Genomic DNA, 56,589 nt, shown 5'->3' with positions numbered 1-56,589 from the left:
GCATGTTGATGGCGGACATGGCCGATTCGAACAACTGCTCGCCCTTGGCGCCCTCGGTGAACAGCGAGGCGATGGTCGGCGCGGCGCTGCGGTGCAGCCACGACTGCACCTTGCCGTCCTGGCCCACCACGGCCTCCAGGTGTTCGGCCGACACGGTATGCAGATAGTCGTGATGGATGTCGTCCTCGCGCGTCCACACCAGCTTGACCGGCGTGCCGGCGGGCATGGCCTGGGCCACGATGGCGGCCTCGTCGACATAGTCCGGCTTGGACTTGCGGCCGAAGCCGCCGCCCAGCAACAGCACGTGGACCTTGACGTTTTCGGGTTTCAGCTTGAGGCGGTTGGCCACCGCCTCCTGCGCCGCGGCGGGATTCTGCACCGAGGTCCAGACCTCGGCCCCGCCGTCCTGGATGCGGACCGTCGCCACCGGCGTCTCCATCGACGCGTGGGCCAGGTGCGGGACGTGGTATTCGGCCGAGAAACGTCCGGCCTCGCCGGCCTTGGCCCAGGCCTGCGGCGCATCGCCCTGGTCGCGCACCACCTTGCCCGGCTTGCGGCTGGCCGCCGTCAGCGTCTCGCGGTAGGCGGCGGAGTCATAGTCCGCGTTGGGGCCGTCGTCCCACTCGATCTGCAGGGCGGCGCGGCCCTGCATCGCGGCCCAGGTATTGCTGGCCACCACCGCCACGCCCCCCAGCGGCTGAAACGCGGGCGCGCCGGCCATGGCGGGAATGTCCACCACCTTCAGCACGCCCGGCACGGCCAGCGCCTTGGCGCTGTCCACCCGGCGCGGCTTGCCGCCCACCACCGGCGGACGCGCCACCACGGCATAGACCATGCCCGGCAGCCGCATGTCCATGCCGTAGATGGCCTGGCCCTTGCCGATGGCCTCCAGGTCGACCAGGCGCACCTGCTCCTTGCCGATGTAGCGGAACTCGGCGCGCGTCTTGAGCTTGAGCGCGTCGCCCTTGGGCACCGGCAGCTTGGCGGCGTCGGCCGCCAGTTCGCCGTAGCCCAGCTTGCGGTCGGTGGGCACGTGGACCACCTGGTGCTGCGTGGCGCGCACCTCGGCCACGGGCACCGCCCAGCGCGCGGCCGCCGCCGCTTCCAGCATCTGGCGGGCCGCGGCGCCCACGCGCCGCATCGGCATCAGGAAGTGGCGCATGCTGCGCGAGCCGTCCACGTTCTGGTTGCCATAGCGCGTCTCGTCGGCATCGGCCTGCACCACCCGCACCCGGTCCCAGGCGGCCTCCATCTCGTCGGCCACCACCATCGGCAGGCTGGTGCGCACCCCGGTGCCCATCTCGGCGCGGTGCGCGATGATGGTCACCGCGCCGTCCGCCGCGATCGAGACGAACGCCAGCGGATCGTCCACCGTGCCGCCCGGCATGGAATCGGCGCCATACTTCCTGGGCGCGTCGGCCGCCCACACCGCGCTGACCAGGCCATTGCCCGTCACCGCCAGCGTCAGCGCGCCCAGGCCGCCCTTGAGGAACCCGCGCCGCGAGGCCTGCATCGTGGTCGTCATCATTTGCCTCCCTGGGCCAGCTGGGCCGCCGCCTGCTTGATGGCGGCGCGGATTCGGGGATAGGTGCCGCAGCGGCAGATGTTGCCGCTCATGGCTTCGTCGATCTGCTGTTCGGTGGGCGCTGGCGTGGTCTTGAGCAAGCCCACCGCCGTCATGATCTGGCCGGCCTGGCAATAGCCGCACTGCGCCACGTTGTTTTCCACCCAGGCGCGCTGCACGCTGCGGCCGACCGGGTCGGCCTCCATGCCCTCGATGGTGCCGATCGCCCGGCCCGCCGCGGCGGACACGGGCGTCACACAGGCGCGCGTCGGCTGCCCGTCCAGGTGGGTGGTACAGGCGCCGCACAGCGCCATGCCGCAGCCGAACTTGGTGCCGGTCATGCCGAGCTCATCGCGCAGCACCCACAGCAAGGGCATGTCGTCGGGAACGGAGACTTCCTTGGTCTGGCCGTTGACTTGCAATCGTGTCATGGCGAACTCCTCGTGGGTGGGGCGCGGGGCGGGGGGACGGCGGTCAGCCGTTCAAGGTGGCGTTGTCGATGACGAAACGGTACTTGACGTCGCCCTTGAGCATGCGCTCGTAGGCGGCGTTGATCTCGTCGGCGCGGACCATCTCGATGTCGGCGACGATGCCGTGTTCCGCGCAGAAGTCGAGCATTTCCTGGGTCTCCGGAATGCCGCCGATCATGGAACCGGCGAGCGAGCGGCGCTTCATGATGAAGTTGAAGACGTTGGGCGACGGATGCGGCGTGGCCGGCGCGCCCACCAGCGTCATGGTGCCGTCGCGCTTGAGCAGCGCCAGGAAGGCATCCAGGTCGTGCGGCGCGGCCACGGTATTCAGAATGAAGTCGAAGCTTTGCAGGTGCGCCGCCATGTCGTCAGCGTTGCGCGACACCACCACCTCGTCGGCGCCCAGCTCGCGGGCGGCCGCGCGCTTGCCATCGGAAGTCGTGAACGCCACCACGTGAGCGCCCATGGCATGGGCCAGCTTGATGCCCATGTGTCCCAGCCCGCCCACGCCGACCACGCCCACCTTCTTGCCCGGCCCCGCGTTCCAGTGGCGCAGCGGCGAATAGGTGGTGATGCCGGCGCACAGCAGCGGCGCCACGGCGGCCAGTTGCTCGGCGGGGTGGCGGATGCGCAGCACATAGCGCTCGTGCACGACGATCTTCTGCGAATAGCCGCCCAGGGTCCAGCCCGGCTCGTCGGCCGTGGGGCCGTTGTAGGTGCCGACCATGGCGTCGCAGTAATTCTCCAGGCCGTCGGCGCATTCAGCGCAATGCCCGCAGCTGTCGACGATGCAGCCCACGCCCACCAGGTCGCCCGGCTTGAAACCCTGCACGTGCGCGCCAACGGCGGCGACCCGCCCGACGATCTCGTGGCCGGGGACACAGGGGTATTGGGTGCCTTCCCATTCCGAACGCACCTGGTGCAGGTCGGAATGGCAGATGCCGCAGAAAGCGATGTCGATCTGGACATCGTGCGCGCCCGTGGCGCGGCGGGTGATTTGCAGCGATTCGAGGGGCTGATCGCTGGCATGGGCGCCGTAGGCTTTAACAAGCATTGCAGACTCCGTGTGCTTGGCCAAAAAAGGCATTTTCCGCAATCGCGGCATGACTCCGGTAGCGCATTTCGCTGGATTTCTTGCCTGATCCTCTGGAACAACAACCGCTCTGGTATGCAAGGCCGCGGCCTGCGGGTACAGTGCCCCCGGAGGCTACCGATCCATGACACGCAACCCCGATGCGGCGGCGCACCACGCCCTTTCGTACCAGACCCTGGCACGCGCCATCGACGCCCGCACCCATGGCACGGGCGACTTCGACACCGCCATCCCCGGCCTGGGCTTCTTCCGGCGCGAGGCCGTCTCGCGCGCCTGCAGCTGCCTGGTCGAACCCAGCCTGGTGCTGGTGGTGCAAGGCGCCAAGCAGATGTGGGTGGGCGGCGAGGCGTTTGCTTACGATACCTCACGCTTCCTCATTACGTCACTGGATTTGCCGGCCGACTCGGAAGTCACGCTGGCCAGCCCGGAACAGCCCTGCCTGGGCCTGGCCCTGAAGCTGGACCTGCGCGTGCTGGCCGAACTGATCGCGCAGGGCGGCATGCTGGCTCCGCGCGAGCGGGCGCTGGGCGTCGGCGCGGGCATCGGCACGGTCACCCCCGCCCTGCTGGCGCCGTTCGAGCGCCTGCTGGCCCTGCTGGACGAACCCGACGCGATCGAGGTGCTGGCGCCGCTGGTGCTGCGCGAACTGCATTTCCGACTGCTGCAGAGCGACCAGGCGGCCAAGCTGCGCCAGATCACCGCCGTCGACGGCCAGGGCCAGCGCATCGCGCGGGCCATCGAATGGCTCAAGCAGCACTACGCCCGGCCCTTGCGGGTGGAAGAACTGGCCGCGCGCGTGCAGATGAGTCCGCCGACGTTCCACCATCATTTCCGCCAGCTCACCGCCATGAGCCCCTTGCAGTACCAGAAATGGCTGCGGCTGAACGAGGCGCGGCGGCTGATGCTGAGCGACTACCTGGACGTGGCCAGCGCCGCGTTCAAGGTGGGCTATGAAAGCCCGTCGCAATTCAGCCGCGAATACAGCCGCCTGTACGGCGCGCCGCCCAAGCGCGACATCGCGGCATTGCGCGGGCAGGCCGATCTGGCGCGACAGGAATGAGCGTCCGAGGACCGATCGCGCTAGCATGAAGGTTCCGCAAGCCTTGCACTGACCGGAGCCATCATGGAAAAAGCCAAATGGGATTTCCAGATCGAACGCCCCTGGGAAGACCACGGCGTCTGGCGCATCGCCTACCTGCTCATCTCGCCTGTCGCCGGCACGCCGGACGAACGCATCACGCTCGACGAGCACTTCGCTTCCGCCCAGGTCGCCATCGACGAAGCCACGCGGCTGGCGCAGATCCACGCCGCCGACCTGAGCGGCGGCACCGCCACCTTCGAAGCGCCGACCGACGCCGAGGTGCCGTTCGGCAAGCACCCGCGCTTCTAGCGCCGCCGGCCGGGAGCGGCGCTTGCTGGTGACGGGTCCTGGCCAATCGCGGCCCCCGCCACCAGGAGCCATCATGTCCCCCTCGCGCATTCCCGACCCCGTCTCTTCGCCGCCCGCCGGTCCCAGCGACTCCTCGGACTCCCCCAGCGACCTGCCCGCGTCCGCGCCATCGACCGACAGCGACGCGCAAGGCACCGGCGCGCGGCCCGCGGCCGATCCCCTGGCCTCCGAGGACGCCGGCCGCGACATCGCCCCCGACGAGGTCGTGGACGAGAGCGAAGCCGGCCTGGCGCATACGCAGCCCGATGCCGTCCGCAACGGCGGCCGGCCCGACGCGACGCCCGCCTCCCAGACACCATCGGACGACGCATAAGCGGCCCCTGCGGAGGCGGCGCGCCGCCTCCACACGTCCGATTTCTCCGCCGACGGGCCGCGCGGCAGGCAACAAAACCTGGCACTTGCAACAGAGCGTGGCGCCGGCGCCAACGCTCGCCCCGTCGCGCGTATGCTCATGGCGGCACCACCAAAAAGCGATAAACCGGCAGGGGACATGCCTCTTTTCCATTCCGATGGCGGACATGCCATGGCCCTTGCGCATCCGGAGAGGAGAAGACAGTTGGCAAACACCCCCAATACCGAACTGAAGGGCGGGCTCAAGTCCCGCCATCTCACGATGATGTCCATCGCCGGCGTGATCGGCGCGGCGCTGTTCGTGGGGTCCGGCAAGCAGATCGCCCTGGCCGGCCCCGCCGTCATCCTGGCCTACCTCGGCGGCGGCATCCTGGTCATCCTGGCCATGCGCATGCTGGGCGAGATGGCCGTGGCGCAGCCGGACACCGGCTCGTTCTCGACCTACGCCGACCGCGCCATCGGGCGCTGGGCGGGCTTTACCATCGGCTGGCTCTACTGGTACTTCTGGGCCCTGCTGATGGGCTGGGAAGCCTACGTCGCCGGACAGATCCTGCACGGCTGGTTCCCGATGGTGCCGGCCTGGGGCTATGCGCTGCTGGTGACGGTGTCGCTGCTGATCGTCAACTTCCTGAACGTGCGCAACTACGGCGAATTCGAATTCTGGTTCGCGCTCATCAAGGTGGTGGCCATCGTGCTGTTCCTGGTGATGGGCAGCCTGGCGCTGGCGCACCTGTGGCCGTGGGGCGCCGCCAACGGCTGGGATCACCTGACCAGCCAGGGCTTCATGCCCAACGGCCCGAAGGCCGTGGTGGTGGCGCTGCTGGGCGTGATGTTCGCCTTCATCGGCGCCGAGATCGTCACCGTGGCCGCCGCCGAATCGGCCGACCCGGGCCGCGAAATCATCAAGACCACGCGCTCGGTGGTGTGGCGCATCTGCCTGTTCTACGTGGGCTCGATCTTCATCGTGGTCTGCCTGGTGCCGTACAACGCGCCCGGGCTGACACAGCCGACCCAGGGTACCTACAACGTCGCGCTCGACGCGCTCGGCATTCCGCATGCGCAGCTGATCGTCAACTTCATCGTGCTCACTTCGGTGTGCAGCTGCTTCAATTCGGCGCTGTACACCGCCTCGCGCATGCTCTATTCGCTGGCCCGGCGCGGCGACGCCCACCGCGTCATGCAGATCACCGGGCGCAAGACCGGCACGCCCTATGTCGGCGTCATCATCTCCAGCCTGTTCGCCTTCGCCGCCGTCTGGATGATGGCGACCTCGAAAATGGACGTCTATGACGTGCTGATGCAGGCCACCGGCACCATCGCGCTGTTCGTCTACCTGGCCATCGCCTTCTCGCAATTGCGCATGCGACAGCGCCTGCAGGCGCGCGGGGTGCGGCTGGAATTCAGGATGTGGCTGTTCCCGTGGCTGACGTATGCGGTGATCGTCTGCATCATCGCCGCCCTGGTCACCATGGTGATCGAAGGCACCTATCGCAACGAGGTGGTCTACACCTCGATCCTGGCCGGCGTCATCGTCGCCATGGGCATCGTGGCGCAGGTGTTCGGCATCGGCGCGCGCGCCCGGGGCGAGGCGGAACTGGCGCCGGCGGGAGCCGAGTAAGCGGCAAGTCCGTACCCGAGGCCCGGCCCCGGTCAACGCGACCGGGCGCCGAGGCCGCCTACCCGCCCGAATCCGGCTTGAAGTCCAACGCCTTCATGGCCGCGCCAAGCGCCTGCGGGGCGTAGTCGTCCCACGGCGAGTCGCCGACAGCCAGGCGCTCATGGATGTTGGCGATGGTCCACTGGTCGCTGGCCCGGACCTCGTCCAGTTCCTCCCACGCCAGCGGCACCGACACCCCCATCCCCGGCCGCGCGCGCGCCGACCAGGCCGCCACCGTGGTGGCGCCGAAGCCATTGCGCAGGTAATCGGCGAAGATCCGGCCAACCCGGTTCTTCGGACCGCTCTTGGCTACGAACACCTGCGGCAGCGTGCGCGCCAGATGCTGAACGATGGCCTGCGAGAACGCCTTGACCGTGTCCCAGTCGTATTGCCGGCGCAGCGGCACCACCACGTGCAGGCCCTTGCCGCCGCTGGTCTTGAGCCAGGCCCGCAGGCCGATCTCGGTCAGCAGCACGCGCAGCAATTGCGCGCCCCGCCGCACCGCGTCCCAGGTAACGCCCTCGCCCGGGTCCAGGTCGAACACCATGCGGTCGGGCTTGCCGATGGCGCGCTTGACCGCGTTCCAGGTATGGAACTCCACCACGTTCATCTGCGCGGCCGACATGATCGCCTGCGGCGTCGGCAGTTCCATCAAGGGCGGGTGGTCCGGATCCAGGGCCTGCGGCAATGCCTTCACGCCTGGCATCGGCGCCTCCAGGTGCTTCTGGAAGAAGAACTCGCCCTTGATGCCCGCCGGCGCGCGCAGGAACGACACCGGCCGGTCCTTCAGGTGGCGCAGCAGCAGCGGCGCCACCAGGCCGTAGTAGCGGGCCAGGTCCAGCTTGGTCAGGCCGGTGGACGGGTCGATGACGCGTTCGGGATGGGTCAGCTTGCCGGCGGCGGTGGCCGTCCTTGCGCGCTGGGCCGATGTGGCGGCCATGGTCTTGCGGGCCGTCTTGCCAGCCGCCGTTCCGGTCCCTTTGCCGGCCGCCGCGCCTGTCGCATTCTTCGCGGCTGTCGCGCCGCGCTGGCGGGCCGCCTTGCCCGCGGTGTTGCCGCGGCCATGCCGCGCCCCGGCGTCCCGCGTCGTCTCCGCGTCCATCGCCACCTCCCTGGTAATCGCCCGCGCCGGCTTGTCGGTGCGCAGCCCACGGAACACGGGATGGCGCACGTGGCCCGATTCCGTCCATTCCCCGAACGACACTTCCGCCACCAGCTCGGGCCGCACCCAGTGCGTGCCGCGACCGATGCCACGGGCGTCGACACTGGCCCGGCGTGTTTCCAGCGCCGCCAACCGGTCCCGCAGCGCGGCCAGTCCGGCGTCGTCGAACCCGGTGCCCACCTTGCCGGCGTACATCAGTTCGCCGGCCTCGTCGTGATAGGCCAGCAGCAGCGCGCCCAGCCCCACCCGCGCCCCCTTGGGATCGGTGTAGCCGACCACGACAAACTCCTGCCGCCGCGCGCACTTGAGCTTGATCCAGCTGTCGCTGCGCCGCGATACGTACGGCGACGACAGGCGCTTGGCGATGATGCCTTCCAGCCCCATCTTGCAGGCCGATGCCACCAGGTCGGCCGGGGCCGCGTCGAACGCGTCGCTGAAACGCAGGGGGTCGCCCCCCGCGGCTTCCATCACCCGCGCCAGCACCGCGCGGCGCACCCGCAGCGGTTCGCCGCGCAGGTCGCGGCCGGTCACGTAAGGCAAGTCGAACACATAGAACAGGATGCCGCTGGTGCGCTCGCCGTCGAAGGCGTTCTGCAAGGCCTGAAAGCTGGGCGCGCCGTTGTCGGCCAGCATCACGATCTCGCCGTCGAGCCATGCGGTTTCCAACGGCATGCGCCGCAGCGCCGCCGCCAGGTGCGGCAGCTTCGGCGCCCAGTCGTGGCCGTTGCGCGTGTACAGGCGCACCTCGCCGTGGTCCAGCCGCGCCAGCAACCGGTAGCCGTCGAACTTCATCTCGTACAGCCAGTCATCCCGCGCCTGGGACGGCACGCCTTCCGCCAGCGTGGCCAGCTGTGGCTTGAGCTGCCGCGGCAGGTCGGCCGGCTCGCCCGGCAGCTGGCCGGATGGCGGCGGATCGTCGGGCGGCGCCATCGCGGATGGGGCGGCGGCGGGCACGGGGCGCCCGCCAGCGGCTGGCGACACCACGCTGTCGGGCTGTTCGTCCACCACGCTGAACTCGCTTTCGGCGCGGGCGTAGTCGTCGCGGTCCTTCACCAGCAGCCAGGGCGGCTGCTTCTCGGAGCCCCGCCCCTTCATGCGGATCAGCGCCCAGCGCCCGCGCAGCTTGACGCCATGCAGGTCGAACTTGAGGTGGCCGCGCTCGTAGCCCTCGGCCGGATCGCCCACCGGCGACCAGGTGCCGCGATCCCAGATGATGACCTTGCCGGCGCCGTACTGGCCTTTCGGAATCTCGCCCTCGAAGCGGTTGTAGGCGATGGGATGGTCTTCGACCTGCACCGCCATGCGCTTGACCGACGGGTCGTAGCTGGGTCCCTTGGGCACGGCCCAGCTCTTCATGGCCCCGTCCAGTTCCAGCCGGAAGTCGTAGTGCAGGTGGCTGGCCCAGTGCTTCTGGATCACGAAGGCGCGCGCGGCCTCGTTGGCCTCGCCGCCGCCCGCCGGCTCCGAGGTCACCTTGAAGTCGCGCTTGGCGCGGTACTTCGCCAGGGTATCGGCCATGGTCACGCCGCCTTGCGGGTCTTGGCCGGGGCGCCGGCCTTGCCTGCCGCTTTGCCGGCCGCCTTGCCGCTGGCCGCCTTCGTGGTTGTCTTCGGGGTCGACTTGGAAGTCGCCTTGTTGGCGGATTTGGTGGCGGATTTGGTGGCGGATTTGGCGGCGGATTTGGCGGCCCCCTTCCTGGCAGTCTTCTTCGCCGCCGTCCGCGCCCCCGCCCCGTCCGACGCCTTGCCCGACGCGCGCCCCTTCAGGCTGCGCTGCAGCAATTCGGTCAGGTCGATGACGTTATCGGCATAGGCCGGCGATTCCTCTCGCGGCTCGATCACCGTCTCGGTCTTGCCCGCCTTGACCTTGCGCGCCACCAGGTCCATGACGGCGGCCTTGAACTCATCCTTGTACTGCTCCGGATCCCAATGGCCGGACATGTCGTCGACCAGCATCCGCGCCATCTTCAGTTCGCTGGCGCTGGGCGCCGTGGCCTTGGCGCCGGACTTGGGCAGGTCCAGGTCATCGGCGGCCTTGACCTCGTCGCCCCAGCGCATCAGGTTGAGCACCAGCGCATCGCCCGCCGGGATCAGCGCCGCCAGGTGCTGTTTGGTCTGGATCACCACCCGGGCAATGCCGATCTTGCCGGTCCTGGCCAGCGTATCGCGCAGCAAGGCGTAGACCTTCTGGCCCTTGTCGATCGGCGCCAGGTAGTAGGGCCGCTCCAGATAGACGAACGGCACCTCGCCGGCCTCGACGAACTGCTGGATCTCGATGGTCTGGGTGGTGCGCGGGTAGGCGTCGGCGATCTCTTCGGGCGAGATGATGACGTACTGGCCGTCCTCGTATTCCACGCCCTTGACGATGTTGTCCTTGTCGATCTCCTTGCCGGTGCGCTTGTTGATGCGCTTGTAGCCGACCGGGTCCATCGAGCGCTTGTCGAGCCAGTCGAAATCCACGCCGGATTCGGTGGTGGCCGTGTGCAGGCCCACGGGAATATGCACCAGCCCGAACGAGATCGCGCCTTTCCAGATGGTTCGCGTCGCCATGATGCCGCTCTCCTTCGGGGCGCCGCTGCCGCCCCGTCCAGTGGTTGGATTGACCGCCTGGCGCTATTGTCGCAGCGCTTGGCGCGCGCGCCAACGCCGGCATGATCCGGCCCGCCAGCAATTGCCGTGCCTGGCGTCACGGTGGTCGATCGGCGGCCCGGCACGGCGATTGCTGCCAGCCCCGCTACTGCCCGGCGGAGTCGCAGGATGAACAGCATCGAACGCGTGGCCCGATTCATGCAGGAACATCAATTGACCCTTGTGACGGCCGAGTCCTGCACCGCCGGCCTCGTCGCCGCCACCCTGGCCGACGTTCCTGGCGCCGGCGAGTTGCTCGACTGCGCCTTCGTGGTGTATTCAGTGGCGGCCAAGCGGCGCTGCCTGGGCGTGCCGCAATCGATCCTGGCGCGCCACAATCTCACCAGCGAGGCCGTGGCGCGCGCCATGGCGCTGGGGGCTGCCGCCAAAAGTCCGGCCAACGTCGCCGTCGCCAACACGGGCGTCACCGATGCCACCGACGATCGCATCGCGCCCGGCACCCAATGCTACGCCTGGGTCTTCAAGCAAGGCGGCGCCGATGCCCATCCTGTCATCTACACCGCCACGCGGCAATTCAGCGGCAGCCGCAATCGCATCCGCCAGGCCAGCGCCGAATTCGCCCTGCAAGGCATCGTCGATTGCTTCCTGCGGCACCGGCCAGCCGCCGCCGGCTGACCCGCGCCCCGCTCGACCCCGCATCGCGCGCGGGCCGCGCGGACACGGCCGCCTAGGAAGGCGAGCGATCGTCGTCGCGGGTCGCGCGCAGCTTCTTCCACAAGGTGGTGCGCGAAATGCCAAGCCGTTTGGCGGCGCTGCCCAGGTGCCCGCCGGATTCGGCGATGGCCTGCTGGATCGCGCGCTGTTCGGCATGGGTGCGCCGGGTCGCCAGGTCCGGCGCGCCGCCGAGCTTGCGCTCGGGGAACAGATCGCCGGCGGACAACTCGGGGCCATCGGCCAGCACCACCGCCCGCGCGATGCGGTTGCGCATCTCGCGGATATTGCCAGGCCAATCATGCTCGTCCAACGCCCGCAGCGCGTCGGCCGCCAGCCGCGCCCCGTTCGGAGGGGCCTGCTCGGCGAGCAGGCGGACGGCCAGCGCGGCAATGGCCGTTGGCCGCTCGCGCAGCGGCGGCAGCGCCAGGCGGGCCACCGCCAGCCGGTAGTACAGATCCGGCCGCAAACGGCCCTCGGCGACCTCGGTGTCCAGCGTGCTGCAAGTGCTGGCCATGACGCGGCAACGGGTCCGCAGGCTGTCGGTCTGGCCCAACGGCCGGTATTCGCCGTTCTCCAGCACCCGCAGCAGCGCGGACTGCGTCTTGGGCGCCAGCTCGGCCACCTCGTCCAGATACAAGGTGCCCGCCTGCGCCTGTGAAAACAGCCCCTCGCGCGCCGTGTTGGCGCCGCTGAACGCGCCCTTGGCATGGCCGAACAGCAGACTCTCGGCAAGATCGGGCGGCAGCGACGCGCAATTGACGGCCACGAACGGCCCCGCCGCGAACGGCGAGCGCGCGTGCGCATAGCGCGCGGCCCGGTCCTTGCCGGTGCCGGTCTCGCCTTCCAGCAGCAGCGGCAAATCGCTCGCGGCCAGCCGTTCCAGGTCGTGCGCCAACGGGCTGGCCGGTTCGTCCAGCGCGAACGGGTTTTCATGAACCTCGCGCGCCGCGCCCGCCGGTTGCGCGGCGATCACCGCGCGCATCCGCGCCACCAGCGCATCGGTATCGTAGGGCTTGGTCAGATAGTCATTGGCGCCCGCCGCCACCAGCCGCACCGCCTGGGCGATCTCGCCATAGGCGGTGGCGAACACCACGGTCGCCTGCGCCAGATAGGGAATCAGCCGGCGGTAGAGATCCTCGCCCGACCCGTCGGGCAAGCGGATATCGGCCAGCACAAAGGCGGGCCGCTGGCGCGAGCGGCGAAACCATTCCACCGCCTGCGCGCAGCTCTGCACCCATTGCGCCGACAGCCCTTCCAGCCGCAAACGCTGCAACAGCGCGCCGCCCAGCACCGGATCGTCCTCGATCAACAATACCTGTGTCTCGTTCACTACGGTTTCCCCTCGGGCGGCAAGGGAATGCGGACGGATATCCGCGTTCCCGGGTCCAGGCCGCGGACGCGCAAGCGACCGTGCAAGGCCCGCACCAATTCGGCGACGATGCCCAGCCCCATGCCGTCGCCGCCGCGCGGACCGCCGGCCAGGGCCGCGCGCGCATCCTGCGGCAACCCGGCGCCGTCGTCCATCACATGCAGCGCCAGCGCGCGCCGGCGCACACGGGCCGCGATGCGCACATGCCCGCCGGGCGGCGACGCCTGCACCGCGTTCAGCACCAGGTTCAGCAGCACCTGGCGCACCGGCCCGGCCGGCCAAGGCAGCGCATCGTCATGCATCCCGGCGCACGTCAAAGACACCCGAACGCCGCCCTTGGCCGCCTGCGACCGGACCATCAGGCGGATGTCCTCGATGTCCTCGCGGCGCAGCCGGGCCGTGCCCGGCCGGAAGGTGCGCAGGCTGGCATCGACCACCGCCTGCAGTGCCTCGACGCCACGGTCGATGAAGCCGAGCGATTCCTGCCGCACCTCGGCGCGGTCGCCGAACTGCCGCAGGGTCTGCACCGCGGTGCGCAGGCCGCCCAGCGGATTGCGCACCTCGTGCGCCAGCGCCGCCGACATACGGCCCAGCATGGCCTCGCGTTCGATGTGCGCATGGCGTTGCTCGAAGGCCTCGCGTTCACGCACGCTGGCCACCATCCAATTGTAGGCCGCAAGCAGTTCCTGCAATTCCGGGTCGCCGGTGCGCACCGTCATCTCTCGCGGCCGGTCTTCGCGCCCGGCGCGCAGCGCTTCGGTCAGCGAGATGATGGGACGCTGCAGGCGGCGCGCCATGCCGTAGCACAGCATGGCCCCCAGCAGGCTGATGGCCAGCCCCACCAACCCCAGCTCGAGCGCCAGTTCGCGCCGCTGCAGCAGGAACTCGCTGACGTCCAGGTTGGCGATCAGGGTACCCAGTTGTGGCTGTTCGCTGTCGAGCAGCCGCCAGGTCCAGACGCCCTCGGAGCGCAGGCTGACCAGGCTGCCGGAGGGCTCGCGCAGGATCGCCAGCGGCACCGGCTCGACCTCGGGATAGCGCGCCACATGCGCCAGCAGTCGATGGTCGGCGGTGACCACCGCCAGCGTGCGGTCCACCACCCCCAGGTGCGTGTCGAGCGCGCGATTGAGCACCTCGGTCATCTGCGCGCCGTCGTTCGCGCGCACCGCGGGCAGGATGGCGGCCGACAGTCCGTCCAGGTAGACCTGGCCGAGATTGGAAACCTGGCTGTCGAACTGGCGCGACAGGCCGTGCAGCGCCAGCGAGATCAGCGCGGCCGAGATGACCAGGAACAACAGGGAGACCGCGAGCGGGATCCGCGCGGTGAGCGGCAAGCGAAGCATGATCGACGGCGCAGACAGCAAAACGTGATTATGCCGTGGTCAGTCGGGCCCACCAATTTGCAAGATTTCGAAAGCGCCGCGAGCGCGGGCAAGAATCATGCCGGGCGGCGATCCAGGCCTTTTTCGACGCGGATTGTTCACTTTCGTGAACATGAAGAATGAACGTTGTTAAGCCTTGCTTACGCCCCTTGGCGGCGCGGCGGCCGGCCTTCTGGTTATCCCGTAATCCGGGCGCCGCCGCGCGAAAGCAAAATGCAAGGCGCCGTTCTTAAAGTCCCCGCTCCCCGGGTCATGCGCACGCACGGCCCGCGGTCTTGTCATCAACAAAAAACGGGGAGCACGCCATGGGCAGCACCATATTCTCTAGAAAGCGCGATCTGTGGGGAGGCGCGTTCATCGCCCTCTGCGGCGCGCTGACCCTCTTCGAGGCCACCACCTACAACATTGGCGAACTGGCGCGCATGGGGCCGGGCTATTTTCCGATGCTGGTGGGCTGCTTCCTGGTTGCCCTGGGCATCCTGATCCCGCTCAGCCCCGACCCCGACGAAATCCAGGAAGAACAGCTTGAAGAGCAATTGCCGCAACCCACGCGGCGCGAGCGCCTGCGCGGCATGGCCTGCATCGCCGCCGGGATCGCGCTGTTCATCGTGATCGGCCAGTATCTGGGCTTCCTGCCGGCCACCTTCGCGCTGGTGTTTGTGTCGGCGCTGGGCGACACCTCGAACACATACAAATCCGCCGCGATTCTCGCCGCCGCGATGACGCTGTTCGGCGCGGTCGTTTTCTCGTGGGCGCTGCAGCTGCAGTTCCCGATGCTGCGCTGGGGATGATCCATGGAACTCTTCGATAACGTTTTGCACGGATTCTCCGTCGCCTTCCAGTGGGACAACCTGCTCTGGTCGATCTTCGGCGTCTTCATGGGCAACATGATCGGCGTGCTGCCCGGCATGGGCGTGCTGGCCGCGATCTCCATCCTGCTGCCGCTCACCTACGCCATGACGCCGGTCGCCGCCCTGATGATGCTGGCCGGCATCTACTACGGCGCCCAATACGGCGGCGGCATCACCTGCATCCTGCTCAACCTGCCGGGCACGCCGTCCCATGCCGTCACCTGCCTGGACGGCAATCCCCTGGCCCGGCGCGGCAAGTCCGGCTCGGCGCTGTTCATGCTGGTGCTGGCCTCGTTCATCGGCGCGAGCGTCGGCATCATCATCATGATCCTGTTCTCGCCGGTGCTGGTGGAGGTGGCCTTCCAGTTCGGCCCGGCCGAGTATTTCTCGATGATGATGCTGGGGCTGTTCGCCGGCGCCACCCTGGCCAAGGGCTCGGCCATCAAGGGCGTGGCCATGGTGTTCCTGGGGCTGCTGATCGGCGTGGTCGGCACCGACGTCAACACCGGCACCATCCGCTACGCCTTCGGCGTGATCGAACTGAGCGACGGCGTGCAACTGGTGGCGCTGGCGATGGGCCTGTTCGGCCTGGCGGACTTCTTCGCCAACGTCAACCGCATCGGCAAGGCGACCACCGTAGGCAGCGCCACCAAGATGTCCGTGCGGCCCGAGCCGGGCGACATCAAGCAGTCGGCGATGCCGATCGCGCGGGGCAGCGCCATCGGCGCGATCCTGGGCATCCTGCCGGGCACCGGCGCGACCATCGCGTCGTTCATGTCGTATGCCGTCGAAAAGCGCGTGTCCAAGACGCCCAACCGCTTCGGCCATGGCGCCATCGAAGGCATCGCCGGCCCCGAAGCGGCCAATAACTCGGCGGCGCAGACCAGCTTCATCCCGACCATGAGCCTGGGCATCCCCGGCGACTCGGTCATGGCGCTGATGCTGGGCGCGCTGATCATCCATGGCATCCAGCCCGGCCCGCAGATGGTGACCGAGCATGCCGACCTGTTCTGGGGCCTGATCGCCAGCTTCTGGATCGGCAACGTCATGCTGGTCATCATGAACCTGCCCCTGATCGGGATGTGGGCCAAGCTGCTCAAGGTGCCCTACAAATATCTCTTCCCGTCGGCGCTGTTCTTCGTCTGCGTGGGGGTGTACAGCACCAACAACAGCCTGTTCGACGTCGGCATGGTGCTGGTGCTGGGCATGGTCGGCTATCTGTTCCTGAAGCTGCATTTCTCGCCCGCGCCGCTGCTGCTCGGCTTCGTGCTGGGGCCGATGGTCGAAGAGAACTTCCGCCGCGCCCTGCTGCTGTCGCGCGGCCAGATGAGCATCTTCATCGACCGCCCGATCAGCGCCGCCTTCGTCTACGCGATCCTGGCGCTGGCCTTGTGGCTGGTCTACTCGACCGTGCGCAACCGCTACAAGGTCCGTGAGATGGAACAGGCCCGAACCTGAAAAACCGCATGACATGGGGCCGCCATCCGGCGGCCCCGACGCATCACCAGGAGTACGCCATGCGACTGCACGACGGTCCCCAAGGCGCCGCGCCCACGTCGCCGATTGCGCGCGGCCTGTCTTTCGTGGAATTGATGGAATTGCTCGAGTTCAGCCGGCTGCGCTTCGAGGCGCCCGCGGCGGGCGCCAGCGCCACCCTCATCGGCACGCAGGAGTGGCACCTCGGCATCGACGCCAACGGCCTCCCCCCCTCCGACATCTATATCTGCTCGACGCTGGAAGCCTTGCGCGATGCCGTGTTGCCGCCGGCGGACGCGGAGCTGCGGATCGACACGCCGTCGCTCGACTTCATCCGCCTCATGGCCACGGCGCGCGCGCGGGCAACCCCGCTGCCCCAGCCGTGCCTGCGCGTGGACTTGCAGGCGCTGATCCGCCGGGTGCTGGTCGCCGCCGAAGCGCCGGCCCATTTGTACGACCTGGTCCGCCAGGTCGTCATGGCGCGCCTGTGGATCGACGTCGCGCGGGTATGAACCCTCTTTCAAGGAATCCCGGGCGTGACAGACAACCCGATTGAGATCATTGCCGCGATCGTATTCGCGATCGCCCTGCTGCATACCTTCTCCGCGCCGCTGTTCCTGCGACTGGCGCACCGCAGCAAGCGCCATCATGGCTTGCTGCACCTGCTCGGCGAGGTCGAAGTGGTGTTTGGCTTCTGGGCCGCCGTCCTGCTGGTCCTGATGGCCCTGGGCGCCTCCGGCGCCAGCGCCCTCGAATACGCCGAATCGCGCAACTACACCGAACCGGCCTTCGTCTTCGTGGTCATGGTCATCGCCGCCTCGCTGCCCGTCCTCACGGCGGTCATGCGGCTGGTCGACCGCCTCGCCAGGTGGATGCCGATCGCCGACCGGACCGCCAAGGCATGGCTGTGCCTGGCCCTGGTGCCGCTGGCTGGCTCGCTGATCACGGAACCGGCCGCCATGACCATCGCGGCGATGATGCTGGCGCCGCAGGTCTTTCACCGCGCCATGCCGGAGCGGCTGAAATATCTGGCGCTGGGCGTGCTGTTCGTGAATATCTCGATCGGCGGCACCCTGACCTCGTACGCGGCGCCGCCCGTGCTGATGGTCGCCGCGACCTGGGGCTGGGACAGCGCCTTCATGCTCAAGATGTTCGGCTGGAAGGCCGCGCTGGCGGTGCTGATCAATGCCACCGCGGTCACCTGGCTGCTGCGGCCGCACCTGCACTCCGGCGATGTCATGGCCGTCGGCAACAGCGCCACGCCGATGTCGTCCACCGTCATCGCGGCGCACCTGCTGTTCCTGGCGTCGGTCGTCCTGTTCGCCCACCATCCGATCATCTTCCTCGGGCTGTTCCTGTTCTTCCTGGGTTATACCCAGGCCTACCCCGCGCACCAGAGCCGGCTGATCATCAAGGAAGCCTTGCTGGTCGGCTTCTTCCTGGCCGGGCTGGTGGTGCTGGGCGGCATGCAGCAATGGTGGCTGCAACCCATCGTCAGCGGACTTGAACCGCGCGTGCTGTTCTTCGGCGCCCTGGCCCTGACCGCCGTCACCGACAATGCCGCCCTGACCTACCTGGGGTCGTTGATCGACGGCATTCCGGCGCAGGCGCAGTACATGCTGGTGGCGGGCGCGGTCGCCGGCGGCGGCCTGACGGTGATCGCCAACGCGCCCAACCCCGCCGGGGTCGCCCTGCTGCGCGGCGGGTTCGACAACGGCGCGGTCAGCATGCCCGGGCTGCTGGCCGGCGCACTGGCGCCGACCCTGGTGGCCGCGTCACTCCTGTTCCTGCTATGACCCCCCCCCTGGCGGACTGACCGGCGCCAGGGCATCGAGATGCCGCAGCCGCAAAGTGGCTATATCAAATAACCCGGATTGGCTATTTTTCACCAATCCAATTTTCCCTAGCATGGCCGGGTTCCCTGTCAACCTCGAGCACATCCATGCCAGAACTGACCCCGGCGCTGCGCCAGCGCATCCTCCAAGCCGTGGACGCGGGCTTCGCGGCCCAGACCGAACTGACCGCGCAACTGGTGCGCCTGCCGTCGCAGCGCGGCGAAGAAGCCACCGCGCAGGATTTCATGGCGGCGCGCTACGCCGAACGCGGCTACGCGGTGGACCGCTGGCGCATCGACGTCGAGGCCATCCGCCACCTGCCTGGCTTTTCGCCGGTGGCGGTGTCCTATGACAACGCCTACAACGTGGTCGGCGCGCACCGCGCCCGCAGCCTGAAAGGCCGCTCGCTGATCCTGAACGGTCACATCGACGTGGTGCCGGTCGGCCCGCTGGCGCAATGGAGCCGCGACCCCTATGACCCCGCCATCGTCGACGGCTGGATGCACGGCCGCGGCGCCGGCGACATGAAGTCCGGCCTGGTCGCCTGCCTGTCGGCCATGGACGCGCTCGCCGCGATCGGCCTGGCGCCGGCCGGCGACGTGTTCCTGCAATCGGTGGTGGAAGAGGAATGCACCGGCAACGGCGCCCTGGCCTGCCTGGCGCGCGGCTATCGCGCCGACGCCGCCTTCATCCCGGAACCGCTGCTGCCCATGCTGATGCGCGCCCAGGTCGGGCCGATGTGGTTCCAGGTGCAGGTCGAAGGCGACCCCCAGCACGCCTCGGCCGCTTTCACCGGCGCGGGCGCCAACGCCATCCAGAAGGCGATCTTCCTGATCCAGGCGCTGGACGAGCTGGAGACGCGCTGGAACGCCAACAAGTGCGACCACCGCCACTTCTGCGACCACCCTCACCCCATCCGCTTCAACCTCGGCAAGATCGCCGGCGGCGACTGGCCGTCCAGCGTGCCGGCCTGGTGCACCTTCGACATGCGCGTGGCGGTCTATCCGGGCCAGAGCCTGGAAGCCGCGCGCGCCGAGATCGAGGCCTTCGTGGCCCAGGCCGCGGCGCGCGATCCGTTCCTGGCCAAGCATCCGCCCAAGGTGGTCTACCACGGCTTCATGGCCGAGGGCTACGAACTGCGGAACGCCGACGAGGCCGAGGCCGCGCTGCGCGCCGCGCACGAGCAGGTGTTCGGCGAACCGCTGCGCGAATACGCCACGTCGGCCGCCACCGACGCCCGCTTCTACGGCCTGTACGCCGACACCCCGGCCATCGTCTACGGCCCGGAATGCCGCATGCCGCACGGTTACGACGAAGCGGTCAACCTGGAATCGGTGCGCAAGGTCACCCAGACCATCGCCCTGTTCATCGCCGAGTGGTGCGGCCTGGAAGAGCGTCAGGCATGAGCGGCGGCAACCTTCCCAGCGCCGGCCAGGCGCTGTTCGCGGCCGAGCCGCCCAAGCTGTCCCTGTCACAGGCCGAGGCCCTGGCGCAACACCACTACGGCCTGCTGGCCCAGGCCACGCTGCTGTCGAGCGAGCGCGACCAGAACTTCCTGCTGCGCGACGCCGCCGGCGGCGCCTACGTGCTCAAGGCCACCCACCCGGCCGAGGACCCGGCGGTCACCGACTTCCACACCCAGGCGCAACTGCGCCTCATGCGGGCCGGCGGCGAGCCGCCGGTGCCGCGCCTGATCCCGGGCCTGCAAGGCGACTACGTGCACTGGCACGACGCCGGCGACGGCGCGCGCCGGGCATTGCGGCTGATGACCTTCGTGCAGGGCGTGCCGCTGCACCAGGTGGCCCGCAGTCCGGCGCAGTACCGCGCGCTGGGCCGGGCCCTGGCGCAGTTCGACCTGGCCCTGGCCGGCTTCGACCACGCCATGGCCGACCACGAACTGCTGTGGGACCTGCAGCACGCCGACCGCATCGCCGACCTGCTGCCGAAGATTCCCGAGGCGGACCGCCGCCGGCTGGCCGAGCGCCAGCTCGAACGCTTCGTCAATGACCTGCGGCCGCGCCTGGGCGGGTTGCGGCGCCAGGTCATCCACAACGATCTCAACCCCTACAACGTGATGGTGGCGCGCGACGACCCCGAACAGATCGCGGCGCTGCTCGACTTCGGCGACATGGTGCGCGCGCCGCTGGCGCAGGACCTGGCCGTGGCCGCCGCCTATCTGCTCGACGACGCGCCCGACCCGCTGTCGGCGGGCCTGCGCCAGTGCCTGGCCAGCTACCACCAGACGCTGCCGCTGACCGACACCGAAATCGCGCTGCTGCCCGACCTGATCGCCACGCGCCTGTTGATCACGGTGGCCATCACCGGCTGGCGCGCGCAGCAGCACCCCGAAAACCGCCAGTACATCCTGCGCAACAACGGCCTGGCCTGGACCGGCCTGGCGCGCCTGGACGCCCTGCCCCGGCAGCAGGCCAGCGACATCCTGCTGGCCGCCAGCCAGACCCCGATGGAGACTCTTGTATGAGCCGAGACCAAGCCATGCTCAACGCCTTCGACCCCGCCGCGGCCGACGCGCTGCCGCCGGCCGAACGCGAGCTGATCGCCCGCCGCCAGCGCGTGCTGGGGCCGGCCTACCGCCTGTTCTACGACCAGCCGCTGCACATCGTGCGCGGCGAAGGCGTGTGGCTCTACGGCGCCGACGGCGAGCGCTACCTGGACGCCTACAACAACGTGGCCTCGGTGGGCCACAGCCATCCGCGCGTGGTGCGCGCCATCGCCGAGCAGGCGGCGGTGCTGAACACCCACACCCGCTATCTGCACGACGGCGTGCTGGACTACGCCGAGCGCCTGCTGGCGACGTTCCCGCAGCCGCTGTCACAGGTCATCTTCACCTGCACCGGCAGCGAGGCCAACGACCTGGCGCTGCGCGTGGCGCGCAGCCACACCGGCGGCACCGGCGTCATCGTCACGCAGCTGGCGTACCACGGCGTCACCGCCGCGGTCGCGGCCGTGTCGCCCTCGCTCGGCCAGGCCGTGCCGCTGGGCGTGGACACCCGCGCCGTGGCCGTGCCCGACAGCTACCGCCACGACCCGGCCACCCTCGGACAATGGTTCGGCCAGCAGGTGCAGGCCGCCATCGACGACCTGCGGCGCCACGGCATCAAGCCGGCCGCGCTGCTGGTGGACACGATCCTGTCCAGCGACGGCGTCTACAGCGACCCGGCCGGCTTCCTGGCGCCGGCGGCGCAGGCCATCCGCGACGCCGGCGGCCTGTTCATCGCCGATGAAGTGCAGGCCGGCTTCGCCCGCACCGGCTCGTGCATGTGGGGCTTCCAGCGCCACGATCTCGTGCCGGACATCGTCACCATGGGCAAGCCGATGGGCAACGGCCACCCCATCGCCGCCATGGTCTCGCGCCCCGACATCCTGGAACGCTTTGGCCGCGAGGCGCGCTACTTCAATACCTTCGGTGGCAATCCGGTGGCCTGCGCCGCGGCCCAGGCCACGCTCTCGGTGATCGAGGACGAAGGCCTGCAGGCCAACGCCGCCCGCACCGGCCAGTACCTGCGCGACGGTTTCCGCGCGCTGGCCGAGCGCCACGCGCTCATCGGCGACGTGCGCGGCGACGGCCTCTTCATCGGCGTCGAACTGGTGCGGGACCGCGCCGCGAAGACGCCCGCCAGGGAAGAGACGCACCGCTTCGTCAACCTGATGCGCCAGCGCCGCGTGCTGCTCAGCGCCACCGGCCTGCACGGCAACGTGCTCAAGCTGCGGCCGCAGCTGCCGTTCGCGCGGGAACACGCCGACCTGCTGCTGGCGGCGGCGGATGAGACCCTGGCGCAACTGTAGGCGGCAGAACGGCGCGGCGCGCGTCCTCTACGCTGGCTCCAGTCACCACAACGGGGGCCGCGGGAGGCGGCGGGCCACCCCGTGATTCGCTGCCGCGTTGCATCATCGGGCGTCACCGCGGCGACCGGCCGCCTGGACGCAACGACAAGGCTCAACGACGCGCCCGGCGCGCGGGCCGGTTCTCCCCGGCCCGCCCCAGCGCCCGGGCAAAGCGCGCCACCCCGTCGTCGATGCGCTCGCATGGCACGCCGCCATATCCCAGCACCACCGCGGGCGACGCCGCGCTGGCGGCATCCGGCAGGTAATGCGGCTGCCCCAGCACGATGCCCTCGTCGCGGGCGGCCTCGGCCAGGCGCGGCGCCGACACCTTGCGGTCGAGCCGCGCATACACATGCAGGCCGGCCCGCGCCTGCGACAACCGCACCTGATCGCCGACGCGCGCCGCCAGCGCGTCGCGCAGCACGATCTGGCGCTGCGCGTACTCGGTGCGCATGCGCTTGATGTTGTGCGAGAAATGGCCGTCCGCCATGAAATCCGCCAGCGCCGCCTGCAGATGCAACTGCCCCGGCCGATAGATGCTGGCGCAGGCCCGCGAGAACGACTCGGCCACCTGCGGCGGCACCACCATGTAGCTCATGCGCAGGCCGGCGAACATGGTCTTGCTGAAGGTGCCCAGGTAGATCACGCGGCCGTCGGCGTCCAGGCCCTGCAGCGACGGAATCGGCGCGCCGTCGTAGCGGAACTCGCTGTCGTAGTCGTCCTCCAGCACCCACAGGCCGCGCGCCCGCGCCGCCTGCAGCAGCTCCAGGCGCCGCGCCAGCGGCATCACCACGCCGGTCGGGTACTGATGCGACGGACTCGTGATCAACAGCCGCGCCCGGCGCGGCAGCTTGCTGGCCGCCAGGTCCAGGCCCTGGTCATCGAGCACGGCGGCATGCGCGCGCACGCCGGCCGCCGCCAGCACCGGCGGAAAGGCCCAGTGGCAGGGACTTTCCACCAGTGCGGCGTCGCCCCACTCTGTCAGCATGCGGGCGCACAGATCAATCGACTGATGCGTGCCCGCCGTGACGATGACCTGCTCCGGCTCGCACACCACGGCCCGCGCCAGCCGCAGATAGCTGGCGATGGCCTCGCGCAGCGGCAGGAAGCCCGCGCCGTCCTTGGCGTAGCCCGACAGCGCCAGGTTCGACTTGCCCAGGTGGCGCGACACCAGCCGGCGCCACAGGTGGAACGGAAACAGGCTGGCGTCGGCCACGCCCGGCACGAACGCGCCGGTGTGCTGGCCCAGCCCCGCCGCGCCGCCGGCGATGCCTTCGCCGCGCGTGGACAGGCCCGGCACGTGGCGCTGCACGTGTTCGGGCGAGGCCGGCGGCAGCAGCGGCCGGTCCACGGTCTTCTCGACGAAGGTGCCGCTGCCGCCGCGCGCGCTCAGGTAGTTCTCGGCGATCAGCCGCTCGTAGGCCAGCGTCACCGTGATGCGTGAAATGCCCAGCTCCTGCGCCAGCACGCGTGACGACGGCAGGCGCTGCCCCGCCACCAGCGTGTGGTCCAGCACCCCGCGCCGCACGATGTCGTAGATCTGCTTTTGCAGCGGGTCGGCCGACTCGCGCGAGAGCGCGCCGGAAAGCAGGTCGGCGAGCAGGACTTCCTTCATGAAGTGGACCTATCTCTGATTGGATTGTGGCTATACAAGATATAGCCAGTAGTTGCTATCGTCAACGCCGTATCCAATGCGGCGCCACCGTGGAAAGCCGCGACAAACAAGGGGAATTCCATGCAAGACCAGAATGGCCGCAGACAGCCGGTCAGGGCGGCGGCCGCCGCTTTCTTCGGCACCATGATCGAGTGGTACGACTTCTACTGTTATGCCACGGCGGCCGCCCTGGTGTTCGGCGACGTGTTCTTCGCCACCAACGATCCCTTCATGGGCACGCTGGCCTCGCTCGGCACCTTCGCCATCGGCTTTTTCGCGCGGCCGGTGGGCGCGGTGCTGTTCGGCCATCTCGGCGACCGCGTCGGCCGCAAGCAGAGCCTGGTCATCACGCTGCTGCTGATGGGCGTGGCCACCACGCTGATCGGCCTGCTGCCGTCATACCATTCGATCGGCCTGGCCGCCGTGGTGCTGCTGGTCGCGCTGCGGCTGGTGCAAGGCATCGCGGTGGGCGGCGAATGGGGCGGCGCGGTGCTGATCGCGGCCGAACACGCGCCGCCCAAGTGGCGCACCTTCCTGGCCTCGGCGCCGCAGTACGGCAGCCCCATCGGCCTGATCCTGGCCACCGGCGTGTTCCGCCTGGTGTCGGACCTGCCCAAAGAGGACTTCCTGTCGTGGGGCTGGCGCCTGCCCTTCATCATCAGCGGCGTGCTGGTGCTGGTGGCCTTCGTCATCCGCCGCGGCGTCAACGAAAGTCCCGAACTGGAAGCGCGCCTGAAGGAAAAGAAAAAGGAAAGCACCGCTCCCATCAGCATGGTGCTGCGCGAACGCAAACGCGCGCTGCTGCTGGGCATCGGCCTGTGCCTGCTGGGCATCTCGGGGTTCTACTTCGTCACCACCCTGATGATCACCTACACCACCACCTACCTGAAGATCACGCGCAGCCAGATCCTGGACGTGGTGACCTGGGCCGGCGTGGTCGAGCTGATCAGCTTCCCGATCGCCTCGTACATCGCCACCCGCGTCGGCGAGCGCCGCTTCCTGATCTGGGTCACCGCGCTGTCGACGCTGTGGGCCGTGCCGATGATGATGCTGATCCTGACCGGCGACATCCAGAACATCGCCATCGGCATCCTCACCGCCATCTTCCTGATCGGCGCCTACTACGCGGTGCTGGCGCCCTACCTGCCGCTGGCCTTCCCGGTGGAGATGCGCTACACCGGCATCTCGCTCAGCTTCCAGCTGTGCGGCGCGATCTTCGGCGGCACCACGCCGCTGGTGGGCCTGTGGGTGGCGCATACCTTCGGCCTGACCTGGCAGCCGATGGCGCTGATGTTCGCCATCATTGCCGGCGCCAACCTGCTGTGCGCGATCTACCTGCCCACGCCGGAGCGCGAGGCGGCGCGCGTGCGGACGCGGGCATTGGGTGCGCGGCCACAAGGCCGGGCGCTGTAGCGTCCGATAGGTCGGCCATGGCGCGGCGGGATTCAATTCCCGCCGGCGCGGTCCTCAAAACCTTGTCCGCAGCGTCAGGTTGAAACTGCGCCCCGGCTGCAGCAATGGATTCTGGTCCGTCATGGCGTAGTTCACGTTCGAGGCCGTGGCCGCGCTACGGTAGGCGCGGTTGAACAGATTGCTGACGCCCAGCACGGCCTGGGTATTGCCGGCCCGCGGCAATCCGAGCTTATCCAGCTGGAGTTGCGCGTACAGGTTGACCACGCCGAAACCGGCGGCGGGATATTCCTTGCGCTCGTCGTAGCGGTTCTGCCCCTTGGCCCACTGCAATTCCCCGCTCAGGGCGTAGGCCTCGTTCGGCCCCACATACTGCACCCCCATCAAGCCGCTGAGCGCGGCGATGGACGGCAACGGCCGGTTCGTCACCCGGTTGGTGGCGTGCAGATAGCTGGCGCTGCCATACAGGTTGAGCGCACGGGTCACTTGCCAGCGCCAGTCGCTTTCGAATCCCTGCACGCGCGCCTTGCCCACGTTCGCGCGCTGCGTCGCCGGCAGCCCCAGATACATCGTGTCGACGCTTTCGATGAAATCGCGAAAGTCGCTGCGGAATGCCGTCAGGCCAACCGTGGCATCGTCGAAATGCAGGCGCGTCCCGGCATCCACGTTAACGCCGCGCTCAGGCTTGAGCTGGGGATTGGGAAAGGTGTAGCTGGTGCCCGTGAAGCCGGCATCGAACATGTCGAAAATCCATGGCATGCGGAATGAATTGCCAACGGTGCCGAGCAATTCGATCACCTCCGTGGCCCGGTATGACAGGCCCAGGCTACCGGTAGTCGCCGTTTGCTGATTGTTCTGCGCGGCCCGGAAGGCCGGCAGCAGATCGGGCGATGGCAACGGGCTCAGGCCGACGTCGGAACGGTACCAGTCGAAGCGGCCGCCAGCGCTCACCGTCCATTTTGGCGCGGGATTCCATTCGTTGCTCAGGAACAGGCCAATGTTGGTCTGATACCGGGACGGTCCGTTGCGGATCCAGTCGCCACGGTTGGTGGTGGTGCCGCCGTCGGGCTGGCGCACCGTCGTCCAGGTGCGCAGCTTCTGGCCCGGCCAGGTTTCATGCATGAAGTCCATGCCGACCGTGGTGGCGACGCTTGCCCAGGGTATGGTCGCCGCGAGGTTGCCGCCATAGACCAGCGGCCCGATCACGTGCCGGCGCACGTCGACCACGCGGGCCGCATTGACCTCGTTGTGGGCGGCCAGGGTGGTATCGAATTCGTTGACGTACAGGCTGGCCCGCAACTCGCTGACCAGGCCGTCGAATTCGCCGGCATAGCCCAGCTTGCCCTGCTTGACGGCCAGCGGATCGCGGTGGCTGCTGGCCAGCGGATACGGCGGCACCGCGCCGGCGGCATCGTCGTTCACGTGCGCCATGCGGCCACTGATCTCGATGCGCTGGCGCGCATCCGGCATGTAGCCCAGCACGATGCCGCCGCCCGCGCCGCGAAAGCCGCTGTTGGGCACCTCTTCGGCGGCGCTGCGGAAATTGCTGGCGCGCCGGCCGGTGGCATACACGCGCAGGTCGAAGCCGTCGCCGGCGGCTTCGAGCGCGGCGTTGGCCTGCAGCGCGTTGGCGTTGCTGCGCCACGAGGCCGACACCTCGCCGCCATTGAGCTGGAATGCATGATCCAGATTGCCGTGGGCGCGCCGGGTGACGAAGTTGATCAGGCCGCCCAGCCCATCGCTGCCGAAGCGCGCCGAATCCGGCCCCCGCACCACCTCGACCTGCTCCAGCTCGGTCGGGCTGATCAGCATGAATTGCAGGGTATTGCGGCCACGGAAGCGATTGCCGTCGATGAAGACAGGCACCCGCATGTCATTGGTATTCATGCCGCGCAGGAATACCGTGCCGGCAATGCCGCCCGTGTGGTTGATGGTGGCGTTGGGAATCCGGCTCAATAGCTCCAGGGTGCTGATGGGGCTGAGCCGGTCGATGTCCTGGCGGTCGACCACCGACACCGATTGCGTCACCGCATGGTCCAGCGTCGCCGGCGGCGGCGCGGCGCCGATGGCGTGCAGGCGGCCGTCGTCCGCGCCGTCGCCGGCCGTGACGCGGATGGCCGGCAACTGCGCGGGTTCGGCGGCCACGGCGGGCGCGCCAAGTGTGGTGGCCGCGAGCAGGAAAGCGCGGACGAAGGGCGAAGGCGGAAAGGGATGAGTCATACAGGAATGCAAAGGCAAAGCCCGAAGGCCGGAGAAACACCGCCTTGCGCGGCGGCGATGAAAGCCGGCGCGCGGGGCAACAGGGCCCCGCGCGCCAGGCTCAGAACCGCGTCCGCAACGTCACATTGACGCTGCGCCCCGGCTGCAGCAACGGATTCAGGCCCGTCATGGGGTAATTGACATTCGACGCCGTGGCGGCGGTGCGATACGCGCGGTCGAACAGGTTGTTGATGCTGAACACCGCCTGGGTATTGCCCACCTTCGGCAAGCCCAGCCGGTCCAGCTGCAATTGCGCGGACAGGTTGACCACGCCAAAGCCGGCCGCCGGGTATTCCTTGCGGTCGTCATAACGGCCCTGCCCCTTGGCCCACTGCAATTCGGCACCGAAGGCATAGGCGTCATTCGGGCCGACATACTGCACCCCCATCAGGCCGCTGAGCGTGGCGATGGAGGGCAGCGGCCGGTGGGTGATGCGGTTGGTGGCATGCAGGTAGCCCGCGCTGCCATACAGGTTGAGCGCGCGCGTCACTTGCCAGCGCCAGTCGCTTTCCAGGCCCTGCACCCGGACCTTGCCCACATTCGCCTTTTGCGTGGCGGGCAGGCCGTTGTACTGGGTGTTGACGTTCTCGATGAAGTCACGGAAATCGCTGCGGAACGCGGTCACGCCAACGCTGGCATCCTCGAAATGCAGGCGGGTCCCCACATCGACGTTGGTGCCGCGCTCGGGTTTGAGCTGGGGATTGGGGAAGGAATAGCTGGCGCCCGTGAAGCCGGCGTCGAACATGTCGAAGATCCACGGCATGCGGAACGAATTGCCGACGCTGCCCAGCAGTTCGATCACCTGGGTGGCGCGGTACGACAGTCCCAGGCTACCCGTAGTGGCGGTCTGCTGGTTGTTCCGCGCCGCGCGGAACGCCGGCAGCAGATCGGGCGACGGCAAGGGGTCAAGGTCGACATCGGAACGGTACCAATCCAGGCGACCGCCGGCGGTCAACGTCCATTTCGGCGAAATGGTCCACTCATTGCTGAGGAATGCGCCGATATTGGTCTGGTAGCGGGCCGGTCCGCTGGGAACCCAAGCACCGCGATTGACGATCGTGCCGCCGTCGGGCTGACGCGCTGTTACCTGCGTTCGCCGCCCCTGGCCGGGCCAGTTTTCATGCATGAAATCCATGCCGACCGTGGTGGCGACAGTGGCCCACGGAAGCGTTGCCGCGAGACTTCCCCCGTAGGCCAGTGGCCCTGGCACGTGGCGCTGCACATCCAGCACGCGATTTGGATTGGCCTGGTTGTGCACCACCAGCGTGGTGTCGAATTCGTTGACGTAGACGCTGGCGCGCAATTCGCTGATCGCGCCGTCGAACTCGCCCCGATAGGCCAGCCTTCCCTGCTTGACGTTCAGGGGATTGCTGCGGGTGGTGGCCAGCGGATAGGGCGGCACCGTGCCGGCCCAGCCTTCGTTGACGTGCGCCATGCGGCCGCTGATCTCGACGCGCTGGCGCGCATCGGGCATGTAGCCCAGCACGATGCCGCCGCCCGCGCTGCGGAAATCACTGTTCGGCACTTCGCCCTCGGCGCTGCGGAAGTTGCCGGCGCGCCGTCCGGTCGCATAGACGCGCAGGTCAAAACCATCGCCGGCCGCCTCCAGCGCCGCGTTGGCCTGCCTGCCGTTGCCATTGCTCTGCCAGGTTGTCGACACCTCGCCGCCATCCACGGTGAACCCGTGCTCCAGGTTGCCATGGGCGCGCTTGGTGACGAAGTTGATCAGGCCCCCCAGCCCATCGCTGCCAAAGCGCGCCGAATCAGGCCCCCGCACCACCTCGACCGCTTCCAGCTCGGTGGGACTGATGAGCATGAACTGCAATTTATTGCGGCCGCGAAAGCGATCGCCGTCGATGAACACGGGCACCCGCATATCGAGCGTGTCCATGCCGCGCAGGAACAGGGTGCCGCCAATGCCGCCGCCCAGATTGATGGTGGCGTTCGGGATGCGGCCCAGCAGCTCCAGCGTGCTGATGGCGCTGAGCCGGTCGAGGTCCTGGCGATCCACCACCGACACCGATTGCGTGACCGTATGGTCGAGCGTCGCCGGCGGCGGCGTGGCGCCAATGGCATGCAGGCGGCCGTCGTCGACGGCGGCGTCTTCGGCCGTGACGCGAATGGCGGGAAGCTGCGCGGCGGTCTCGGCGGCCATGGCGGGCGCGCCGAGGCTGGCGGCGGCCAGCAGGATGGCGCGGACGAAGGGCGAGGACGGGAAGGAATGAGTCATACGAAAAAAACGCAATAGCCCGGAGGCGGGAAGGAAGCCGCCTCAGGCGGCGGGCGTGGAATCTTTCAGCCACGGCAGGAAGCCGCGCAGGAAGCGGCTGGTGGCCGGCATGAAATAACTGCCGTGGTGGTACATCGGATCGAGCGAGGTGACGATCAGCCGGCCCGCGGTGCTGCACCGGTCCTCGTACAGCACCGAGCCGGCGCCGACCTTGTCGACCAGCGAGACCGCGCCGGGCGGCGGCGCATAGGTGCCATGCTGGTGCCAGGTGACGTCGGCCAGCGTCAGGTAGCGAAACAGCGAATGGTCGGGCGCCGCCAGCCGCAGGCCGGGATCGGCCCCCGGCGTCTTCCACCACCAGAAATTCACTTCGCAATCGGTCCAGCGCACGCCATCCAGCCAGCGGTGCGAGCCGGTCTCGCCCATCGCCACCAGCGTCTTGCCGGCGGCCAGGAAGCGGGCCAGGCGCGCCCGCTGCGCCACCAGCAGCTCGGGATTGATGCGGCACGACACGATCAAGGCGTCGCAGCCCTCCAGGGCGGCGTCATCCAGTTCCGGCAGGTAGATCACCCGGTCGATGTACGCCGCCAGCTCCGGCGTGCGGAAGGTGCGGTGGTGGTAATACGTGCCGGCATCCAGCGCGGCGATCACCGGCGCGCCGGGTGTCGGGTCGGCATGGCGGGCGCGGGTCATGCCGCCTCCCCGCGCAGCCAGTCGAACAGCTGCGGCACGATGCGGCAGGTGCTGTCGGCGCTGCCCGCATACATCCACATGTCATTGCCGGAGTGCGTCAGCAGGCGGCCGCCCCCGGGCAGCGCCAGCACCCAATCCACCGGCATGGCGTCCGGCCCCAGCGTGTGCAGCACGCGCGCGCCCGCTGGCGGCGGGTTGCCGCCGCGCGCATAGAAACCGGCGACGCCACGGCGAAAGGTCAGGTGTTCCGGGTCGACGCCGTCGAACACCGGATGCGCCTCGCCCCGATGCAATCGCAGCCCATCGATGCCGCGCGCCGGGCCCGGCACGAACGGCGCCAGCCAGCGCAGGAAGGGATAGGCCACGTGGCCGTTGAACACCATCGTGCCACCGGCCAGCAGCCACGCCTCCAGCCGCGCCTGCTGCGACAGCAGATAGCGCTGGTCGGTATTGGCCGGCACCAGCAGGGCCCGTACCGCCGCCAGTTCCAGACGATGCAGGGCGTACAGGGGTTCGGCGATGGCCGGTGGCGCATCGCCGCCGGTCAACGCGGCGGGACCGTCGCCGGTCCAGTGATTCAAATAGACGATGGTGTTCATCGGATTCAATGGAAAAGAGGAATCACGCCCGGCACCTCGCGGCGGTCGGCGGTGATGATGGTTACCCGCACCGGCAATCCATACAGCCGGCTCAGGCGTTCGTCGGTGCACATCTGCCCGGTGGGCCCGGCCTCGCAGGCGTCGGGATGCATCAACAGGGTCTGGTCGGCGATGTGCTGCGCGTGCTGCGGCTGGTGGGTCGAGAACACCACCGTCATGCCCTCGCCCGCCAGCCGCCGCAGCAGCGTCAGGATCACGTCCTGGTTGCGCAGGTCGAGCGCCGCGCTGGGCTCGTCCAGCACGATGATGGGGCTGGCGCTGGCCATGGCCCGCGCGATGCAGGCCAACTGCTGTTCGCCGCCGCTGAGCGCGTGAAAGGGCCGCGCCGCCAGATGCTCCAGCCGCACGGCGCGCAGGCACTCGCGGGCGATGTCGCGGTCGCCCGGGCCGGGCGAGGCCCACCAGCGCAGGTGCCGCACGCGGCCCATGGTCACCATGGCCAGCACGTCGTAGGCGAACAGCGAATCGGTGCGCTGCGGCACATAGGCGGCGTGGCCGCGCAGGCGCACCGCGCCAGCGGCCGGCGGCTGCACCCCCAGCAACGTCTTGAGCAAGGTGGTCTTGCCCCGGCCGTTCGGCCCCAGCACGGCCAGCACGCTGCCGGCGGGCACGCGCAGCGACAGGTCGGACAGCAGCAGGCGGCCGCCGGCCTGCACGGCAAGGCGATCCAGTTCAAGCATGGCCCGCCTCCCGGCCCTGCGTGCGGCGCAACAGCCACGCGAACAGGGGCGCGCCGACCAGCGCGGTGATCACGCCCAGCGGAATCTCGGCGCTGGTGGCGCTGCGGGCCACGGTATCGACCCACACCATGTAGGTGCCGCCAAGCAAGGCGCTGGCGGGCAGCAGCACGCGGTGATCGGGGCCGACCAGCATGCGCGCAATGTGCGGCACCACCAGCCCGACCCAGCCCACCGTGCCCGACACCGCCACACTGGCCGACACCACCAGCGTGGCGCAGCCCAGCAGCATCCAGCGCAGCGGCTCGACCGCCAGCCCCATGGCGCTGGCCTGCTCGTCCCCCAGCGACAGCACGTTGATGCGGAACCGCAGCGCGAACAACAGCCCCATGCCCGCCGCGATGGGCGCCACCGCCGCCCCCAGCTTGACGTAGGACGCCGTGGCGAAGCTGCCCATCAGCCAGAACACGATCGCCGGCAGGCTGTCGTAGGGATCGGCGAAATAGGTGGCCAGCGAGATCAGCGCGGAAAAGAACGCGCTGGTGACCACGCCCGCCAGCACCAGCATCAGGATGGTGGTGCGCCCCCGCGAGCGGCCCAGCAGGTAGACGATGGCCACCGCCAGCAGGCCGCCCGCGAAAGCGAATCCCAACGTCGCCCACAGCGACGAGAACAGCAGGATCGCCGCGCACCCGCCAAACGCGGCGCCGGACGAAATGCCGAGGATCTGCGGCCCGACCAGGGGGTTGCGGAAGGCGCCCTGCAAGGCCGCGCCGCACAGCGCCAGGCTGGAGCCGGCCAGCAGCGCCAGCAGCACCCGCGGCAGGCGCACCAGCAATACCACCCGGCGCTCGGCGTCGGCGACGGTCGGCAGCCAGGATGCCAGGCCGTCGGGCAGCGCCCATCCGGCCAGCGCGGCGCCCACATGAGAGGCCGGCAACGCATAACGCCCCACGCACAACGCGGCCAGGGCCGACAGCGGCGCCGCGGCGATCATCAGCCACCAGGGCCAGGCGCGCCGCCGATCGTCGCCCCGCGCGGGATTCCGTTCAGCGCAGGCGGTCATAGCCGGCGGCTCCGTGGTTCAAGCGCATGCGCAGCACCTTGTCGATATCGGCCGCGTCGATGTCATAGCCGTACAGCCAGGCGTAGGCCTGCGCGATGCGCTCGCGCAGCGGCCAGTCGAATCGCTTCGGATGCAACAACTGGCTCAGCCACTGCCAGTACAACGGCGATTCCTGGCTGGGGGGATCCCAGATATAGCCGCCGGCCGGAATCATGTAGACGCGATGGCTGCGCACGGCCGGAATATCCGCGAACAGCGGATCGGCATAGATCATGGCGGGCGTCAGGCCCGACTCGAAGTTGTTCAGCAGGATCACATCGGGCGCCCAGGCCATGATCTGCTCGATGCCGACCGATTGGCCGGTGCCGACCACCGCCGCGGCCACGTTGCGCCCGCCAGTCAGCTGGATGTCATCATCGAAACTGCTGCCCGCGCCCGACGTGCGCAATTGCGGCCGGTAGCGCGACAGGTACAGCACGCCCGGCCGCTCGTCGGCGCGCAGGCCGCCGGTGACGCGAAGGATCTGCGCGCGCACCTCGTCGCGCCACGCCAGCAGCCGGGCGGCTTGCGCATCCCGCCCGAGCGAATGCCCCATCAGCCGGATCCATTCGCGGGTGCGCACGTCGGTGCCGTACAGCAGCGCCGCCACCGGCAGGCCGGCGTTGCGCAGCGGCGCGATCAGGTCGTCGCCCATGTGACCCCACTGCCACACCATGTCGGGACGGATCTGCAACAGGGTTTCCACGTTCGGCACGAAGCCCGACCGGGTAATGTCCGAGCGCACGCTTTCCATGTGCGGGAACAGGCGCGACGGCACCGGGTCCGCCATGCGCGCAAAGGAGTCGGGATGCATGCCCGCCAGGTGGCGCGACGAACCGCCGTCCAATGACATCAACAGCGTGCCGCCCGGCATCGGCAGCGAGACCGCGCGCGTCGAAGGCGCGGCCTGCGTGACCGGGTTGCCGAGCATGTCGGTAAAGCGCACGGGGCCCTGCGCCGCCGCACCAGACGACCATGACAACGCCGCCGACAAGGCGCTCAAGGCAATGGGAGAACTTATAAGACGGCGCGGTTGCGGCGCGGTCCAGGCCTTGTATTTTTTCACGGGGAGGGCATCTTGAACAGGAATCATTTTCGATTCGAATTCTAGGTATCCACCTCCGCCGATCAAATGACTATTGTCAATTCGTCTCAGTCGCTTCTGCTCGCCGCGTTGCGGCGCCATCCCTGGTTCGAGGGCATCGCCGACGCCGCGCTCGGCGCGCTGGCGGCGCGCGCCCATTGGCTGCGCTTCGAGGCGGGTGACACGCTGTTTTCCGAAGGCCAGCCGGCAACCGCGTGCCTGCTGGTGTGCGAGGGGCTGGTCCAGGGCCTGCGCTACACCGCCGATGGCGATGACAAGGTATTTGGCGAAGTCGGCCCGGGCGGCTGGCTGTCGGTGCTGGCCATGTTCGAGCCGACGCCGCGCCACCTGCATCATGTCCGCGCCCGCCGCGACGGCAATGGTTGCCTGCTGCATCAAGGCGCCTTCCTGCAGCTGTGTCGCGACGACGGCCGCTTCGCCTGCCGCGTCGCCGCCCACGGCGCCGCGCTGGTGCGGCATCACACCGACCGGATCGACTGGCTCACTTCCAGTTCGGCGCAGGAACGCCTGGCCGAATACGTGCTGCGCGCCGGCAAGCCTCAGGCCGGCCAGCCGCTGACCCTGCCGCTCAGCCACTCGCAGATCGCCGTCAAGCTCGGCATGCGGGCCGAGACCCTCAGCCGCATCTTCTCCAAGTGGCGCCGCGAAGGCATCATCGCCAGCCGCGCCGGCACGCTCTACGTGCTGCGGCTCGCACCGCTCGAACAACTGGCGTCCGGATGCTGAAACGCCGCGTGTCCCGACGGACGCGCGGCGTTCATGCGTGACCGCCCGATGTCACGTCGCCGGGCGGTCACAGCCCTCACTTCACGCTGGCCACCGCGTCCAGGATCACCCGCGCCACGGCGTCCGGCTGCGATTGCTGCGGCACGTGGCTGGTCTGCAGGTCGGTGACCTTGGCGCCGATGCGCTTGGCCATCTGGTGTTGCAGCGCCGGCAGGATCATGCGGTCGTGGTTGCTGACGACGAACCACGACGGCTTGGTCTTCCACGCGGCGGTCGACACCGCTTCGCCAAAGGCGCTGGCCTTGATCGGGCCCTGCGTGGCCGCCATCACCCGGGCCTGCGCGGCCGGCACATCCTGCGCGAAATCGCGCGCCAGGCCGGCGGGCGACAGGCTCAGCCAGCCGTGGCTGTCGGCGCCGATGCTGTCCGAACCCGGCGCCTTGGGCGTGCCCTCGGTCAGCGTCGCCACCGACTGGCCGGCATCGGGCGCGAAGGCGGCCACGTAGACCAGGCTGGCGACCTTGGGATGGTTGCCGGCCTCGGTGATCACCGTGCCGCCCCACGAATGGCCGACCAGCACCACCTTGCCGGGCTGGTTGTCGATGGCGCGGTTGGCCGCGGCCACGTCGCCGGCCAGCGATTCCAGCGGGTTCTGCACCGCCTGCACCTGCACGCCCTTGGCCTGCAACAGGGCGACCACCTTGGCCCAGTCCGAGCCGTCGGCGAAGGCGCCATGCACGATGACGACGGACGGCCGCGCGGCGGCCGGTTCGGCGGCGAACGACTGCGAAACGGGCGCGGCGAACAGGCCGGCGACCAGGAGGGAGGCTGCGATAATATGGCGCTTCATGACGATTCCTTTTTCGGGGTCCAGCGCCGACGTGGCGCTTGGTTGACGCCAGTGTCGTTTTCCCGCCCGTCGCGCGGTATCGGATGATTGACCGATGCGCCGGTTCTCGCCTTCCCGCCCTCTCCTGCCGCCCCCATTCATCGCCCCGCCTGCCCCCATGATCGCCGATAGCGCCATAGAACTGACCGACGCCGTGCTGGCCATGGCCTTCATCGGCGACCTCAGCATGGGCCGCGCCACCGACCATTCGCGCCGCACCGCCTGCCTGGCGGGCCTGCTGGCCGCCGCGCACGGCCTGGATGCGGCCGGCCAGGACCACGCCCGCGCGGTGGCGCTGCTGCGCTGGTCAGGCTGCACCGCCAACGCCGGCGGCTTCGCCGAGCTGCTGGGCGACGACATCGCCTCGCGCGAGGCCATGATGGCGCAGACCCTGCCCCCGCTGGACGCGCGCACGCAGTCGCTGATCGTGCCGCTGGCGCTGATCCATTGCGAGATTTCCGGCGACGTCGCCGTCAGCCTGGGCATGCCCGACGCGGTCGTGACCGGTCTGCGCCACGCCTTCGAGCGCCACGATGGCAAGGGCATGCCGCAGGCGCTGGACGGCGGCGCCGTCTCGCCGCTGGCGTTCATCGTCAACGCCGCCAGCGACCTGGAGATCCTCAGCCGCGCCCATGGCCGCGACAGCGCGCTGTACTTCCTGCGCCAGCAGGCCGGCGCCAAGTATCCCGCCGACATCGCCGCGCTGGCCGCGCGCCACGGCCCGGCCTGGCTCGACCGGATCGACGCCGATCCGCCCGACGGCGCCGACTGGAACCTGGCCGGCGGCTGCCGCGGCGCGCCCGCCGCGCTGACGCTGCTGGCCGACGTGGCCGAACTCAAGCTGCCCTGGCTGGCCGGCTATTCGCGCCGGGTGGCGGCGCTGGCGGTGGCCACCGCCGCGCGGCTCGACCTGGACGCGGCGACGCAGGCGCAATTGCAGGCCGCCGCGCTGGTCCACGGCATCGGCCGCGCCGCGCTGCCGAACCGCCTGTGGAACACCGGCGGCAAGCTGTCGCCGGACCAGTGGGAGCAGGTGCGCCTGATGCCCTACTGGACCGCGCGCGCGGCGCGCCAGATCAAGGGCCTGAGCGAGGCCGCCGAACTGGCCTCGTATGCCTACGAACGGCTGGATGGCAGCGGCTATTTCCGCGGCGCGGCGGGCACGGCATTGGGCCTGCCGCAACGGGTGCTGGCCGCCTGTGTAACCTTGCAGGCGCTGCGCGAGGACCGTCCCTGGCGTCCCGCGCTTGCGCTGGCGGACGCGGCGCGGCAACTGCGCCAGGAGGCCGCCGCCGGCCGCTACGATGCTGACGTGGCCGAGGCCGCCATCGCCGCGGCGGGCGGCGAAACCGCCGCCCCGCGCCGCGCCGTCTCGCCGCTGTCGCAGCGCGAACTGGAAGTGCTGCGGCAGATCAGCCTGGGGGCCAGCAACAAGGAAGCGGCGCGCGCGCTGAACATCAGCCCCAGCACGGTGCGCACCCACGTCGAAAGCGTGTTCCGCAAGCTGGAATGCTCGACCCGCGCGGCCGCCACGCTCAAGGCGCTGACCTCGGGCCTGCTGTAGCGGGCGCCGCGCGACAGGCGCCGCCGCCCGACACGCCCGGGCGCGGATTCGCCCGAAAGGGGCCGTGATCCGGCCAAACCCCTGCGCCCCACGCCACCGCCTCAACGATCGGCGATCGCCCGCAGCGCCCGATAGGTCTCGCGCTCGTCCTGGTTCTCGCCGTAGTCGCTGAGCTTGACGATCACCACGCGCCGGCCGGGATGCACGTACAGGTACTGGCCATGGATGCCGACGGCCGCGAAGTCCGGCCCGCCCGTGGGCTCCAGTTCCCACCATTGCGCGGCGTAGCCCCAGCCGTCGACCGGATGCGGGGCGGGACGCGCGATGCGCGCCACCCAGGCGGCCGGGACCAGGCCTGCGCCCTGCCCGGACTCAAGCACGCGCTGCCCGACCCGCGCGAAGTCGCGCGCCGTGGCATTCAGGCAGCAGAACGCCTTCTCGATGCCACCGGGCCGGTCCAGGTTCCAGGTGGCGGCGGACTCCGCGCCCATCGGCCCCCACAGCCGCTCGGCGAGCAGGTCGGCCAGGGGCTTGCCGGTCACGCGCGTCAGCGCCATGCCCAGTAGCTGGGTGTCGACGCTGCGGTAGTCGCCCGCGCTGCCCGGCGTGAAATGCATGCGCCGGTGGTCGTGCACAAACCCGGCCAGATCGCGCGTCAGATACATGCGTGCGGTGCCGGTGAAAGGCCAATAGGCCCGGTAATTCTCCGACACGTCGATGCCCGAGGCCATGTCCAGCAGATGCCCGAGCGTGACGCGGTCGTAATCGCCCGCGCCCGCCAGCTCGGGCAGCAGCGTGGTCAGGCGGTCGTCCTCGCGCAGCTCGCCGCGCGCGATCGCCTGGCCCACCAGCAGCGACACCACCGACTTGGCCATCGACCACGACGACTGCGGGTCGCTGGCGCGCACGCCCGGCCGGTACCACTCGTACTCCAGCCTGCCGTCGCGCAGCACCACCAGCGCATTGGTGGCGGTGCTTTGCAGGAACCGCTCGAACGGAATTTCGGCGCCTTTCCACGGCACCGTGGCGGGCGGTGGCCAGGCGCTGGCCGCCAGCACGGATGGCGTGGCCGCGGCCGGCACGACCCGCGCCGGCAACAGGTCGCCGCGGCGCGACGGCGCCGACGCCTCCAGCCGCCACAGCGTGTGCGGCGGCGGGATCTCCATCACGGCCGTGGCCGCATAGGCGGCGGCCGTCAGCGCGGCCAACCCCAGGGCCAGCCGCACGGCGGCGCGGCCCGCGCGGCGGGCGCGCGGGCGCGTGATGCGGGAGGTCGGGTCCATTGCCATGGCGCGGATCATGCCAAGTCCGCGCCGAATGCACAACCGGCATCGCGCGCTCGTCATCCGCGCGCGACGCCGGCGGCGCGGACAAGGAGATTCAAGTCGCAATGTATCCGCCCGCCCGCGCCGTACATTGCGACACCCCCCACCCCGCCGGGCTGGCTACAACGGCGCCACACCCCGTCACTTCCCTTTCCCGGAGACCCGCCATGCCCGACCCCATCGACACCCGACGCCGCCGCCTGCTCGGCACCACCTCGGCCCTGGCCGGCGCCAGCCTTCTGAACCTGGGCCTGGGCGCCAGCGCGCGCGCCCAGGGCGCCGCGCCAATCGCCCCTCGCGCCACCGGCACGGCCAGCTTCAGCGCCATCCGCCAGATCCGCGCCGGCGATTTGGACATCGGCTACGTCGACGCCGGGCCGGCCAACGGCCCGGTCGCCATCCTGCTGCACGGCTGGCCCTACGACATCCACAGCTTCATCGACGTGACGCCGCGCCTGACCGCCGCCGGCTACCGCGTCATCGTGCCGTATCTGCGCGGCTACGGCTCGACCCGCTTCCTGTCGGCCGATACCGCGCGCAACGGCGAACAGGCGGTGGTGGCGGTCGACATCATCGCCCTGATGGACGCCCTGAAGATCGGCAAGGCCGTCATCGCCGGCTTCGACTGGGGCGCGCGCACCGCCAACATCATGGCCGCGCTCTGGCCCGAACGCTGCCAGGCGCTGGTATCGGTCAGCGGCTACCTGATCGGCAGCCAGGAAGGCAACCGCAAGCCGCTGCCGCCGCAGGCCGAGTTCCAGTGGTGGTACCAGTTCTACTTCGCCACCGAACGCGGCGCGGCCGGCTACGCCGCCAACGTCGACGCCTTCAACAAACTTATCTGGCAACTGGCCTCGCCGCAATGGCGCTTCGACGACGCCACCTACGCGCGCAGCGCCCGCGCCTTCGCCAACCCCGACCACGTCGCCATCGTCATCCACAACTACCGCTGGCGCCTCGGGCTGGCGCAGGGCGAGGCACGCTACGACGACCTGGAGCGGCGCCTGGCCGTGGCGCCGAAGATCGCGGTGCCCACCATCACGCTGGAAAGCGACGCCAATGGCGCGCCGCACCCCGCGCCCGCCACCTATGCCGGCCAGTTCAGCGGCAAGTACCGTCACGTCGACGTGACCGGCGGCATCGGCCACAACCTGCCGCAGGAAGCGCCCGAGGCCTTCGCCGACGCGGTGCTGCAGGTGACGCGGCTGTGAATTTCAAAATCACTATCGTGATTTGAATGTGATAGCGCCGTGATACCGCGATACCGCCCGGCGCGCCCCCCGTGCCGGACGCAACCCCGCGTGTCCGCCGGACAACAACCGGCGGACGCGGCGTTGACAGCCTCATCATCGTTGCCTTAGGATGCGCCCTTGCTTTTCAACAACCCCTTTTCTTCCGGGTGCCAACGTGTCTGCCATTCGTCAATTCGCCTAAACGCCGACGACTACCTTCCGGTAATCGCGGTCAGCCTGTCCATTCACGCGGCTCGACCTTCCCGGTCTTGAGCGCGACCCGCGGCAGGCGCGGTTCCGGAACGCGCAACACATCCCCCCTCGCTTCCCGTCCCCGCAAGACCGCGTCGTCGGCTTCCCCACTTTTCCTGGAGAAGACCCATGACGCCGGATTTCCGCGCCTGCGCGCAATCCCTTGAACTGTTCCGCTATCCCCGCACCCCGCACCTGGAAGGCTCGCGGCTGCAGGAGGGCGACCACGGCCACGACCACGTGCCTTACCGCGACCTGCGCGGCCTGCGCCTGGTGGTGGAAGAGAAACTCGATGGCGCCAACACCGGCATCAGTTTCAGCCCCGCGGGCGACCTGCTGCTGCAATCGCGCGGCCACTACCTGGTGGGCGGCGGACGCGAACGCCAATTCAACTTCATCAAGGCCTGGGCCCAGGCCCACGCCGGCTGGCTGCTGCAACGGCTGGAAGACCGCTACGTGATGTACGGCGAAACGCTATCGAAAAAGCACTCGGTGTTCTACGACGCGCTGCCGCACCACTTCTTCGAGTTCGACGTGCTCGACCGCCGCACCGGCGCCTTCCTGTCCACCGAGGCGCGGCGCGAACTGCTGGCCGGCGGCCCGGTGCTGTCGGTGCCTGTCCTGTACGACGGCCTGGCGCCCGCGCGCCTGGCCGACCTGAAGGCCCTGCTGCGGCCCTCGCTGGCCAAGACGGCGCGGTGGCGCGACGCGTTCGAGGCCACCGTGCGGCGCGAGGGCCTGGACCTGGCGCTGGCCTGGCGGCAATGCGACAAGTCGGACCTGTCGGAAGGCCTGTACATCAAGGTGGAGGCCGACGGCAGGACGCTGGGCCGCTACAAATGGGTGCGCGCCGACTTCGTCCAGGCCATCCTGGCCGCCGACAAGCACCATTCCGAGCAGCCCTACGTCCCCAACCAGCTCGCGCCCGGCGTCGACCTGTACGCCCCGCGTCCGCGGGTCGATTGGGACACGCTGCGCGGCGACAAGGAGGCATCATGAACTTCGAACAATTGCGGGCCCTGGCGCCCGCCGCCGGCCAGGCGCCGGACTTCGCCGCCTGTCTGGCGGCCTTTCCGGCGCTGGAGCTGGCCAAGACCACGCCGCAGGACCCGCGCTACCACGGCGAGGGCGATGTCTGGACCCACACCCGCATGGTGGTCGAGGCCCTGCTGGCGCTGCCCGATTACCAGGCCGCCAGCCGCGCCGACCAGGAAATCGTGTTCCTGGCGGCGCTGCTGCACGACATCGCCAAGCACGCCACCACGGTGATCGACCCGGCCAGCGGCGCGATTTCGCAACCCGGCCATTCCACCCGGGGCGCGATCGACGCGCGCATCGCGCTGTGGGACGCCGGCGTGCCCTTCGCCGTGCGCGAGGCCATCTGCCGCCTGATCGCCGTGCACCAGGTGCCGTTCTTCGCGCTGTCCGGTTCCCGTCGCGGCAAATCGGTGGAATTCATCGTGCGCGAGCTGTCGTGGCAACTGAGCATTCCGCTGCTGGCGATGCTGGCCGAGGCCGACATGCGCGGCCGCATCTGCCGCGACCAGCAGCAGGTGCTGGACAACATCGCGCTGTTCCGCGAGGCCGCGCGCGAGGAGGACTGCTATGGCCAGCCGCGGCGCTTCGCCGACGCGCACACCGCCGTCAGCTACTTTCGCGGCGCCGACGTGCATCCGGACTACGCCCTGTTCCAGGAGCCCGGCTCGCGCGTCATCGTCATGTCGGGCCTGCCGGCCAGCGGCAAGAACAGCTGGGTGGCGGCGCACCACCCCGACCTGCCGGTGGTGTCGTTCGACGACGCGCGCGAGGCGCTCGGCCTGGCGCACGGCAAGAACGAGGGCAAGGTGGCGCACCTGGCGATCGACCGGGCCAAGGCATTGCTGCGCCAGCGGCGGCCGTTCGTCTGGAACGCCACCAACCTCAGCCAGCTGATGCGCAAGAAGACGCTGGACCTGCTGTACGCCTACCACGCCGAGGTCGAGCTGGTGTACCTGGAGCAGCCGCGCGCCGAGCTGCTGCGGCGCAATGCCCGGCGCGACACGTCGCTGCCCAACAAGACCCTGCTGGGCATGCTGCACCGCTGGGACCTGCCGCTGCCGACGGAAGCGCATCGGGTGGTGTACGCGGTGAAGGCGCGGCAGCCTGCCATGCCTGGCGGCGCCTACGGGGCGGAAGCCGGCCCCTACGCCTGCTCCGGCAGATAACCGCTATACCCCATCAGCGTCGACAGCCGCTGGGCGACGTTGGCGACGATCTCCTGCACCTGGGCGATGCTGGGCGATTCCTTGCGGTCGATGCGCTCGATGTGGGGCACGTTGATGGCGGCGATGACCTGGTTGCCCACACCCATCACCGGATAGGCGACGTTGGTGATGCCGCGGATCTGGCGGCTGGCCATGCAGGCGCAGCCGTTCTTGCGCACGTCCGCCAGGATCGGGAACAGTTCGCCCGGGTCGGACTCCAGCTCGCCTTCCACCTTGATGTGGGCGGCCAGCATGCGGGTGCGCTCGACCTCGTCGCGGAATGCCAGCAACACGTGGCCCGAGGACGTGTCGGTCAGGCCCATCATCACGCCCACCTTCAGGCCGAACGACCAGCGCTCGGGACTGTCGACCTGCGCGATCACCACCACCCGGCCGGCCTGGTAGACCGCCAGGTGGCACGACTGGCGCGCGCGGTTGGCCAGTTCGCGCAGCAGCGGCAGCGCCACGCTCACCAGCGATTTCAGCGGCTGCTGACGGTGCGCCAGCTCGAACATCTTCAGCGTCAGCGTGTAGCGGTCGTTGTCGTCGACCTGCACGAAGCCGCGCCGCTGCAGCGTCACCGCCATGCGGAAGATCTCGCTGACGCTGCGGCCAATCTTCTGCGCCAGCTCGGCCAGCGTGTAGCCGGCCGGGCTGGCGGCCAGCGCCTCCAGGATGTCCAGCCCCTTTTCCAGGGCGGGCGCGGCGTAGCGTTGCGCGCCCGGCGCGTCGGCGGCGTCGGCCTCGGTCGGCGTGAAATCGGCGGGGGAAATCTTGGAAGCGGTCATGGCGTCGGCGTTGGAGTGAAACCCGATTTTATTCGGCCCGGCTCCAGGCCCGCAGGGCCTGCCGCTGCTCGCCCAGGCCGGCGATGCCCAGGCGCATCTCGTCGCCCGCCTTCAGGTACACCGGCGGCTTCTGGCCCAGGCCCACGCCCGGCGGCGTGCCGGTGCTGATGATATCGCCCGGCATCAGCGACATGAAGCGGCTGATGTAGCTGACCAGCGTCTTCACGCCGAACACCATGGTGCGGGTGCTGCCGTTCTGGAAGCGATGGCCGTTCACTTCCAGCCACATGTCCAGGTTCTGCGGATCGGCGACCTCGTCGCGCGTCACCAGCCACGGGCCGACCGGCGCGAAGGTGTCGCAGCCCTTGCCCTTGTCCCACTGGCCGCCGCGCTCGATCTGGTATTCACGCTCGGACACGTCGTTGACCACGGTGTAGCCGGCCACGTAGTCCATGGCCTCGCTTTCTTCCACGTACGAGGCCTTCTTGCCAATGACCACGCCCAGCTCCACTTCCCAGTCGGTCTTGACCGAGCCGCGCGGGATGATCACCGGGTCGTTCGGGCCGCTCAGCGACGAGCTGGGCTTGAGGAACAGGACCGGCTCGGCCGGCACCGGCAGGCCGGACTCGGCGGCGTGGTCGGCGTAGTTCAGGCCGACGCAGACGATCTTGCCGACGCCGTTGACCGGGCAGCCGTAGCGCACCGCGCCGTCCACGCGCGGCAGGCTGGCGGGGTCGAGCTTGGCCAGCCGGGCCAGTTCGGCCGGGGCGATGGCGGCGGTGTCGATGTCGGCCACCACGCCCGACAGGTCGCGCAGCGCGCCCTGGGCGTCGATCAGGCCGGGTTTTTCCTGGCCGGGCTGGCCGTAGCGTACGAGTTTCATGCGGAATCCTTGAAAGGGAAAAAAGCGGGGCGGCGGCTCAGTTGGACCAGCCGCCGTCGATAACCTGGATGGTACCGGTAGTGAAAGCCGATTCGTCGCTGGCCAGGTAGACCGCCAGCGCGGCCACCTCCTCCACCCGGCCGACGCGGCCGATGGGCTGGCGCGCCACGAAGGCGGCGCGCACCGCGGCTTCGTCGCTGCCCTGCTGGCGCGCCTGCGCGGCGATGCGCTCGCGCAGCGAGGGCGACTCGACCGTGCCGGGGCAGATCGCGTTGCAGCGGATGCCGCGCGCCACGAAGTCCGCCGCCACCGCCTTGCTCAGCCCGATCACGGCGGCCTTGGAGGCGCCATAGACGAAGCGGTTGGGCACGCCCTTCACGCTGGAGGCGGCCGAGGCCATGTTGATGATCGAGCCGCCGCGTTCCAGCATCAGCGGCAGGTAGGCGCGGATGGTGCGGTACATGGCCTTGACGTTCAGGTCCATGCTGAAGTCCCAGTCGGCCTCGTCGCAGTCCAGCACGGTGCCGGCGTGGACGAAGCCGGCGCAATTGAACAGCACGTCGACCGCGCCGGTCTCGCGCGCGCAGTCGGCCACGGCGGCGCCGTCGCGCACGTTCAGCACGCGGGTGCGCAATCCGTCCAGGCCGGCCGCGCGGGCCTCCCGCGCCAGATCGGCCAGCGCCGCCTCGTTGATGTCGGTGGCCCAGACCTGGGCGCCCTCGCGCGCCATGGCCAGGGCGCTGGCGCGGCCGATGCCGTTGCCGGCTGCCGTGACCAGCGCCCGCTTGTCCTGCAAACGTAGGGTCATGTCTCTTCCCGTGGGTGGATAGGCCTGGAGTGCCGGCCGGATGGCCGCCTTCATTTGCCTTATGAAAATTAAATTTCATTCATAAAAGCAAATATACGGGATTTATGGCGCACCGCAAGCCAGCGGCTTGCCGAACAACTCAGTAATTACCCGAATTTGAACCATTTTTCCCTCACCCAAGGGCAAACGTGTGTTGACCACGAATATGAAACTTGCTTTTATATGCAAAACATCAACACATAAAAATCATGACGAGACAAGCCACCCTGGACCCTCAGCTCCTGCTGATCTCCCCCGAAGACAACTGCCTGATCGTGCGTCGCGCCCTGCCCGCCGGGACCCGCGTGCAGCTCGAAGACGGCAGCGCCGTCATCGCCGCGCCGCTGGGCCTGGGCCACAAGCTGGCGCGCCACGCCATGCCGGCCGGCGAAAAGATCCTGAAGTACGGCGCCATCATCGGCAGCCTGACCACCGCCGTCGCGGCCGGGGACCACATCCACACCCACAACCTCGACAGCGACTACACCCCCACCTACACGTTGGAAGAAGGCCGCGCCTTCACCGACCGGCACTGAGGTTTCCGCCATGACCGATCTGTCCCAGCCCTTGCAGGGCTATCCGCGCGCCGACGGCCGCAAAGGCATCCGCAACGTGGTCGTCGTCGCCTACCTGGTCGAATGCGCCCATCACGTGGCACGCGAGATCGCGCTGGATTTCCGCGACCTGGCCGGCGACGTGCAGGTACACCTGGTGGGTTTTCCCGGCTGCTACCCCAACGCCTATGCCGAACGCATGATGACGGCCATCGCCACCCACCCCAACGTCGGCGCCGCGCTGCTGGTGTCGCTGGGCTGTGAAAGCATGAACAAGCGCAAGCTGGAAGCGGCCATCGCCGACTCCGGCCGTCCGGTGCAGACGCTGACCATCCAGCAGCGCGGCGGCACCCGCAGCACCGTGGCGGAAGGCCGCGCCTGGGTGCGCGGCGCTGTCGCGCAACTGGCGCAACAGGCGCGCGTGCCCATGGGCATCGACGAACTGGTGATCGGCACCATCTGCGGCGGCTCGGACGGCACCAGCGGCATCACCGCCAACCCGGCGGTGGGCCGCGCCTTCGACATGCTGATCGCGCAGGACGCCACCTGTATCTTCGAGGAGACGGGCGAACTGGTCGGCTGCGAATTCCACATGCGGCGCCGCGCCGCCACGCCCGAGCTGGGCGAGGAGATCGTGGCCTGCGTCAACAAGGCGGCGCGCTACTACAGCATCATGGGCCACGGCAGCTTCGCGCCCGGCAACGCCGACGGCGGCCTCTCGACCATCGAGGAAAAATCGCTCGGCGCCTACGCCAAGAGCGGCGCCTCGCCCATCGACGGCATCATCAAGCCGGGCGATGTGCCGCCCTTCGGCGGCCTGTACCTGCTGGACGTGGTGCCCGACGGCGAGCCGCGCTTCGGCTTTCCCAACATCAGCGACAACGCCGAGATCGTCGAACTGATCGCCTGCGGCTCGCACGTGATCCTGTTCACCACCGGACGCGGCTCGGTGGTGGGCTCGGCCGTCTCCCCGGTCATCAAGGTCTGCGCCAACCCCGACACCTATCGCGCCCTGGGCGAAGACATGGACGTGGACGCCGGCCGCATCCTGGAGGGCCGCGGCTCGCTGCAGGAGGTGGCCGAGGAGATCCACGCCCAGGTCCGCGCGGTCGCCAACGGCGCGCCCAGCAAGTCCGAGGACCTGGGCCACCGCGAATTCATCCTCACCTACAAGGCATTCGAGCCGATCGGCCCGTCCTGCCTGCCCTTGAGCCGCGCGGCCTGAACCGGCCCCAGGGAGCGAGACGGTGAACTACACGTTTGATTTCGCCTCGGTGCTTGAACAGTGGCCCCTGCTCGCGCAGGGCGCGTGGGTCACGGTCAAGCTGTCGTTCTGCGCCACCGTGCTGGGCTTCATCCTCGGCACGCTGTGCGCGCTGGCGCGCAACAGCCGCATGGGCTGGCTGCGCGCCGTCGCCGGCGGCTATGTGGAACTGATCCGCAACACGCCGCTGCTGATCCAGGCCTATTTCCTCATCTTCGGCCTGTCCAGCGCCGGCCTCACCATGCCGATCATGGCGGGCGCGGTGCTGGCGCTGGTGATCAACATCGGCGCCTACACCTGCGAGATCGTGCGCGCCGGCATCGAATCCATCCCCAAGGACCAGCTCGAGGCCGGCGAGTGCCTGGCGCTGTCGCGGCTGCAGGTGTTCTGGCACGTGGTGCTGCGTCCCGCGGTCGAACGTGTCTATCCGTCGCTGACCAGCCAGTTCGTGCTGCTGATGCTGGCCTCCAGCATCATGTCGGCGGTGGGCGCCGAGGAACTGCTGGGCGTGGCCAACCGCATCCAGTCGGACACCTACCGCAACTTCGAGGTCTTCATCGTGCTGTGGGGCGTGTACCTGGCGCTGTCGTGGCTGATGCGGCTGGGGTTCTGGCTGCTGGCCCAGGTCGTGTTCCCGCGCCGGCGCAAGCTCGGCACGCCGCTGTAGGGGACGCGCCATGGCTTTCTTCATTCCCGAACAACACGCCTGGTATCTGGTGGAAGGCGCCTGGGGCACCGTCAAGCTGTCGGCCTGGACCTTCGCCGGTGGCGGCCTGGCCGGCCTGCTGCTGGCGCTGGCCCGCGTCTCGCCGCGCCGCGCCCTGCGCGCGGCCGCCGCCGGCTACATCCAGGTGATCCAGGGCACGCCGCTGCTGGTGCTGATGGGCCTGTGCTTCTTCGGCCCCAGCCTGTTCGGCCTGGGCGAGCTGTCGGCGCTGGCGGCGGCCGGCCTGGCCATGACGATCTACTCCAGCGCCTTCCTGGGCGAGATCTGGCGCGGCTGCATCCAGGCGGTGCCGAAGAACCAGTGGGAAGCGGCCGAATGCCTGGGCCTGTCGCGGCTGCAGCGCATGGCCAAGGTGGTGCTGCCGCAGGCGCTGCGCATCGCCACCCCGCCCACGGTCGGCTTCCTGGTGCAGATCATCAAGAACACCTCGATCGCCTCGCTGGTGATCGGCTATCCGGAGCTGGCCTACAACGCCAAGATCCTCAACAACTCGACCTTCCAGCCCTTCGTCTATTTCGGCTGCGCCGCCGTCCTGTACTTCCTCATGTGCTACCCGCTGTCGCGCTGGAGCCGTTCCTTGGAAAGGAGACTCAATGCATCCCGTCGTTGAACTGGACCAGGTCCACAAGCGCTTCGGCGGCACCCACGTGCTGCGCGGCGTGTCGTTTTCCGTCAACCGCGGCGAGGTCGCGGCCATCATCGGCAAGAGCGGCTCGGGCAAGAGCACCGCGCTGCGCTGCATGGACCGGCTCGAGACCACCGACGCCGGCACCATCCGCGTCTGCGGCCACGCGCTGCACGACAGCGACGGGCTGGACCTGCGCGCGCTGCGCAAGGACGTCGGCATCGTGTTCCAGAGCTACAACCTGTTCCCGCACATGACGGCGCTGCAGAACATCACGCTGGCGCCGCGCTCGGTCAAGGGCGTCAAGCCGGCCCAGGCGCGCGAACAGGCGATGCAGGCGCTGGCGCACGTCGGCCTGGCCGACAAGGCCGACGCCTATCCCGAGCAACTGTCGGGGGGCCAGCAGCAACGCGTGGCCATCGCCCGCTCGCTGGCGATGCAGCCCAAGGTGATGCTGTTCGACGAAGTGACCTCGGCGCTCGACCCGGAACTGACCGGCGAAGTGCTCAAGGTGATGGAAAGCCTCGCCGCCGACGGCATGACCATGATCCTGGTCACGCACGAGATGGCGTTCGCGCGCGAAGTGGCCGACAAGGTCATCTTCATGCACCAGGGACAGGTCTGGGAGCAGGGGCCGGCCAGCATGCTGTCGGCCCCCGCCACGCCGGAACTGCGGCAGTTCCTGGGCAGCGGACTGTAGGGCCGCCGGCCCCGCCCCCTGCCCCGATGACAACGACAATGGAGACAACCCGCATGAACAAGTCCGTATTCCCGCCGCGGCTGCGCGCCGCTTTCGCCGGCCTGGCCCTGATCGGCGGCCTGGCCCTGTCCGGCGCCGCCCACGCCGACCAGCTCGACGACATCATGAAGGCCGGCAAGCTGCGCGTGGCCATCGACCTGGGCGTGCCGCCCTACGGCATGAAGGACGCCGCGCTCAACCCGACCGGCTCCGACGTCGAGACCGCGCGCCTGCTGGCCAAAAGCCTGGGCGTGACGCTGGAGATCGTGCCCACCACCGGCGCCAACCGCGTGCCGTTCCTGCAGACCGGCAAGGCCGACATCGTCATCTCCAGCATGTCGGTCACGCCCGAGCGCCAGAAGGTCATCGACTTCTCCACGCCCTACGCCGCCATCCTGGCGGTGGTCGGCGCGCCCAGGGACATGAAGCTGACCAGCGCGGCCGACCTGTCCAACAAGAAGGTCATCGCCACCCGCGGCACCACCAACGACACCGAGCTGACCCGGATCGCCCCCAAGGACGCGCAGATCATCCGCTTCGACGACGACGCCACCTCGATCACCGCGGTCGTCAGCGGCCAGGCCGACATCTTCGCCACCGCGCCGGCCCTGCTGCGCACCATCAACGAAAAAGCGCCGGCCAAGCAGATGGAATCGAAGTTCGTGATGCGCCTGAACATGCTGGCCATCGGCCTGCGCAAGAACGAGCCGGCGCTCAAGGACAAGCTGGACGGCTGGGTGCGCGCCAATCTCAAGAACGGCGAGCTCAACACCATCTACAAGCAGTTCCACGGCGTCGACCTGCCGCAGGAAGTCGGCAAGGCCGGCGGCTGATCCAGGAGACCCCATGGCCCGCATCGCTTCCGTCGAGATCCTGCAGGTCGACCTGCAGCCCAAGGTCCGGCGCACCGACGCCGTGCAGAGCTTCGAGCGCCAGGAAACGCCGATCGTGCGCATCACCGACGCCGATGGCGTCACCGGCACCGGCTACAGCTACACCATCGGCACCGGCGGTTCGTCCGTGATCCGGCTGCTGGACGACCACCTGGCGCCGCTGCTCCTGGGCCGCGAGGCCGCCGACATCGAACAGCTCTGGCGCGACCTGATGTACCGCGTGCACGCCACCACCGTGGGCGCGCTCACCTCGATCGCGCTGGCCGCCATCGACACCGCGCTGTGGGACCTGCGCGCGCGCCGCGCCGGGCTGCCGCTGCACCGGCTGGCGGGCGGCGCCAAGTCGGACATCCCGCTCTACACCACCGAGGGCGGCTGGCTGCACCTGCCGCCCTCGCAACTGGTGGAAGAGGCGCTCAAGGCGCGCGAGGCCGGCTTCGGCGGCGCGAAGATCAAGGTCGGCCGGCCGCACGTGGCCGAGGACGTGGCGCGGCTGTCCGCGGTGCGCGCCGCCGTCGGCGCGGACTGGGACATCATGACCGACGCCAACCAGGGCTTCTCGCTACCCGAGGCGATCCGCCGCGCGCGCTGTTTCGAGCCGCTGGACCTGGCCTGGTTCGAGGAGCCCATCCACGCCGACGACGTGCAGGCCCATCGCCGCCTGAGCCAGTCCACCACCCTGCCCGTCGCCGTGGGCGAATCGCTCTACAGCCTGTCGCAATTCAAGGACTACCTTCAGGGCGAGGCCTGCTCCATCGTGCAGGTGGACGTGGGCCGCATCGGCGGCATCACGCCGTGGCTCAAGGTGGCGCACATGGCCGAAGCCTACAACGTGCCGGTGTGCCCGCACTTCCTGATGGAGATCCACGTGGCGCTGTGCTGCGCGGTGCCCAACAGCCGCTGGCTGGAATACATCCCGCAACTGGACATGGTGACCGAGCACGGCATGCGCATCGAGAACGGCCGCGCCATTGCGTCCGAAGATCCGGGCCTGGGCATCGCCTGGGACTGGGACCGCCTCGGCAAGCTGACGCTGCACCGCAGCCGCCACGGCTGAGGGCGCGCGGCGGACGGCGGCCGCCCCGCAAACCGCGCCGGCCCGCGAACCCGGCGCGGGCTTCTCCTTCGAGGTCGCCCTCCATCACGCCGCCGCAACATCCTCCAGGATCATCTCGGCGCCGCGCTCGGCCACCATCATCACCGCCGCCTGCGTGTTGCCCGACACCATCTTCGGCATCACCGAGGCGTCCACCACCCGCAGGCCGTCGATGCCGTTGACCCGCAGGCGCGGATCGGTCACCGCGCCGCCATCCGAGCCCATGCGGCAGGTGCCGATCGGGTGATAGATGGTCTGGCCGTTGCGGCGCGCGAAGTCCAGCCATTGCTCGTCGCTGTCCACGTCCGGCCCCGGACTCATCTCGCGCTCGATATAGCGCTGCAGAGCCGGCTGCTGCACGATGCGCCGCGCCACCCGCATGCCGCCCACCAGGCTGTCGCGATCGATCTGCGCGGACAGGAAGTTGGGACGGATCGACGGCGCGGCGAAGGGATCGGGCGACTTGATATGAATGGAACCCGTCGACTCCGGCCGCAGTTGCGCCACGCCGATGGTCATGCCCGGCTCGCGGTCAAGGATGCGCTCGGCCGCGTTGGCGTAGCTGGCGTGCACGAAGAAATACTGCACGTCGGCCGCCGGCAGGTCCGGCGCGCTCTTGACGAAGCCGTGCACCAGGCCCGTGCCCAGCGTCAGGATGCCCTTGCGGCGGGTGTAGTAGCGCGCCACCTGCCGCGCCAGGCGCCAGCCGCGCGACATCTCATTGAGCGTCACGGTGTTCCTGACCCGCCAGTTCATGCGCGTGGCGAAGTGGTCGATGTAGTTCTCGCCCACCCGCGGCTGCGCGTGCACCAGCGGAATGCCGAACGATTGCAGCAGCGCGGGGCTGCCCACGCCCGACAGCTCCAGCAGTTGCGGCGACTGCACCGCGCCCAGGCACAGCAATGTTTCGCGCCGCGCCCGCACGGTGAACTCCTGGCCATTCCTGCGATAGGCCACGCCGACGCAACGCTTGCCTTCGAACAACAGCCGCGTCACGTGCGCGCCACATTCCACCGTGAGGTTCTTGCGGTTCGCGGCCGGCTTCAGGTAACCGTCCACCACGCTCCAGCGACGGCCATGGTGCTGCGCCACCTGGTAGTAGCCGACCCCGTCCTGGCTGCCGGCGTTGTAGTCGGGGTTGAGCGGCAGCCCGTCTTCCTGCGCCGCGCGCAGGAAGGCGTCGGACAGCGGAAAGCGCTCGGCCACTTCCTCCACGTGCATCGGGCCGTCCTTGCCGCGGGTCTCGCCGCCGGGCGGATAGCACTCGATCTTGCGGAACACGCGTTGCGCCGTGACCGCGCCCCAGCCGCTGGCGCCGGCCGCCTCCCAGCCGTCGTAGTCCTGCGGCCGGCCGCGCACGTAGATCATCCCGTTGATCAGCGTCGAACCGCCCAGGCCCTTGCCGCGCGGCACGGCGATGGTGCGGCCATGGACGTTGTCCTCCGGCTCGGTGGCGAAGCGCCAGTTGTAGTCCGGGTTCACCAGCAGCTTGGAAAAGCCCGCCGGGATCGAGATCCACATGCTGCGCGCCTCGTGCCCGGCTTCCAGCATCAGCACCCGGTGGCGGCCGTCGGCCGTCAGGCGGTTGGCCAGGATGCAGCCGGCGGTGCCGCCGCCCGCGATAATGAAGTCGTAGTCGCCCATCGTCTCGTCCGTCGCGCCTCAGCGTTGCGCGGCCGGCGCCACGCCCATCATTTCCGCCATCAGCTCGATCTGCCCGGCCAGCATCGGCGCGCCGTAATGCACCTTGCAGCCGCGCGCCCGCGCCGCCACCAGCAGCGGCGTGTCGGCCGGCTGCATGATGACCTCGCACACCAGCTGGTCCGGCGTCAGCCGCGCCGCGTCCAGCGGCAGCGCGTCGTCCGGCTTCATGCCGAGCGAGGTGCCGTTGACCACCAGCTCATGGCCGGACGGATCGGCCGTGCCGACCGTGATGTCGGCCCCGGGATGCAGCGACAGGATGCGCGCCTTCAGGTCCTCGGCCTTGGCCGGCGTGCGGTTGGCAATCGTCAGCCGCGACACGCCCGCCTGCACCAGCGCGAAGCCGATGGCGTTGGCCGCGCCGCCGGCGCCGGCCAGATAGGCGCGCTTGCCCTCGGGCGCCACGCCGTGCGTGCGCAGGCCGCGCACGAAGCCCTCGCCGTCCAGCATGTGCGCCACCAGGCGGCCGTCGGCCTCGCGCCGCACCACGTTGGCCGCGCCGATCTTGCGCGCCACCGGCGTGGCCTCGTCGGCCAGGGCCAGGATCGCCGCCTTGTGCGGCATGGTGACGATCAGGCCGCCCAGGTTCTCCAGCCGGCGCAGCCCGGCCACCACTTCGGCCAGGTTGTCGGGCCGCGCATGGAACGGTACGCAGACGCCGTCAAAGCCGATGCGGGCGAAATGCTCGTTCATGCGCTGCGGGGTTTTGACGTGGTAGATCGGGTCGGCCAGGATGCCGAACAGGCGGGTGTTGCCGCTGATTTCCTTCATTGCTCTGTCTCCTTGTCGGGGCGCCGGTGGCCGGCGCCCGTGAATGCTGGCACGCCCTATCGCGCGATGATTTCGCGCGCCACCGCCTCGATGCCGGCGCCGTCGAGCTGGTAGTGCGCGTACAGCGTGGTGGGCGGCGCGATCAGGCTGTACTCGTCGTAGATGCCATGGCGCCGCAGCCGCGTGCCGCTGCCGGCATCGGCCAGCACCTCGGCCACCGCCGAGCCCAGGCCGCCCATCACATTGTGTTCCTCCACCGTCAACAGCGCGCGCGCCTGTCCGGCCGCCGCCAGCACCGCCTCGCGGTCCAGCGGCTTGATGGTGGGCATGTCGATCACGCCCACCGACAGGCCGTCCTCGCGCATCCGGGCGGCCGCTTCCAGCGCCGCGTGCAGCGTGATGCCGCAGGCGATGATGTTCAGGTCGCTGCCGGCCGAATGGACGATGGCGCGGCCGAACGCGAACGGCGCGCCGTCCTCGTACACCTGCGGGTCGCGGCCACGGCCGATGCGGAAGTAGATTGGCTCGGGCCAGTCCACCGAGGCCTTGATGGCGGCGGCCAGCTGCGGCCCGTCGGCCGGCGACACCACGGTCAGGCCGGCGATGGCGCGCATGGTGGAGATGTCCTCGGTGGCGTGGTGCGAGGTGCCATAGAAACCCAGGCTGATGCCGGTGTGGTGGCCGATCAGCCGCACCGGCAATTTGGTGTAGGCCACGTCCATGCGGATCTGCTCGCAGCACAGCAGGCCCAGGAACGAGGCGAAGGTCGCCACGAACGGCATCGCGCCGGTGGTGGCCAGCCCGGCCGCCGCCGACACCATGTTCTGCTCGGAAATGCCGAACTGCACGTAGCGCTCGGGATAGGCCGAGGCGAAGCGGTTCAGGCCGTTGGAATACTGCAGGTCGGCCGAGCCGGCCACCACCGGATGCCCGGCCCGCGCCAGGTCGATCAGCGCGTCGGAAAGATACGACAGCCCGGGGTTCACCGCGTTCAGCGCGCGGTACTGCCAGGAATCGGGGGAAAGCGTCTGTGCCTGTGCCATTCAGATCTCGCGGGTCATGATTTCGTCGATGGCGGCCTGCGCGTCCTGCGGCGCCAGGTAGCCCAGATGCCAGCCGGGTTCGGTTTCCATATAGGAAACGCCCTTGCCCTTGATGGTTTTGGCGATGACGCAGGCCGGCCGCGCGCGCGCCTCGTCCGCGCGCAACCGCCGCAGCAGCGCGGTCAGCGCCACCAGGTCATGGCCGTCGACCTCGTGCACCTCCCAGCCAAAGGCCTGCCACTTGTCGCGCAGCGATTCCACGCCGATCACGTCGTCGACCTTGCCGTCGAGCTGGTAGCCATTGCGGTCGATGATGGCCACCAGGCGCGACAGCTTATGGTGCGCGGCGAACAGCGCGGCCTCCCACACCTGCCCTTCCTGCATCTCGCCATCGCCCAGCATCACGAACACGTTGAAGTCGCGCTGGCTCATGCGGCCGCCCAGCGCCATGCCGGCGCCATTCGAGAGCGCATGGCCGATGGAGCCGGAACTGAAATCGACGCCCGGCACCTTGGTCATGTCGGGGTGGTCGCCCAGCGGGCTGCCCAGGCGGGTGTAGCCGTCCAGCAGTTCATGCGGGATGAAGCCGTGGTCGGCCAGCACCGGGAACAGGCCCACGGCCGCATGGCCCTTGCCCATCAGGAAGCGGTCGCGATCGGGCCAGGCCGGCTCGCCCGGCCGCAGCCGCATCACGTCGTAATACAGGGCGGCAAAGATCTCGGCGCACGAAAAGACCGAGCTGTAATGCCCGACCTTGGCGATCTCGATCAGCCGGATGGTCTCCAACCGGATGTGGCGGGCCTTTTCCCGCAGCATCCGGACCTCGTCTTCGCTTGGGTCTCCCCGGTCCTGGCGCATGGCGTCTCCTTCGCTTATCAGAATATATGATATATAATATACCCATCGCGCTTGAATTGGCCAGGGCGGGATAGAATTCAGCCGGGCGCCGTTTCACGGCCTCCGCCATTCCATCGAACCCAAGCCTCGACCGTCATGCCCAGCCTTAAACCGGTAAAAAAAGAGAACCTCTCCGTCAAGGTCTACAACGAGATCCGTAACGCCCTGATCAACGGGCAGTACGAACCCGGAGAGCGCCTCATCATTGGCGAGCTGGCCCAGGAAATGGGCGTCTCGATCACGCCCGTGCGCGAGGCCATCTTCCGCCTCATCAGCGAACAGGGCTTGGAAATGCAGGCCGCCACCGCGGTCTACGTGCCCTATGTCAACTCGGAAAAGCTGCGCGAGATCCAACAGATCCGCTTCCACCTGGAAGGCATGGGCGCGGCCGAGGCCGCCAGGAACATCACGCGCAAGCAACTGGACAACCTGATCGCGCTGCAGAAGGACTTCATCTCCTGCACCTCGACCGACCCCAAGCGCGCCAGCTACCTGAACCGCAAGTTCCACTTCGGCATCCTGGAAGCCAGCAACAAGCCCATCCTGCGCAACACCGTGGAATCGTTCTGGGTCATCACCGGCCCGATCCTCAAGGTGTTCCACATCAAGACGGCGGGGCTGGACTACTCCCAGGATGAACACCGCCACGAGGCCGTGCTGGCCGCGCTGGAGGCGCGCGACCCCGAAGCCGCCACCAAGGCGATCCAGGCCGACCTGGTGTGGGGCGGCAAGATCATGATCGACTGGCTGGTCGAACGCGAAAAAGAACTCGACTACCGCCCGCCCGGGCCTCGCAAATAGGAAGACTCGATGCTGAAGATTTTCGGCGCTCCCGGCCGCTACATCCAGGGAGCCGGCGCGCTCGACGCGCTGGGCGGATACGCCGCCCTGTTCGGCCGCCGCGCCGCCCTGGTCATCGACCGCTACGTGCAGGGCGTGCTGGGCCCGAGAATCGAGGCATTGTGCGGCGCCCACGGCGTGGCGCTGACGGCCCTGCCGGTCGAGGGCGACATCACGCCCGAATCGATCGCGGCGCTGCGCGCGCAGGCCGCGGCCGCCGGCGTCGACATGGTGATCGCGGTGGGCGGCGGCAAGGCGCTGGACGCCGGCAAGGCGGTGGCCAAGGCCGAGCACTGCCACCTGGTCACGGTGCCGACGGTGGCCTCCAACGACGCCCCCACCAGCAAGAACTACGTGCTGTACGACGCCCATCACAACCTCCTGGCGGTCGAGCACATGCTGTTCAACCCCACCATCGTGCTGGTCGACACCGCCGTCATCGCCACCGCGCCCGCGGCGTTCTTCCGCGCCGGCCTGGGTGACGCCATCTCCAAGAAATTCGAAGCCGAACAATGCGCCCGCAACGGCGGACGCAACATGTACGACGGCGTCCCGCCGCTGACCGCCCAGCTGATCGCCGACGGTTGCCTGCGCACGCTGCTGGCCGACGGCGCCGACGCGCTGGCCGTGGCCGGCAGCGGCCAGCCCACGCCCGCCTTCGAACGGGTGGTGGAAGCGATGATCCTGATGAGCGGCCTGGGCTTCGAGAGCGGCGGCCTGTCGATCGCCCACGCCCTGACGCGCGGCCTGCCGAAGATCGCCGGCCTGGCCAGCGCGCCGCACGGCCTGCAGGTGGCCGTCGGCCTGCTGGTGCAGCTCGACCTGGAGGCGCGCCAGGACGGCATGCTGGCCACGCTGACACAGTGGTACGAACAGGTGGGACTGCCCACCACGCTGGCGGCGCTGGGCGCGGCCGCGCCGTCCGACGCCGAACTGGCGCGCGCGGCCGAGCTGACGCTGGCCGCGCGCCATGCCGCCAATTTCGATCGTCCGCTGGACATCAAGACCCTCGTCGCCGCCTTGCGCCGCCACGCCTGACGCCCCGCCGCTCGCGCTGGCGGCGCCCCGCGGGCGGCGCCCGCGAGCGCCG

General features: G+C 69.3%; 51 protein-coding genes (1 of these 51 only partly in view). 27 read left to right on the top strand and 24 right to left on the bottom strand.

The window, feature by feature from the left end:
• The 3 genes in view from HV742_RS22465 to HV742_RS22455 are tightly spaced (at most 43 nt apart) and all read right to left on the bottom strand, a layout consistent with a single transcriptional unit that may run on beyond the window.
• On the bottom strand, positions 1-1,525 hold the 5' portion of the coding sequence (locus tag HV742_RS22465; protein WP_175146420.1) for a xanthine dehydrogenase family protein molybdopterin-binding subunit. 764 nt of this gene lie to the left of the window's left edge; the window shows 1,525 of its 2,289 coding nt (coding positions 1-1,525); it begins with the start codon at positions 1,523-1,525; its stop codon lies beyond the left edge, outside the window.
• Positions 1,525-1,995: a (2Fe-2S)-binding protein gene (locus HV742_RS22460; protein WP_054417364.1), complete on the bottom strand. Its 471-nt coding sequence runs from the start codon at positions 1,993-1,995 to the stop codon at positions 1,525-1,527. The genes HV742_RS22465 and HV742_RS22460 overlap by 1 nt, the downstream gene beginning before the upstream one ends.
• Positions 1,996-2,038: 43 nt before the next feature.
• Positions 2,039-3,088 carry an NAD(P)-dependent alcohol dehydrogenase gene (locus HV742_RS22455; protein ID WP_054417363.1) on the bottom strand — a complete coding sequence of 350 codons (1,050 nt, stop codon included), beginning with the start codon at positions 3,086-3,088 and terminating at the stop codon, positions 2,039-2,041.
• Between the two features lie 163 nt (positions 3,089-3,251).
• On the opposite strand from HV742_RS22455, the gene HV742_RS22450 reads away from it, so the two are divergent.
• The 4 genes from HV742_RS22450 (at position 3,252) to HV742_RS22435 (ending at position 6,546) form a co-directional block, all read left to right on the top strand.
• Complete coding sequence (locus tag HV742_RS22450) at positions 3,252-4,187, top strand: AraC family transcriptional regulator (RefSeq protein ID WP_175146391.1); 936 nt, start codon at positions 3,252-3,254, stop codon at positions 4,185-4,187.
• 63 nt (positions 4,188-4,250) lie between these two features.
• Entirely contained in the window at positions 4,251-4,517 is a 267-nt protein-coding gene (locus HV742_RS22445) for a hypothetical protein (protein WP_054417361.1), read from the top strand.
• Between the two features lie 73 nt (positions 4,518-4,590).
• Complete coding sequence (locus tag HV742_RS22440) at positions 4,591-4,890, top strand: MatE family transporter (protein WP_175146390.1); 300 nt, start codon at positions 4,591-4,593, stop codon at positions 4,888-4,890.
• Between the two features lie 210 nt (positions 4,891-5,100).
• The gene (locus tag HV742_RS22435) at positions 5,101-6,546 is read left to right on the top strand and encodes an amino acid permease (RefSeq protein WP_437340597.1); all 1,446 of its coding nucleotides are present in this window, start codon (positions 5,101-5,103) and stop codon (positions 6,544-6,546) included.
• Positions 6,547-6,604: 58 nt separating this feature from the next.
• Here the strand turns inward: HV742_RS22435 and ligD are convergent, their stop codons facing one another.
• Together ligD and ku are read right to left on the bottom strand one after the other, a co-directional pair.
• Positions 6,605-9,265 carry a DNA ligase D gene (gene ligD, locus HV742_RS22430; protein WP_175146388.1) on the bottom strand — a complete coding sequence of 887 codons (2,661 nt, stop codon included), beginning with the start codon at positions 9,263-9,265 and terminating at the stop codon, positions 6,605-6,607.
• 2 nt (positions 9,266-9,267) lie between these two features.
• The gene (ku, locus tag HV742_RS22425) at positions 9,268-10,296 is read right to left on the bottom strand and encodes a non-homologous end joining protein Ku (RefSeq protein WP_175146387.1); all 1,029 of its coding nucleotides are present in this window, start codon (positions 10,294-10,296) and stop codon (positions 9,268-9,270) included.
• A gap of 207 nt (positions 10,297-10,503) precedes the next feature.
• Here ku and HV742_RS22420 point away from each other — a divergent pair, with 207 nt between their 5' ends.
• The gene (locus HV742_RS22420; RefSeq protein WP_054417356.1) at positions 10,504-11,010 is read left to right on the top strand and encodes a CinA family protein; all 507 of its coding nucleotides are present in this window, start codon (positions 10,504-10,506) and stop codon (positions 11,008-11,010) included.
• 52 nt (positions 11,011-11,062) lie between these two features.
• On the opposite strand, the gene HV742_RS22415 is transcribed toward HV742_RS22420, so the two are convergent.
• Complete coding sequence (locus HV742_RS22415) at positions 11,063-12,379, bottom strand: sigma-54-dependent transcriptional regulator (RefSeq protein ID WP_175146386.1); 1,317 nt, start codon at positions 12,377-12,379, stop codon at positions 11,063-11,065.
• Positions 12,379-13,761 carry an ATP-binding protein gene (locus HV742_RS22410; protein ID WP_175146385.1) on the bottom strand — a complete coding sequence of 461 codons (1,383 nt, stop codon included), beginning with the start codon at positions 13,759-13,761 and terminating at the stop codon, positions 12,379-12,381. The genes HV742_RS22415 and HV742_RS22410 overlap by 1 nt, the downstream gene beginning before the upstream one ends.
• Positions 13,762-14,105: 344 nt before the next feature.
• Between HV742_RS22410 and HV742_RS22405 the strand changes: the two genes are divergently transcribed.
• The 7 genes from HV742_RS22405 (at position 14,106) to HV742_RS22375 (ending at position 21,769) form a co-directional block, all read left to right on the top strand.
• Positions 14,106-14,591, top strand: coding sequence for a tripartite tricarboxylate transporter TctB family protein (locus tag HV742_RS22405; RefSeq protein ID WP_063570228.1), 486 nt, complete (start codon positions 14,106-14,108; stop codon positions 14,589-14,591).
• A gap of 3 nt (positions 14,592-14,594) precedes the next feature.
• The gene (locus HV742_RS22400; RefSeq protein ID WP_059271754.1) at positions 14,595-16,109 is read left to right on the top strand and encodes a tripartite tricarboxylate transporter permease; all 1,515 of its coding nucleotides are present in this window, start codon (positions 14,595-14,597) and stop codon (positions 16,107-16,109) included.
• A gap of 59 nt (positions 16,110-16,168) precedes the next feature.
• On the top strand, positions 16,169-16,639 hold the full coding sequence (locus tag HV742_RS22395; RefSeq protein ID WP_175146384.1) for a hypothetical protein: 471 nt from the start codon (positions 16,169-16,171) through the stop codon (positions 16,637-16,639).
• 24 nt (positions 16,640-16,663) lie between these two features.
• Positions 16,664-17,923, top strand: a complete 1,260-nt coding sequence (locus HV742_RS22390) for a putative Na+/H+ antiporter (protein WP_068979934.1) — start codon at positions 16,664-16,666, stop codon at positions 17,921-17,923.
• A gap of 146 nt (positions 17,924-18,069) precedes the next feature.
• Positions 18,070-19,368 (top strand): ArgE/DapE family deacylase, encoded by a 1,299-nt coding sequence (locus HV742_RS22385; RefSeq protein WP_100507911.1) that lies wholly within the window; start codon positions 18,070-18,072, stop codon positions 19,366-19,368.
• Positions 19,365-20,444, top strand: a complete 1,080-nt coding sequence (locus HV742_RS22380) for a phosphotransferase (RefSeq protein ID WP_068979932.1) — start codon at positions 19,365-19,367, stop codon at positions 20,442-20,444. The genes HV742_RS22385 and HV742_RS22380 overlap by 4 nt, the downstream gene beginning before the upstream one ends.
• Positions 20,441-21,769, top strand: a complete 1,329-nt coding sequence (locus HV742_RS22375) for an aspartate aminotransferase family protein (protein ID WP_175146383.1) — start codon at positions 20,441-20,443, stop codon at positions 21,767-21,769. Before HV742_RS22380 ends, HV742_RS22375 begins: the two co-directional genes overlap by 4 nt.
• A 151-nt stretch (positions 21,770-21,920) precedes the next feature.
• On the opposite strand, the gene pdxR is transcribed toward HV742_RS22375, so the two are convergent.
• Positions 21,921-23,423, bottom strand: coding sequence for a MocR-like pyridoxine biosynthesis transcription factor PdxR (gene pdxR / locus HV742_RS22370; RefSeq protein ID WP_059271764.1), 1,503 nt, complete (start codon positions 23,421-23,423; stop codon positions 21,921-21,923).
• A 120-nt stretch (positions 23,424-23,543) separates the two neighbouring features.
• On the opposite strand from pdxR, the gene HV742_RS22365 reads away from it, so the two are divergent.
• The gene (locus HV742_RS22365; RefSeq protein WP_054443884.1) at positions 23,544-24,875 is read left to right on the top strand and encodes an MFS transporter; all 1,332 of its coding nucleotides are present in this window, start codon (positions 23,544-23,546) and stop codon (positions 24,873-24,875) included.
• A 54-nt stretch (positions 24,876-24,929) separates the two neighbouring features.
• Here HV742_RS22365 and HV742_RS22360 read toward each other — a convergent pair whose 3' ends face one another.
• The 7 genes from HV742_RS22360 to HV742_RS22330 all read right to left on the bottom strand — a co-directional run bounded on the left by HV742_RS22360 (position 24,930) and on the right by HV742_RS22330 (position 33,441).
• Positions 24,930-27,092 (bottom strand): TonB-dependent receptor, encoded by a 2,163-nt coding sequence (locus HV742_RS22360; RefSeq protein WP_175146382.1) that lies wholly within the window; start codon positions 27,090-27,092, stop codon positions 24,930-24,932.
• 100 nt (positions 27,093-27,192) lie between these two features.
• Positions 27,193-29,361, bottom strand: a complete 2,169-nt coding sequence (locus HV742_RS22355) for a TonB-dependent receptor (RefSeq protein ID WP_175146381.1) — start codon at positions 29,359-29,361, stop codon at positions 27,193-27,195.
• A gap of 42 nt (positions 29,362-29,403) precedes the next feature.
• Positions 29,404-30,054 carry a hypothetical protein gene (locus HV742_RS22350; protein WP_175146380.1) on the bottom strand — a complete coding sequence of 217 codons (651 nt, stop codon included), beginning with the start codon at positions 30,052-30,054 and terminating at the stop codon, positions 29,404-29,406.
• Positions 30,051-30,653 carry a hypothetical protein gene (locus HV742_RS22345; RefSeq protein ID WP_175146379.1) on the bottom strand — a complete coding sequence of 201 codons (603 nt, stop codon included), beginning with the start codon at positions 30,651-30,653 and terminating at the stop codon, positions 30,051-30,053. The genes HV742_RS22350 and HV742_RS22345 overlap by 4 nt, the downstream gene beginning before the upstream one ends.
• Before the next feature lie 5 nt (positions 30,654-30,658).
• On the bottom strand, positions 30,659-31,393 hold the full coding sequence (locus HV742_RS22340) for an ABC transporter ATP-binding protein (RefSeq protein WP_175146378.1): 735 nt from the start codon (positions 31,391-31,393) through the stop codon (positions 30,659-30,661).
• Complete coding sequence (locus HV742_RS22335) at positions 31,386-32,456, bottom strand: FecCD family ABC transporter permease (protein ID WP_241083157.1); 1,071 nt, start codon at positions 32,454-32,456, stop codon at positions 31,386-31,388. Before HV742_RS22335 ends, HV742_RS22340 begins: the two co-directional genes overlap by 8 nt.
• Positions 32,440-33,441, bottom strand: coding sequence for an ABC transporter substrate-binding protein (locus HV742_RS22330; RefSeq protein WP_175146377.1), 1,002 nt, complete (start codon positions 33,439-33,441; stop codon positions 32,440-32,442). The genes HV742_RS22335 and HV742_RS22330 overlap by 17 nt, the downstream gene beginning before the upstream one ends.
• 186 nt (positions 33,442-33,627) lie before the next feature.
• Here HV742_RS22330 and HV742_RS22325 point away from each other — a divergent pair, with 186 nt between their 5' ends.
• Entirely contained in the window at positions 33,628-34,326 is a 699-nt protein-coding gene (locus HV742_RS22325) for a Crp/Fnr family transcriptional regulator (protein WP_059271784.1), read from the top strand.
• Between the two features lie 76 nt (positions 34,327-34,402).
• Here the strand turns inward: HV742_RS22325 and HV742_RS22320 are convergent, their stop codons facing one another.
• A complete protein-coding gene (locus HV742_RS22320; RefSeq protein ID WP_054417340.1) occupies positions 34,403-35,176 on the bottom strand; it encodes an alpha/beta fold hydrolase in 774 nt (257 codons plus the stop codon).
• A 157-nt stretch (positions 35,177-35,333) separates the two neighbouring features.
• Between HV742_RS22320 and HV742_RS22315 the strand changes: the two genes are divergently transcribed.
• Positions 35,334-36,779 (top strand): HD domain-containing phosphohydrolase, encoded by a 1,446-nt coding sequence (locus HV742_RS22315; protein WP_175146376.1) that lies wholly within the window; start codon positions 35,334-35,336, stop codon positions 36,777-36,779.
• Between the two features lie 101 nt (positions 36,780-36,880).
• Here the strand turns inward: HV742_RS22315 and HV742_RS22310 are convergent, their stop codons facing one another.
• Positions 36,881-38,080, bottom strand: a complete 1,200-nt coding sequence (locus HV742_RS22310; RefSeq protein WP_175146375.1) for a serine hydrolase domain-containing protein — start codon at positions 38,078-38,080, stop codon at positions 36,881-36,883.
• Between the two features lie 191 nt (positions 38,081-38,271).
• On the opposite strand from HV742_RS22310, the gene HV742_RS22305 reads away from it, so the two are divergent.
• From HV742_RS22305 to HV742_RS22295, 3 genes are all read left to right on the top strand, one after another.
• Positions 38,272-39,315, top strand: a complete 1,044-nt coding sequence (locus HV742_RS22305; protein ID WP_175146374.1) for an alpha/beta fold hydrolase — start codon at positions 38,272-38,274, stop codon at positions 39,313-39,315.
• 402 nt (positions 39,316-39,717) lie between these two features.
• Positions 39,718-40,587: an RNA ligase family protein gene (locus HV742_RS22300; protein ID WP_024069770.1), complete on the top strand. Its 870-nt coding sequence runs from the start codon at positions 39,718-39,720 to the stop codon at positions 40,585-40,587.
• Positions 40,584-41,792: an AAA family ATPase gene (locus HV742_RS22295; RefSeq protein WP_254601218.1), complete on the top strand. Its 1,209-nt coding sequence runs from the start codon at positions 40,584-40,586 to the stop codon at positions 41,790-41,792. Before HV742_RS22300 ends, HV742_RS22295 begins: the two co-directional genes overlap by 4 nt.
• On the opposite strand, the gene HV742_RS22290 is transcribed toward HV742_RS22295, so the two are convergent.
• The 3 genes from HV742_RS22290 to HV742_RS22280 are packed head-to-tail and all read right to left on the bottom strand — an operon-like array spanning position 41,771 to position 44,310.
• Positions 41,771-42,619, bottom strand: coding sequence for an IclR family transcriptional regulator (locus HV742_RS22290; protein WP_175146373.1), 849 nt, complete (start codon positions 42,617-42,619; stop codon positions 41,771-41,773). The genes HV742_RS22295 and HV742_RS22290 overlap by 22 nt on opposite strands.
• A gap of 28 nt (positions 42,620-42,647) precedes the next feature.
• Complete coding sequence (locus HV742_RS22285) at positions 42,648-43,502, bottom strand: fumarylacetoacetate hydrolase family protein (RefSeq protein ID WP_049073033.1); 855 nt, start codon at positions 43,500-43,502, stop codon at positions 42,648-42,650.
• 37 nt (positions 43,503-43,539) lie between these two features.
• Positions 43,540-44,310 carry an SDR family oxidoreductase gene (locus HV742_RS22280; protein WP_059271797.1) on the bottom strand — a complete coding sequence of 257 codons (771 nt, stop codon included), beginning with the start codon at positions 44,308-44,310 and terminating at the stop codon, positions 43,540-43,542.
• A gap of 248 nt (positions 44,311-44,558) precedes the next feature.
• Between HV742_RS22280 and HV742_RS22275 the strand changes: the two genes are divergently transcribed.
• From HV742_RS22275 to HV742_RS22245, 7 genes are read left to right on the top strand one after another with little or no spacing between them, the layout of a single operon-like run.
• Entirely contained in the window at positions 44,559-44,885 is a 327-nt protein-coding gene (locus HV742_RS22275) for a UxaA family hydrolase (RefSeq protein WP_045953271.1), read from the top strand.
• 10 nt (positions 44,886-44,895) lie between these two features.
• Entirely contained in the window at positions 44,896-46,128 is a 1,233-nt protein-coding gene (locus HV742_RS22270; RefSeq protein WP_020928762.1) for a UxaA family hydrolase, read from the top strand.
• Positions 46,129-46,150: 22 nt separating this feature from the next.
• Positions 46,151-46,834, top strand: a complete 684-nt coding sequence (locus HV742_RS22265) for an amino acid ABC transporter permease (protein ID WP_054439958.1) — start codon at positions 46,151-46,153, stop codon at positions 46,832-46,834.
• A gap of 10 nt (positions 46,835-46,844) precedes the next feature.
• Positions 46,845-47,504 carry an amino acid ABC transporter permease gene (locus HV742_RS22260; protein ID WP_020928764.1) on the top strand — a complete coding sequence of 220 codons (660 nt, stop codon included), beginning with the start codon at positions 46,845-46,847 and terminating at the stop codon, positions 47,502-47,504.
• Positions 47,488-48,219, top strand: a complete 732-nt coding sequence (locus tag HV742_RS22255) for an amino acid ABC transporter ATP-binding protein (protein ID WP_175146372.1) — start codon at positions 47,488-47,490, stop codon at positions 48,217-48,219. Before HV742_RS22260 ends, HV742_RS22255 begins: the two co-directional genes overlap by 17 nt.
• 53 nt (positions 48,220-48,272) lie before the next feature.
• On the top strand, positions 48,273-49,091 hold the full coding sequence (locus HV742_RS22250) for a transporter substrate-binding domain-containing protein (protein ID WP_175146371.1): 819 nt from the start codon (positions 48,273-48,275) through the stop codon (positions 49,089-49,091).
• A gap of 13 nt (positions 49,092-49,104) precedes the next feature.
• Positions 49,105-50,208, top strand: coding sequence for a mandelate racemase/muconate lactonizing enzyme family protein (locus HV742_RS22245; RefSeq protein ID WP_175146370.1), 1,104 nt, complete (start codon positions 49,105-49,107; stop codon positions 50,206-50,208).
• Positions 50,209-50,292: 84 nt separating this feature from the next.
• Here the strand turns inward: HV742_RS22245 and HV742_RS22240 are convergent, their stop codons facing one another.
• Genes HV742_RS22240 through HV742_RS22225 form a run of 4 tightly spaced genes read right to left on the bottom strand, consistent with a single transcriptional unit; the run spans position 50,293 to position 54,578 of the window.
• Positions 50,293-51,891 (bottom strand): GMC family oxidoreductase, encoded by a 1,599-nt coding sequence (locus HV742_RS22240; protein ID WP_175146369.1) that lies wholly within the window; start codon positions 51,889-51,891, stop codon positions 50,293-50,295.
• A gap of 18 nt (positions 51,892-51,909) precedes the next feature.
• A complete protein-coding gene (locus HV742_RS22235) occupies positions 51,910-52,719 on the bottom strand; it encodes a shikimate dehydrogenase family protein (RefSeq protein ID WP_175146368.1) in 810 nt (269 codons plus the stop codon).
• A gap of 56 nt (positions 52,720-52,775) precedes the next feature.
• Positions 52,776-53,762, bottom strand: coding sequence for a transketolase family protein (locus tag HV742_RS22230; protein ID WP_175146367.1), 987 nt, complete (start codon positions 53,760-53,762; stop codon positions 52,776-52,778).
• Complete coding sequence (locus HV742_RS22225) at positions 53,763-54,578, bottom strand: transketolase (protein ID WP_108913907.1); 816 nt, start codon at positions 54,576-54,578, stop codon at positions 53,763-53,765. It abuts the gene before it with no gap.
• Between the two features lie 177 nt (positions 54,579-54,755).
• On the opposite strand from HV742_RS22225, the gene HV742_RS22220 reads away from it, so the two are divergent.
• On the top strand, positions 54,756-55,460 hold the full coding sequence (locus HV742_RS22220; protein ID WP_006387160.1) for a GntR family transcriptional regulator: 705 nt from the start codon (positions 54,756-54,758) through the stop codon (positions 55,458-55,460).
• A gap of 9 nt (positions 55,461-55,469) precedes the next feature.
• Entirely contained in the window at positions 55,470-56,537 is a 1,068-nt protein-coding gene (locus tag HV742_RS22215; RefSeq protein WP_054517095.1) for a glycerol dehydrogenase, read from the top strand.
• Positions 56,538-56,589 lie beyond the last annotated feature (52 nt).

The organism is Achromobacter ruhlandii, from assembly GCF_902859695.1.
GTDB classification, from domain to species: Bacteria; Pseudomonadota; Gammaproteobacteria; order Burkholderiales; family Burkholderiaceae_B; genus Achromobacter; species Achromobacter ruhlandii.
This window is presented reverse-complemented; position numbering and strand designations above follow the sequence as displayed.

Coding starts and splice junctions, on each gene's coding strand:
- HV742_RS22460 (WP_054417364.1), bottom strand. CDS start 1,995: ATGACACGATTGCAAGTCAACGGCCAGACCAAGGAAGTCTCCGTTCCC.
- HV742_RS22455 (WP_054417363.1), bottom strand. CDS start 3,088: ATGCTTGTTAAAGCCTACGGCGCCCATGCCAGCGATCAGCCCCTCGAA.
- HV742_RS22450 (WP_175146391.1), top strand. CDS start 3,252: ATGACACGCAACCCCGATGCGGCGGCGCACCACGCCCTTTCGTACCAG.
- HV742_RS22445 (WP_054417361.1), top strand. CDS start 4,251: ATGGAAAAAGCCAAATGGGATTTCCAGATCGAACGCCCCTGGGAAGAC.
- HV742_RS22440 (WP_175146390.1), top strand. CDS start 4,591: ATGTCCCCCTCGCGCATTCCCGACCCCGTCTCTTCGCCGCCCGCCGGT.
- HV742_RS22435 (WP_437340597.1), top strand. CDS start 5,101: ATGGCCCTTGCGCATCCGGAGAGGAGAAGACAGTTGGCAAACACCCCC.
- ligD (WP_175146388.1), bottom strand. CDS start 9,265: ATGGCCGATACCCTGGCGAAGTACCGCGCCAAGCGCGACTTCAAGGTG.
- ku (WP_175146387.1), bottom strand. CDS start 10,296: ATGGCGACGCGAACCATCTGGAAAGGCGCGATCTCGTTCGGGCTGGTG.
- HV742_RS22420 (WP_054417356.1), top strand. CDS start 10,504: ATGAACAGCATCGAACGCGTGGCCCGATTCATGCAGGAACATCAATTG.
- HV742_RS22410 (WP_175146385.1), bottom strand. CDS start 13,761: ATGCTTCGCTTGCCGCTCACCGCGCGGATCCCGCTCGCGGTCTCCCTG.
- HV742_RS22405 (WP_063570228.1), top strand. CDS start 14,106: ATGGGCAGCACCATATTCTCTAGAAAGCGCGATCTGTGGGGAGGCGCG.
- HV742_RS22400 (WP_059271754.1), top strand. CDS start 14,595: ATGGAACTCTTCGATAACGTTTTGCACGGATTCTCCGTCGCCTTCCAG.
- HV742_RS22395 (WP_175146384.1), top strand. CDS start 16,169: ATGCGACTGCACGACGGTCCCCAAGGCGCCGCGCCCACGTCGCCGATT.
- HV742_RS22385 (WP_100507911.1), top strand. CDS start 18,070: ATGCCAGAACTGACCCCGGCGCTGCGCCAGCGCATCCTCCAAGCCGTG.
- HV742_RS22380 (WP_068979932.1), top strand. CDS start 19,365: ATGAGCGGCGGCAACCTTCCCAGCGCCGGCCAGGCGCTGTTCGCGGCC.
- HV742_RS22375 (WP_175146383.1), top strand. CDS start 20,441: ATGAGCCGAGACCAAGCCATGCTCAACGCCTTCGACCCCGCCGCGGCC.
- pdxR (WP_059271764.1), bottom strand. CDS start 23,423: ATGAAGGAAGTCCTGCTCGCCGACCTGCTTTCCGGCGCGCTCTCGCGC.
- HV742_RS22365 (WP_054443884.1), top strand. CDS start 23,544: ATGCAAGACCAGAATGGCCGCAGACAGCCGGTCAGGGCGGCGGCCGCC.
- HV742_RS22360 (WP_175146382.1), bottom strand. CDS start 27,092: ATGACTCATCCCTTTCCGCCTTCGCCCTTCGTCCGCGCTTTCCTGCTC.
- HV742_RS22355 (WP_175146381.1), bottom strand. CDS start 29,361: ATGACTCATTCCTTCCCGTCCTCGCCCTTCGTCCGCGCCATCCTGCTG.
- HV742_RS22350 (WP_175146380.1), bottom strand. CDS start 30,054: ATGACCCGCGCCCGCCATGCCGACCCGACACCCGGCGCGCCGGTGATC.
- HV742_RS22345 (WP_175146379.1), bottom strand. CDS start 30,653: ATGAACACCATCGTCTATTTGAATCACTGGACCGGCGACGGTCCCGCC.
- HV742_RS22340 (WP_175146378.1), bottom strand. CDS start 31,393: ATGCTTGAACTGGATCGCCTTGCCGTGCAGGCCGGCGGCCGCCTGCTG.
- HV742_RS22335 (WP_241083157.1), bottom strand. CDS start 32,456: ATGACCGCCTGCGCTGAACGGAATCCCGCGCGGGGCGACGATCGGCGG.
- HV742_RS22325 (WP_059271784.1), top strand. CDS start 33,628: ATGACTATTGTCAATTCGTCTCAGTCGCTTCTGCTCGCCGCGTTGCGG.
- HV742_RS22320 (WP_054417340.1), bottom strand. CDS start 35,176: ATGAAGCGCCATATTATCGCAGCCTCCCTCCTGGTCGCCGGCCTGTTC.
- HV742_RS22315 (WP_175146376.1), top strand. CDS start 35,334: ATGATCGCCGATAGCGCCATAGAACTGACCGACGCCGTGCTGGCCATG.
- HV742_RS22310 (WP_175146375.1), bottom strand. CDS start 38,080: ATGATCCGCGCCATGGCAATGGACCCGACCTCCCGCATCACGCGCCCG.
- HV742_RS22305 (WP_175146374.1), top strand. CDS start 38,272: ATGCCCGACCCCATCGACACCCGACGCCGCCGCCTGCTCGGCACCACC.
- HV742_RS22300 (WP_024069770.1), top strand. CDS start 39,718: ATGACGCCGGATTTCCGCGCCTGCGCGCAATCCCTTGAACTGTTCCGC.
- HV742_RS22295 (WP_254601218.1), top strand. CDS start 40,584: ATGAACTTCGAACAATTGCGGGCCCTGGCGCCCGCCGCCGGCCAGGCG.
- HV742_RS22290 (WP_175146373.1), bottom strand. CDS start 42,619: ATGACCGCTTCCAAGATTTCCCCCGCCGATTTCACGCCGACCGAGGCC.
- HV742_RS22285 (WP_049073033.1), bottom strand. CDS start 43,502: ATGAAACTCGTACGCTACGGCCAGCCCGGCCAGGAAAAACCCGGCCTG.
- HV742_RS22280 (WP_059271797.1), bottom strand. CDS start 44,310: ATGACCCTACGTTTGCAGGACAAGCGGGCGCTGGTCACGGCAGCCGGC.
- HV742_RS22275 (WP_045953271.1), top strand. CDS start 44,559: ATGACGAGACAAGCCACCCTGGACCCTCAGCTCCTGCTGATCTCCCCC.
- HV742_RS22270 (WP_020928762.1), top strand. CDS start 44,896: ATGACCGATCTGTCCCAGCCCTTGCAGGGCTATCCGCGCGCCGACGGC.
- HV742_RS22260 (WP_020928764.1), top strand. CDS start 46,845: ATGGCTTTCTTCATTCCCGAACAACACGCCTGGTATCTGGTGGAAGGC.
- HV742_RS22255 (WP_175146372.1), top strand. CDS start 47,488: ATGCATCCCGTCGTTGAACTGGACCAGGTCCACAAGCGCTTCGGCGGC.
- HV742_RS22250 (WP_175146371.1), top strand. CDS start 48,273: ATGAACAAGTCCGTATTCCCGCCGCGGCTGCGCGCCGCTTTCGCCGGC.
- HV742_RS22245 (WP_175146370.1), top strand. CDS start 49,105: ATGGCCCGCATCGCTTCCGTCGAGATCCTGCAGGTCGACCTGCAGCCC.
- HV742_RS22240 (WP_175146369.1), bottom strand. CDS start 51,891: ATGGGCGACTACGACTTCATTATCGCGGGCGGCGGCACCGCCGGCTGC.
- HV742_RS22235 (WP_175146368.1), bottom strand. CDS start 52,719: ATGAAGGAAATCAGCGGCAACACCCGCCTGTTCGGCATCCTGGCCGAC.
- HV742_RS22230 (WP_175146367.1), bottom strand. CDS start 53,762: ATGGCACAGGCACAGACGCTTTCCCCCGATTCCTGGCAGTACCGCGCG.
- HV742_RS22225 (WP_108913907.1), bottom strand. CDS start 54,578: ATGCTGCGGGAAAAGGCCCGCCACATCCGGTTGGAGACCATCCGGCTG.
- HV742_RS22220 (WP_006387160.1), top strand. CDS start 54,756: ATGCCCAGCCTTAAACCGGTAAAAAAAGAGAACCTCTCCGTCAAGGTC.
- HV742_RS22215 (WP_054517095.1), top strand. CDS start 55,470: ATGCTGAAGATTTTCGGCGCTCCCGGCCGCTACATCCAGGGAGCCGGC.